Raw genomic sequence first — 56,412 nt, forward strand, 5'->3', positions numbered from 1 at the left:
TTGGTGACCAGGGCGACGAGTACAGCGAGAAAACCCGTGAGAAAAGCACCGACGATCGGGATGAATGCGCCGATGAACACCAGCGATGCCAAGGGCAACGCCAACGGGACACCAAGAATCGCGAGGCCCGCGCCGATTCCGATGGCGTCCGCTGCGGCGACGGCGACCGTCGCGCGCACGTATCCGATCAGTGAACCGAAGCCGGCAGCGCCCGCGATCCGGATCCGACGCCGTGAATCGCGCGGAACGATCCGGGTGACGAACTCCCAGATCTGGTCTCCGCCGTACAGGAAGAAGATCAGCGTGAAGAAGGTCAACAGCGCGCCGGTGAAGATCTCGGTGACAACCGCCGCGGTGGTCAGCGCGCCACTGGTCAGTTCTTCGCGATTGGACTGCACCGATTTGACGACGGAATCGCCCGCTTGCCGGATCTGGTCCTCACTGAAATGCAACGGACCGCTGGTCAACCAGTTCTGGATTTGTGTGACGCTGGCAGCAAATTGATCGGTGAGCTCTGGAAGACCGTCGATGAACTGCTCGACCACAAACGTCATGATTCCGGCGACGATGCCGAGGGCACCGAGCAACACCACTACAACGGCAGCTGATCGCGGCACGCCCCACGATTGCATCCGATCCACGAACGGAATGAGCAGCGCCGACGCCAGGAGCGCCAAGCCGACGGGAATCAGCACGGTCTCGAGCCGCAGCACGACGTATCCGAGGACCGCCAAGCCGGCAAAGATCACGATGAGGCGCCACGACCACTCGGCTGCGATCCGAACGCCGGGATGAACCGACTTCGCGTCGGACGTGATGGGCTTGTTCATTCCCGCTCGAACTCATTCTCGAACTCGTTCATGGCCGAATCCCCTCCGCATTCCCCTTATCCTGCGTTCTCTTCGGGAGCCTAACCGCCTGAGCCGACAACCGTGGGCAGACACAAATGGGACGCGCATACCAGTACTTCGACCCTGGCCAGCTAAATTGAACGCTGTGCGGGCTTCATACAGAGCGATAGCGGTGACGATCCGCAGTCGATGGCCCATCTATATGGTTTCGATGCTCGCGGCCAACCTGATCGGCGCGGTGCTGGTCTTTGCCTTTGTGCGGTACGGCGTCCCCATCGAGGAATCCGACGCGATCGTTGCCGATCATGTCCGGAACTTCGCGGTGTTCGGCATCTACCTCGCGTTTGCCGGTGTTGTCAGCCTGACGGCGGCAGCCATGATGCTCCGCAAGGTCATCCGGTGGAGATTGCGCGGCGGTCCGCCGACGCGCAGTGAACAGATGGCAGCGCTGCATGCGCCGCTGCGCCAAGCCATCGTCCACCTTGTTCTCTGGTTCCTCGGCGGCATCATCTTCGTCATTCTGACGATCAACGAGATGCCCGGGTTGGCTATCGCAGTGATTGTCACCGTCTGCATGGCCGCGACCACGACGTTCGGGTTCACGTACATGCTCGGTGAGCGGATCCTGCGTCCCGTCGCTGCGCTGGCGCTGAGCGAGGGCGAGTTCGATCGGACCATGGCGCCGGGCGTCGGCACCCGGTTGGCGATGACGTGGGGATTGGGCACGCTCATGCCCGTCGCCGGCATCATCTTGCTGTGCGCCACCCAACTCACCACTGATCTCGAGTTCTCACCCAACTCGTTGGCGTGGGCGATCTTGTTGATCTCGATCATGGCGATCGTGCAGGCGTTTGCGCTGTCGATGCTGACGGCCAGCCAGATCTCCGATCCCATCCGCCAACTTCGACGCGCCATCGAGCGGGTCCAGCGCGGTGCGACGGACGTTCGTGTCGAGGTATTCGACGGCAGTGAGATCGGGCGTCTGCAGGTCGGGTTCAACCGCATGATGAAGGAGTCGGACGAGCGTCGTCTGCTGCGCCAGTTGTTCGGCCAACATGTCGGCGAGGACGTGGCTCGACGCGCATTGCAGTTCGGTACGGAACTGGGCGGTGAAACACGCTTCGTCGCGGTTCTGTTCGTGGACATGGTCGGGTCGACGGGCGCTGCGGCTGAACGTCCGCCTGGCGAGGTCGTCGAATTGCTCAACGAATTCTTCCGAATTGTCGTGGACGTGATCGACCGTCACCACGGCTTTGTCAACAAGTTCATGGGCGATGCGGCGCTCGCAATTTTTGGTGCACCCCTCGATCGACCCGACGCACCGACGGCTGCGCTGGCTGCTGCGCGCGAGTTGCGGTTCAAGCTCGACGCGATCACCGGCCTCGACATCGGTATCGGTGTGAGCGCCGGATTGGCGGTCGCGGGAAATATCGGTGCCGCGGAGCGTTTCGAGTACACCGTGATCGGTGACCCGGTGAACGAGGCTTCGCGCTTGACGGAGCTCGCGAAGTTCCGTCCCAGCAGAGTCCTGGCCTCGACTAGTGCGCTGTATTTTGCGGACGAGGAAGAGCAGGCCGAGTGGGAGCTGGGCGAGCAAGTTCAACTTCGTGGGCGCAGGCGGCTCACTCATCTAGCCTGGCCACAGAAATATCCCGAGGTCGAACCAGAACAGATTGGTTAGTCTGAATCGATGGCACAGACTGGAAAGTCCCCGTGGCGACTGAGACGGCCGCCGCCGTCGGTGGCCGGGCCCGGCCGGGTTCGTGGGCGTTTCTGGTGGTTGAAGTATGTTCTCGGGTTGGCGCTGATCGCCTTACTGATCGTCGAGGGAGCCATCCTGTGGCCGAGACTCAACGAGTCCTGGCAGGCTCTGACGGAAATTCACTGGGGCTGGGTTGCGGCGTGCATCGCCGCGCAGGCTCTCTCACTCAGCGGATACGCATCCGTTCAACGGCGGCTTCTCAATGCTGCCGGCGTGGTGGCCGGACACCTGAAAAACCTCTCCGTGATCTACGCAAGTACCGCGATGGCACTCACATTGCCTGCGGGGCAGGTGTTCTCCACCGCATTCACGTACAAGCAGACTCGGAAATGGGGCGCGACGCCGGTAGTCGCGTCATGGCAGTTGGCAATGTGCGGTGTCATCGCCGCCGCGACTCTCGCGCTTCTCGGCGTTACCGGCGCTTTGGCTTTCGGCACCAAGGTCAGTCCGGTCACATTGACCATTTCGATGATCTGCGTGGCGCTTCTCTTCCTCGGCTTGCGATATATTGCCCAGAACCCCGGCAGCCTCGAACGCCTCGGCCACTGGGTTCTCGCTCGGTACAACAGCTTTCGCGATAATCATCCAGAGCGCGGAATGTCACGCTGGTCCGAAATTCTCACTCAACTCGATGCCGTGGAACTCGGCCGCACTGATACCGTCATCGCTTTCGGATGGTCGGCGATCCATCGTGTCGCCGACGTCGCGTGTCTCGGCTTTGCCTGCTGGGCTGTGGGGGCCCACCCCTCGTTTGCCGGCTTGCTGATCGCGTTCACCGCCGCCAAGGCGGTCGGAAGCATTCCCCTGATGCCCGGCGGTTTGGGATACGTGGACGCAGCTCTGATCACGGCGCTCACCATCGCGGGGGCAACCGGCGCACAAGCGCTCGCGTCGGTCTTCGTCTATCGAATGGTGAGTTTCGTTCTCGTAGCGATTGTCGGGTGGGCCGTCTTCCTGATCTCGTTCCGAGCGACGCATCGCGACGACGCCGACATGACGATCGACTTCGAACGCGGCGAACAACCCGGCGTTTAGCGTCGCAGCGCTGCTGCCATGTCGTCTAGATGGGCACGGCTGATTCGCACGGCAGCCTCCGAGTCTCCGGCTTCGATGGCGTCCACCAACATTCGGTGTTCGTCGGCGTCGGGTTGGCTGTGCGGATTGAGATCGAGGACGCCGATCAGCTCGATCAACGCAGTCCGCAGACGTGGGACAAACGTTTCGAACAACTCCGACAGAACCGGATTGTGCGCCGCCTCGACTACCGCGCGGTGCACTGCGATGTCGGCGTCGACAAAGGCCGCGTCACCGGAATTCGCTGCCGCAGCCCTGCCCTCCAGCGCACGTCTGAGCTCTGCGATGTCGGTATCGTCGCGTCGCTTGGCTGCCAGTCCAGCTGCCTCCACCTCGACGGCGTTACGTACTTCGACGACATGCAGGATGGCTTCGGATTCGAGAACCCGAGGCCACTGATCGGGTGGCGTTGTGCTGCGCAAGAACACTCCGGCGCCCTGACGCGATTCCAGCATTCCGAGTCCGGCGAGGGTGCGAACGGCTTCGCGGATCGTGGAACGACCGATACCCAATTCCGCCGCCAGAGTGGTTTCACCTGGAAGTTTGTCACCGACTGCCCATTCGCCACCGACGATGCGCGCCCGCAGGAGCTCAGCAGCTTGATCGGTGAGTAGTCGACGTTCGACCATCGGCGGCACGGGAACTCCTCAGGTTGTCTGATAAGTGATTTCGTTCTAGTGTAGCCCGCATGGCTTACCGAGGACTCCTTCTCGACTGCCGCGGCGGGGCCTGAAAAGACCGGCACCCCTCCGCGGGGTTCCCCCATGGCCGGTCTCTCACCAAGACCCGCAGGAGAACCCCCGATGAGCACCACACGGAACAAGCAGAGCACCACCTGGAACAACCAGAAACCTTCCCCTATGCCGTCCGCGCGTTATCGCGCCGCGTGGGATCGAGTCGATATCCCGGCATTCGATCGAACCTGGCCGGCCAATCGCACCACCGAAGCACCGCTGTGGGTTCCTGTCGATCTGCGCGACGGCAACCAGGCCCTCGCCGAACCGATGGACCCGGCCCGCAAGCGCCGGATGTTCGAACTGATGGTGTCGATCGGCTACAAGGAAATCGAGGTCGGCTACCCGTCCGCCAGCCAGACCGATTTCGACTTCGTCCGAGACCTGGTGAACCTCGAACTGGTTCCCGACGATGTCACGATTGTTGTATTCACCGCCGCCCGAACAGATTTGATCGAGCGAACCTACCAATCCATCGCCGGACTGCCGAACGCGGTAGTTCACATGTACACCGCTACCGCGCCCACCTGGCGCGATGTGGTCCTAGGGAAGGAACGAGACGAACTGCACGACATGATCTTTCGTGCCGCCGAGGATGTCGCTCGCGGCGGCGACGGCCACGACGGATGGCGGTTCGAGTTCTCACCCGAGGTCTTCAACCTGACCGAACCCGATTACGCGCTGCAGCTCTGCAACAGCCTCAGCGAACTGTGGGACGCGAGCCCAGATCGCCCGGTCATCCACAACCTCCCTGCCACAGTGGAAATCGCCACTCCCAACATCTACGCGGACCAGATCGAATACATGCACCACAATCTCGCCCGCCGCGACTCGGTAATCCTGTCCGTACATCCACACAACGATCGTGGCACCGGAGTGGCCTGTGCCGAACTGGCTGTACTCGCCGGCGCTCAGCGCGTCGAAGGCTGCCTGTTCGGCAACGGTGAGCGCACCGGCAATGTCGATCTGGTGACGCTCGGACTCAATCTCCATGCACAGGGCGTCGATCCGAGAATCGACTTCACCGACATCGACGAAATCCGTCGAACAGTGGAGTACTGCAACAGAATTCCGGTGCACGAGCGCCACCCGTACGGCGGCGATCTGGTGTACACCGCGTTCTCGGGAACCCACCAGGACGCGATCAAGAAGGGATTTGCACATCACTACGAACGTGCCGATATCCTCGGCATCGATCCGTCGCAGGCTCCATGGGAAGTGCCGTATCTGCCGATCGACCCCGCTGACGTCGGTCGTGACTACCAGGCAGTGATCCGGGTGAACAGCCAGTCCGGCAAGGGAGGCGTCTCCTACCTGTTGGCATCGGAATACGGCGTCGAACTCCCCCGCCGCCTGCAGATCGATTTTGCGGCGCGCGTTCAACGTGAAGCCGACGGCTCCGGACTCGAGATAACCGCCGACCAGCTGTGGAACCTCCTGCTGCGCGAGTACGGGTACAACGGAGGAATGCGCCGCTACTCGGTGGAACACAGCTCCGATGGTGATCATCTGTTTGTCGTCCTGGATCGCGACGGCAAGGAAATCAGCGCCCAGGCCAGTGCGTCCGGCCCCGTCGAGGCACTGGCCAGGATCCTGGCCGAGACCGGCACTGCAGTCGACGTTCTATCCCTCACTCAGCATTCACTTCCCATCCACTCCGATTCCCCTGCCAGTGCAACTTCAGCCGTCACCATCACAGAAGCACTGGTCAACGGGGTCCAGCACTGGGGAATGGCTGTTCATCAGTCCGTCACGGCGTCGGCGCTTCATGCCGTCTATGCGGCTGCGTCCCACGTATGTGATGACAGTCACACAAACTTGCGGAAGGATTCTCGGGGGTTCATAGTTGAACCTACAAGCAATTGAACATTCAACTACTTATCAAGGAGCTTCGATGACCGCCGCTACCACCACATTGCCCGCATTGACCGCCGGAACCTGGGTTATCGACACGGTCCACTCGACCGTCGGCTTCTCGGTTCGCCACCTCATGGTGTCGAAGGTTCGCGGCACCTTCGACGAGTTCTCGGGCACCATCACGGTTGCCGAGGACGGCACTCCGTCCGTCGAAGCCGAAATTTCGGTCGACTCCATCAACACCAAGAACGAGCAGCGTGACGGCCACATCAAGTCCGCTGACTTCTTCGACGTCGAGAAGTACCCGACGGCTACCTTCAAGTCCACCGCAGTGCGTGCCAAGGGCAGCGACTTCGTACTTGCAGGCGACTTCACCCTCCACGGTGTCACCCGCGAGGTCGAGATGAACCTCGAGTTCAACGGCGTCAACCCCGGCATGGGCAACGGCCCGGTTGCCGGATTCGAAGCCACTACCGTCATCAACCGCAAGGACTTCGACATCTCCATCGAGATGCCCCTCGAAGGCGGCGGAGCAGTTGTCGGCGACAAGATCACCATCACCCTCGAGATCGAGGCTGGTCTGCAGGCTTAAGGGCTTCGCCCCTGTGCGCCTTTTCCGGTAGTGCCAACTACCGGAAAAGGCGCACAGTCGTATGGTGACCAGGTGAAGAAGTACGCTCCATTCCTGCTGATCGACGCCGTTCTTGTCATTGTCTTCTGCGCGATAGGGCGCCGTACACACGAAGAAGCCAATGCGCTCGCCGGACTGGCGAAGACATCCTGGCCGTTCCTGACCGGCCTGGTGATCGGATGGTCTGCCACGTTCGCGCTGTACCGCGACAAGTTCGACGCCGTTCTCCTACTCCCCACCGGCATAGTCGTATGGCTCTCCACCGTCATCATCGGCATGGTCCTGCGAGTGCTCAGCGGTCAAGGTACGCAGTTCAGTTTCATCGTGGTCGCCACACTTGTCCTCGGCGCTTTCCTACTCGGGTGGCGCGCACTCGTTCCGGTCATCGCAAAAATCCGTGCCAGGTCGTAACCGTGTCGAGCGGTCCGGAACTACCCGAATTGCGCTACGAAGTAGGACACTTTTCGGATGAGTAACACTACGGAGCCTGCTGAACGGACCGAGAAGGAAGACAAGGGCTTCTTCGGCCAACCGTTTGCATTGGCCAATCTGTTCGGCGTGGAAATGTGGGAGAGGTTCTCCTTCTACGGGATGCAAGGCATCCTGATTTATTACCTGTACTACACCGTCGCCGACGGTGGTCTGGGTATCAGCCAGGCCGCCGCGACGAGCATTGTCGGTGCGTACGGCGGCACGGTGTATCTGTCCACGATCCTCGGCGCATGGGTGGCCGACCGCCTTCTCGGTTCCGAACGGACACTGTTCTACAGTGCGTCGCTGGTCATGGCCGGCCACATCGCGTTGGCGGTGTTCCCCGGTCTGTGGGGTGTCGGTATCGGTCTTGTCATGGTGGCCTTCGGCAGCGGCGGCCTCAAAGCCAACGCCACGTCGTTGGTCGGCGATCTGTATTCGGCGACGGACGAGCGTCGCGACGCCGGTTTCTCCATCTTCTACATGGGCATCAACATCGGCGGATTGGTCGGTCCGCTGCTGACCGGCGCGGTGCAGGACGCCTGGGGATTCCATGCCGGATTTGCTCTTGCGGCCGTCGGGATGGCGCTCGGCCTGATCCAGTACACGTTGGGCCGCAAGCACCTTCACGGAATCGGCGCTGCACCCGGCAACCCGCTCCCAGCGGACAAGCGCAGCCTGTACATCGGAATCGGTGTTGCGGCAATCGTTGTGGTCGCCATCGCATCGGTCACCGGTTTGATCACCGCGGACAACATGTCCGACGTTGTGGTCGGACTGACCGTCATCGCATCGGTCGGCTATTTCCTTCTGATGTTGACCAGCAAGCAGATCACGAAGGTCGAACGCAGTCGCGTGTTTGCGTTCATCCCGATGTTCATCGCCAGCGCCGCCTTCTGGTCACTGTTCCAGCAGCAGTTCACGACGGTTCCGCTGATCTCGGACAAACTATTGGACCGCAACCTCTTCGGCTGGGACTTCCCGCCGAGCTGGGTCCAGTCCATCAACCCCGTGTTCATCATCGTTTTCGCGGGCGTGTTCGCGGCAATGTGGACCAAACTCGGCCCACGCCAGCCGTCGTCGCCCATCAAGTTTGCGATCGGAACCGGAATCATGGGCTTGGCTTTCCTCGCCTTCATTCCCATCACCGGCGGCGGTCCGAACAGTGCACCGCTCCTCGGGTTGGCGGGAGTGCTTCTGCTGTTCACGTTTGCGGAACTGTTCCTCTCCCCCGTCGGCCTGTCGCTCGCAACCAAACTTGCGCCGGAGCGTTTCCACACGCAGATGGTCGCGTTGTTCTTCCTGTCCGTCGCGTTGGGATCGTCGATGGCCGGAACGCTTGCCGGTCATTTCGACATCGACGACAGCAAGCCGTTCTTCCTGATCATCGGATTCTCTTCGATCGGAATCGGCGTGGTGCTGGCGGCAGCGTCGCCGTGGATCAAGAAGCTGATGCAGGGCGTGCAGTAAACGCTATTTGACCCACAGCCACAGCGCCAAAGCGAATCCCGCTATCGCTACTGCCACCCGCAGTACCGATGGCGGGATTTTCTTCACGACGGGTGGTCCACACCAACCACCCACCAACGCGCCGAGAGCCATGGCCAGCGCGGCCACCCAGTGCACTTGCCCGGAAAAAGCGAAGATGAGGGCGGCAACCAGATTCGCGATGCCGAGGAAAAAGCTCTTCAGAATCGTGGCCCGCCACACCGTTTCGGATGTGAGGATGAGGGTTGCGGCCAGAAAGATGACGCCGGCACCCGCACCGAAATACCCGCCGTACACGGCCACGGCAAACAGGGCCGCCGAGTAGATTCCCGGACGGTCGCCGCCGCCGGACAGTTCACGAATCTTCGGTTGAAGCAGCAATGCCAGCGCCGCAAACGCAACCATCGCCGGCACAACCGATTCGAACGAACCCTCCGGCGCCAGCCACAGAATCAACGCACCGATGATGCCGCCCGCGGCCGAATACAGAGACCAGCGAACAAGTTTCGGTCCCGTCTCGGCAACTTCGCGCGACGAGTTGGCCAGCGCGCCGACGCCGACGGCCACCAGTGCCACGGTGTTGGTCATATTGGCGCTGACGGGCGACAACCCGACACTGAGCAACGCCGGGTACGACACGATGGACGCCAGTCCGGTGACAAAGCCGACCAGACCGCTGAAGAATCCCGCTACGACAAGAAAGAGGAAATCGAGCAGGTTCACAGCACATGAACCTACCGGGCGCGGATTCTCGCCCGCGCCACGCGTCTACGCGTGCCCCTCCAGAAACCGGGTCGGTGCGTAGTTCGCCCAACCCGTGTCAGGCCAGTTGAACCACCCGGACGACGCCAATGTTCCGCCGTCGGGATGGAGTGTCGTCCCGGTGATGAAGGTGGACAGCCCGGAGGCAAGAAAGACGACACTGTTCGACACGTCGGAGACATGCCCGACGCGTCCCATGGGTATGGCCACCCGAGCACCCACCGGGGTTGCCATCGAATGGTCCCCGCTGCCGAATTGAGCAAGATTTGGTGTCGGGACAAAGTCCGGTGCAACGTTGTTCACACGAATCCGGTCCGGGGCAAGTTCGACGGCCAGTGTCCGCGAAAACTGCTCGACGGCAGCCTTTGCCGCAGAGTAGACGGCAAAACCAGGTGCCGCGCGGTGGGCTTCGATGGTTGTCACATTGACGATGCTGCCGCCTCTGCCACCACTTTTCATCATCGGCACTGCGAGGAAGCATGCGTGCAGGACGTGGTGGAAGTTCGTGCGCAGAAGCGCGTCCCACCCCTTCGGTGTCGATTCCGCAAAAGGTGTTCGGAAGGTGCCACCGACGACGTTGACCAGGATGTCGAGCCTGCCCCACCGCTCGTGAGCGGCCGCGAACAGAGCATTCAACACGTCTGGATCACGCGCGTCACCATGATGTACGACGGCGTCGCATCCACCCTCCGCCAACTCACGACGCAGACGCTCGACCGCCGCCGCGTCGATGTCGACGACGGCTAGCCGCACTCCGTTCTCGGCAAGATCAGCGGCAATCGCACTGCCGAGCCCACCGGCGCCGCCGGTGATGACGGCTACGCATCCGTCGAACCCGGCTCGATCTTCGAACCATCGTGCGCTCATGACAGGTACGTAGACCCGAACGCTTCGAGGAATTCGACGGTGGCGGCCAACCCGTCGATGGGACCGGAAACCACCACCGCGGTGACGCCTGATTTTTCGAGGTCGGCAAACACTTCGCGGTGTCGATCGGATTCGACTGTCGGCGTCTGAATCCCGTCGCCGTGATAGGAGTACACAACGTCGATGGGCTCGGCGCGTCCGGCGGCGAGCGCCGCATTTCGGAGTTCGGTGATGTGGCCACCGATCTGATCAACCGATCCGAGAGTGGGTGTTCGGGCGGTAGCGCTCAACTCTGCCCCACCGGACATCGGCATCCATCCCTGCGCGCGCTCGGCTACTCGGCGACGAGTCAGCTTGGAGTTGCCGCCAATCCAGATGGGGATCGGATTCTGGACCGGTCTCGGCCGGGCGATGACGTCGAGGGCGCTGAAGTGCTTTCCGCGGTAGGTGAACGGTTCGCCGCTCCAGTGCAGCGGGAGCACGTCGAGCGCCTCGTCGAAGAGTTCGTTGCGCTCGTCGAAATCGATTCCGAGAGCATAGAACTCACTCTTCTGATATCCCGTTCCGAGTCCGAGGGTGAGGCGGCCGCCGGACAGTTTGTCGAGGGTCGACGCGGATTTGGCCAGCAAGAAGGGATTTCGGTACGGCGCCACCGCCAGATAGGTCAGCAGTCGTAGTCGTTCGGTTGCCGCGGCGACGTAGCCGAGGGCGACAAACGGATCGAGTGTCTGATGTCCTCCCGACGCCAGCCATTTTGCGCCGGGTATCGGATGCTCGCTGAGTGACAGAGTGTCGAATCCTGCCCGCTCGGCGGTAACAGCCACGTCCCGCAACGGCCCTGGATCAAGGACGTCTCCGTCCAGACCGCTTATTTCCGGGTAGTGGTAAATGAATCGCAATGTCACCGAGTGCGCCCTCTCTGGCAGATACTCTTCCAGAGATGAGAATAGCGATTACATATTTGAAAGTCACGCTCTCATTATTTGTCGGCAGGCTTGGCCAGCTCCTGGAACAACTTCTCCGTCATCTGCTGTGCCCGATCATTGCCGTCGGCATCAGCGACGAAGACAGCAAAAGCCAGGTCACCACGTGATCCGAAGAACCAGCGATCGTCACCACTTGCCGCACCGGCAGCGATCAAATCCGGGTATCCGACCAGGCCACCCGCGCCGCGCATCGAATCACGGAGTCGGTTGGTCACATCCTCGGGCAGCGCTGACGCCGCGGCATCGGCGGTAGCGGGCTGACCGAACACCATCATCGGCGTCGGCGCACTGCCACGGGCAATGGACGCCGCGAGCATAGCCATACCGAACGGCGTGACCTGAGGTTCACCGGCACCGGAGGATGTCCGATTAGCCACGATGTTGTTCACCGACTCGTTCCCGCCGGAACCATCCGACGCAAACGTGGCCGTCTGCTGCTCGAGGCTGGGAATGTGGAATCCGTTGCCCAGACCGAGTTGCCGCGCCGTGTCGGCCAGCTGCTCGCCGGACACGGCGCGCGGCTCGACGCCGTTCTGCATCGACGACGCCAATCGGACGAGGTCGAGTGCGCCGCCTGCCGGACGAAGCCCAGTGAAGGCGATCGGCCCCTGCTCGATGGCCTGATTATTCTGCGCGGCAGCAAGAATGGCGCCATCCGAAGGTCGAATCGCAACAATCGCCGAGGGCGTTCCGGCGCTCACCACAGCTTCGATTGCCGCGAGTTGCGTGTGCGAGTCCATGGTCGCGGCAACGTCGGGGCCTGGAGGTCCCTGGAAGCCGGCTTGTTTGACTGCTGCTCCGTTTTGGTCGACAAGATTGACTGCCCACCCTGCGGTGGCGTCGCGGTTTGCCTGCCACGCGGTACGCAACGGGTCCAGGAGCGGCGAGTTGATCCGGCGATCCGACGCAATGAGCTTGGGCGTCTTCACCACCACAACTCCGGGGATGGCGAAGTCACTTTCGAGGTACAGATAGTCGGGGTCGCGCAGGAGCACTGCGGTGATCGACTGCCCCGGGTGTGCCGCGAGATCAGCGAGCATCGATTCGCTGGTCACCAGCGGAGCGACGGGTTCGATGACTTTCGCGAGTCGGCGCGTCGAGTCGACGGGATCAGGCATGGATGCCGGGTCGAGAGTGATGGCGTTGATGGTCTGCTCGTTCATGAGCAGAGTCCCGCCTGCATCGACCACCTTGGGCGGGGCGGCGTCGGTCCGGGTGTAGTCGACGTTGCGTCCGCTGCCGAGGCCGGGGACGATGACCGACGGATCCCAGGACACTCGCCAACCGACGGAAAGGTCTCGGACCTCACCTTGCGACTGGTATGTCCAGTCCTTGCCTTCGCCGAAGTTCCAGGCCGCGTCGAGGGTGAAGAATCCGGAGTCACTTCCGAGGTCGATGACCTGGGCGACGTCGAAGTCCGTGGAACGTGCTTCCAATCCGTCGAACATCTGCGAAATGGATGCGCGTGCGGCATTGGGGTACGACGTGAGATTGGCGGCCCCGTCGACGTCGTGATTGTTGAGTGCGGTGACAAAATCTTCGACGACCGTCGCGGCGTCAGTTTCCTTCTCTCCCCCGACGACGCACGACGCGAGTGCCACTGTCATGACAACAGCAGCTATCGAAGCAATGACGTATTTTCCGCGGCTGCTTTTCTGTGCTCCGGGCCCCATTGGTGCAACTCTTCACTTCTGTCACAGCAGTAACAAGCACGGGATTCCTACGAACGTGTCACGGTTGAGCCACGGCGGTGTCATCGAACTGCAATCGAAATCAGGTTTCACCGCAGAAAAGTACCTGCGACCTGCACCGCAGGAGCGGAGCTGTCTGCCCCGGCGATAAAAACCGCAAACGCCAGATCTCCCTTGATTCCGACAAACCATCCATGCGCGGGACCGCCGTCAACTTCCGCTGTTCCGGTCTTGCCCAACAGTCCGTCGATGTCTACGAGAGTCGTCGCGGTACCTCCGGTGACGGTCTCACGCATCATGGTCCGCAACTGTTCGGTCACCACCGCCGGAGTGGGCGCCACGGTCTGATCGGCAACCCCCGGCTGCCCTTTCACGAGCATCGGGGACGGCGTTTCACCGTGTGCGATCGATGCCGCGACCAACGCCATCCCGAACGGCGTGGCCGTGACAGTTCCCTGCCCGATCGCCGATTCGACGCGTTCGGCCGGAGTGTTCGCGTCCGGCACAGTGCCGGTCACCGTCGTCAGGCCCGGAGTGACGTAGTCGATGCCCAATCCGAATTGCAGTCCCGCATTGTGCAGTGCGTCCGCGGGCAGACCGACGGCTAGGCGCGCCATCGTCGTGTTGCACGAATGCGCGAACGCGGTGTGCAGGGGCACCGAGCCGAGATCGAATTCGTCGTCGTTGGGAATCTGTCGTCCCTCGACGTTCTCGGTCCCCGGACACGGCAGGATCGTGTCGGGTGTCGCCACTCCGGCTTGCAGCGCCGCCGACGTTGTCACGGTCTTGAAAGTCGAACCGGGCGGATACAGACCCGTGAGCGCGATCGGGCCCTGGGCATCGGCGGCCGAGTTCTGGGCAACGGCAAGAACAGCGCCGGACGACGGTTGCAGCGCCACGATCACAGCAGGCTGGGCCACCCCGGCGAGTGCGTTCTCCGCACCCAGTTGAAGGTTTCGGTCGATTGTTGTTGCGATGTTCGGCGCCACCGGGCCGTCCTGTCCGGCGATGGTGGTGGCCGTCCCGTTCTCCTTCACCATCTGCACTGCCCACCCCGAGGATTTGTCCTGGCCTTCCTGCCACAGGTCGCTCAGTCCGGTGAAGGTCGGCGACGTCAAAGCCTTGTCGACGGACAGCAACCTCGCCTGTGGGGCAAGCGTTACACCGGGCAGGGAAGCCAACCGATCTTCAATGGGTGCAAGGTCTTCCGCGCGAAGGGTGATGGCCGTAATCGGCTTTCCGGCAGCCGCGGCGAGGTCACTGCGCAACGAATCTGCCGTGATTGTCGGGGCAACCGGGGAGATGAGCGCCGCAACGGCCGCGACATCAGCTGTGGGCTCGAGGTTGACCAGCGTCACCACCTGTTGCTCCATGATCGGCTGCCCGGAGGAATCGAGAACCGACGGCGGTGCACCGGTAGTGGGTGTGTAGCGCACGGTGGTCGACGCCCTCAGATCCGGGGCGAGCAATGCCGGATCCCACTCGATCAACCACTGATCGCCACTGGCCGATGCGTTTCCGTGTGTCGAGTACGTCCAGTCTTGGCCTTCCCCGAAGTTCCAGGCCGCATCAAGAGTGAAGGTGCCGGCGTCATCGCCTGATTGCTCGGCCTCGGAAACTGTGAACGTTCCCTCGTCCTTCCCCAGTCCGTCGATCATGGCGGTGATCGCGGTGGAGGCTGCCGCGGGATCGGTAGTCAGGTTTGCCGCTGCCGACACATCGTCGTCGGTGAGGGCAGTCGCGAATTGCTCGGCCACTGATCGTGGCTGGTCAGGGCCACTACTGCACGCGACGATACTGCTCGCGGCGGCTACTCCCATCACCGAGAACACGGTGATTTTTCGGATCAACGGGCGGCGGATGTCAACTCTCGATGGGCGCACCTTCTCGATCATGCCCGAAATTGTGGCGAACGCTGGACTATCGGTGTAATCATGTAATCAGAGCAATAAATGCTCCGACGACATTCAGGAGAACGTCATGAAAAACTCACACGGCCCCGGCGAACGCGGATTCGGACGCCCGGGTGGTTGGCAGCAAGCATCGGTTCCCGACGCGGGGGACGCAGTCGACTGGTTTGCCGGCAGGCTTCCCGACACCTGGTTCACCGGCCCGGCCGATGTCCAGGTGGACCGCGAGGAGATCGTTGTGATCGGGGAACTACCACCCGTCGAGGGCGGGTCCGCGGCAGCGGAAGGTCGTATCTCTCGCTTCCGTGAAACCACGCGCGCCGATCGCATGCGCATCGCCGACGAAGCCGAGGCCCGATACGGCCGGAAGGTGGCATGGGGTGTGAAACTCGACGAAAAGACAGTCCTGTTCACACATCTCGCGGTTCCGGTGATGACGCGGTTGCGTCAACCCGAGCGCAAGGTACTCGACACGTTGGTTGACGCGGGTGTCGCCAGGTCGCGGGCCGACGCACTCAAGTGGACAGTCCGCCTGGCCGGTCAGCACAGCGAACAGTGGCTCGCAGAACTGCGGGACGCGATGAAGAAGGTCGACGATCTGAGAACGGAGGGACCGAAGATCTGACGATGCACATCACACGTTAATTCGATTGCCTCCATCAACGGTCATCGAGTAGCGTCGACGTCGAATCATCCCCCAAAGAACAGGAAACGGGCCGTTGCTCATCTAGAGGTTCATTACGCGAAGGCATCCACACCCATCAGTTTCGGCTGAGCCGGGTGGTCCCCGCACCCTCTGGAGTTCACATGACCCACTCTCATTCCTCTCTGTCTCTGTCCGACCTCACGTTCACCTGGCCAGACGGCGAGCCTGTCTTCGCAGGTCTGAGCTTTGTGTTCCCCAGCGGCCGAGTCGGTCTGGTGGGATTGAACGGATCCGGGAAGTCCACGCTGTTGCGCGTGATCGCCGGCCGATTGACACCCGACGCCGGTTCCGTCCACGCTTCCGGTGAGATCGGCTACCTGCGCCAGGACATCACCCTCGACCCGAATGTTCGAGTCGATGACATCCTGGATATCGGTGATCTACGTATTGCCTTGTACCGCATAGAAAGCGGCGAGGGTACCGAAGCGGACTTCGCCTTGGTCGAAGGCAATTGGGACATCGAAGAACGCGCCATCTCGACGCTGCACCGCCTTGGACTCGAACGCGTCGTACCTGACATCGAAGCCTTGGGGCGCACCGTCGGCACACTGTCCGGCGGCGAGACGGTACTCCTCGGCCTTACCGCGGCCCTGCTGAAGAATCCGCAAGTACTGCTACTGGACGAGCCGACCAACAATCTGGACCGGTTGGCACGCGCCCGGGTTCACGCCGCCGTCCAACAATTCCCCGGCACCGTCGTGGTCGTGAGCCACGACCGGGAGTTGTTGAACAGCATGGAATCCACCGTTGAGCTGCGTCGCGGAAATCTTCGTACATTCGGCGGCAACTACTCCCTGTACCAGGAGGTGACCACGGCGGAACAGGAAAACGCCTTGGCCGCGGTTCGCGACGCCAAAACCGATCTGGCAAAGCAGAACCGAGAATTGATCGAGGCGCGAATCAAACTGGATCGACGTAAGCGATACGGCCAGAAGATCCAAGACGAAAAGCGGCTACCGCCGATCCTGGCGCAGACCCGCAAGCGTAAAGCCGAAGTTTCGGCGGGAAAACTGTCGGTCAACCATATCGGCAAGGTCGACGACGCGAAGTCCGCTCTTGCCGATGCGGAGCAGTTACTTCGCGACGATCGCGAAATACGATTGGATCTTCCTGATACACAGGTACATCCGGGCCAGCAGGTAGTGACGCTCGAGGATGCTGTGCTGCGCAGCGGCCAGGTTGTATCGCTGCATGTCACCGGTCCGGAACGGATCGCAATTGTGGGACCCAACGGAATTGGGAAGACAACTCTTCTCGACGCCCTGGTGGAGGACAAGCCATTTGTTCCCTGCCGCGCACTGCGTCAGCGGTTGGACGTGTTCGACGAAAATCTGTCGGTGGCGGACAATGTTGCACTGGCGGCGCCACACGCAACCAGCGAGGAAATTCGTGGCCAACTGGCTCGATTCCTTTTTCGTGGAACGGATTCCGACGTGACGGCGTCCGCACTGTCCGGCGGTGAACGACTCCGGGCGGCGTTGGCGACCATCCTTCTCGCGCAGCCCGCACCCAAGCTCCTGATCCTGGACGAGCCGACCAACAATCTGGATCTCCCCAGCCTTGCCCATCTCACGCAAGCGCTTCACGATTTCCGGGGTGCACTCGTTGTTGTCAGCCACGATCTGCCGTTCCTGCGGGAGATCAACATCACCCGGTGGATCAGGATGGACGAGAACGGAATTCAGGAAATCGATCCCGAATGGCAATGACGCCATTCGCACGTCCATAATGGATCGGTGATGCAGGACGCGAGGAACCCCGTCGACGGTACCCGGATCTCGTACCAGGTCGTGGGGACGGGTATCCCCCTGCTGATGGTTCACGGCAGCGCTCTGTCGCATTCGATCTGGCGCGGCTTCGGGTATGTCAAAGCCCTGCAGGATCGGTACCGGATGATCCTGGTCGACATGCGCGGGCACGGTCGCAGCGAGAAGCCCCACACGTCCGATTCTTACGCGATGGATCTGGTGGTCGGCGATCTCCTCGAGATCCTCGACACCGAGTCACCTTTCGAACCCGCCCACGTCCTGGGGTATTCGTTCGGCGGGCGCGCGACACTGTCGTTGACCATCGAGCACTCCGAACGGGTGCGGTCGTTGACCGTCGGCGGTGGGAGCAGCCGGCCCATGACCGGCGCGTTCGACGCACTGTTCTTCCCGGGCTGCGTCGACGCCCTCGAGCAGGGCGGAATCGAGGGCTTTCTCGACGGCTGGGGCGCCAGGCGCGGCAAGCCGGTTGATCCGCAGACCGCGGCGGCGTTTCGTCGCAACGATCCACTCGCTCTGGCCGCGTACATGCGACGGTCCGACGTCGAACCGGGTATCGACGACAGCGTACTTCGCGAGATGATCACTCCGACATTGATGTTCGTCGGGTCTAAGGACCGGGAGCGGCGGCCCGATACCGAGCACGCCGCGTCCCTGATCCCGGATTGTTCGTTGACTGTCATCGACGGCACCGACCACGCCAGCGCCGTCGTGGCGTCCGACGCTGTACTAGCGTCGTTGATTCCGTTTCTGCGCCGGCACTAGCCGAGTAGCCCCTTTGCGATGTGCGTTACCTGGATTTCATTGCTGCCGGCGTAGATCATGAGCGACTTCGCGTCGCGGGCCAACTGCTCGACGCGATACTCGGCCATGTAGCCGTTTCCGCCGAACAACTGGACGGCCTCCATGGCAACTTCGGTTGCCGCGCGCGAGGAGTACAGCTTCATAGCCGACGCCTCCGCCAGGGTTACCTTGTTGCCGGCTGCGGTTCGCTCGATCGCGTTGAAGACCATGTTCTGCACATTGATTCGAGCTACTTCCATCTCGGCGAGCTTGAGTTGGATGAGCTGGAACTGTCCGATTTCGCGGCCCCACAGTTTGCGGGACTTCGCGTAATCGATGCAGAGCCGGTGGCATTCGTTGATGATTCCGAGGGACAGGGACGCAATGCCGATGCGTTCGGCGGCAAAACTTTCCTTGGCACTGGACTTTCCGTCGGATTTTCCGCTGTCTTCGGTTTCGCCGAGGAGGCGGTCCTTGGTGATGCGGACGTTGTCGAAGAACAACTCGCCGGTGGGTGAGGAGTTCATGCCCATCTTCTTGAACGGCGGACTCTGGGTGAACCCTTCCATACCCTTGTCGAGAATGAACGCGAGCACCTTGCGATCACGGCGGTCGACGGAGGAGTCACCTTCGTCGAGTTTCGCGTAGACGATGGTGACGTCGGCGTACGGTCCGTTGGTGATGAACGTCTTGTTGCCGTTGAGGATGTAGTCGTCGCCGTCGCGGCGAACATAGGATTTCATGCCGCCGAAGGCATCGGATCCCGAGTCGGGTTCGGTGATCGCCCAGGCGCCGACGGTCTCGAAGGTGACCAGTCCGGGCAGCCAACGTTCCTTCTGAGCGAGGGTGCCGCGGCTGCGGATCGTTCCGGCCGCGAGCCCGAGGCTGACGCCCAGCGACGCGACCAGGCCCAGGCTGACGCCGGCCAGTTCACTGTTGAGCACGACGCCCATGCTCCCGGCCCCGCTGAAAGCGCTTCCCCTCTCACCGTCACCTGCCGGTGCGTCACCACGCTCGCGGGCAAGTGACTTCTCGAGGCCCTCGCGTGCCATGTCGGCCAAACCGAAGGTCGAGTACAGCTTGCGGATGATGTCGAAGGGCGGGAGCGCTCCGCTTTCGAGTTCGTCGACGTGAGGCCGCACCTCCTTGTCGATAAAGCCCCGCAAGGCGTCGCGGAACATCAGGTCGGTGTCGGACCACTCGTACATGTGCGTGCACTCCACTCGCTGAACGGTTGGCTGCCGGGAAAGCAGCCTCCCTCCGAATATAGAACACGTTCCAATTGGTGGGGTAGAACTGAACGGATCAAACTCAGCCGATCAGTCCCATCCGCTGCGACAGCCACTCCAATTCCTGCTTCATGGCGGCCGACCACACGACAAAACTGTGGCCTCCGGGCAGTTCCAGATACTTGACGTTCATTCCCGCTGCCTTGGCTGCGTCGTAGATCTTCTGCTGCCCGGACTTGAAGTCGTTGTCGTCGGTTCCGACCACAACGATCCCGGCAGAATCGGGGAACTTCCGGTTCGCCATGATGTCCATCGGATTGACCTTCTCGAACGCGGCCTCGTCGCCGCCGAAAATCTGATCGACCGTCCGTTGCCGATCACCGAGCGATGGCTCGACCTGCCCGGAGAAGTCCAGGAACGTCGGGTAGATTTCCGGGAAATTGGTCGCCATCTGGAGCGAGCATGTCCCGCCGTACGAAAGTCCGCCGATGGCCCACGCCTGGGGATTGGTATCGACCTGGAATGCCGAGGTGACTGCGGCCGGCAGATCCTTGGCGAGATACGTCGCCACATTTCCTGCCGGCGAATCGGTGCACAACGGGTTGGCGAACTGTGTGCCGGTGGCGTCGGCCATCACGACGATCGGCGACAGACCGGCATGCTCGCGGGCAAAGGAATCCATTGTGGCGGTGATCTTCCCGCCTTGCAGCCAGTCCTGCGGGCTCCCGGGTTGCCCCGCCATCAGGACCAGAACCGGAAGCAGCGGACGAGGATTCGTGAAGTACGACGGCGGCAGATACACCTCGGCGTCGCGCGCAGTGAATCCCGAAATCGTACCGGGAACAGGCAGAGTCGTCACCCGGCCACGATTCGGCATGTCTTCCGGAGCTTTCCAGACCGAATCCGTGGGATCACCGGTGACAACGGGATCGGTCGGACCGGGTACGTCCGCGAGCGCGATCCGGTCGAAATCGTCGTGGCCCAACACAATTCCCACCGTCGGATACGAGGAGAATTCGAGGTTGATCTGTACCGCGGCCGCAAGCACCATCATCAGCGCCGCCACCACGGACAGCGCTGCGCTAGCGATACTGCCCCCGGCTTTGATGCGCGGGCCGAGAAGCAACAGCCCGTACACGGCACAACCGATCCACACGTAGATCGACATCGCAATCGGATCGGGGAAAGGCACGATAACCTTCTCCACCAGAATCCACGCTGCCACCATGATCACCAGCGCGGCAACACCGCACACCGGGATCGCGTAGCGGTAGAACCACCGAGGCTTCCCGCTGAGCAACCACACTCCACCGAGTACACCCAGAATCGTCAGGACCACAGGCACAGGCCCGGAGATCACACTCGTCCGGTAGAGCCAGTCCACGTGTCGCCTCTCTTCATGCCTCTGCCTGTCCGTCGAAAGCTATCTCCGTCGAAAGCTATGCCCGTCGAAAGCGTAGAGCCGTAATCGAGGGTTCGCCACGGTCGAGGGGCTCTCGGGCATGGCTAGTACCCTGAAGCAGGTGACTTTCATCAAGATCTGTGGCCTCCGCGACGCCGATACCGTCGACCTCGCCGTCCGGCTCGGCGTCGACGCCATTGGTTTTGTGTTTGCCGAGAGCGTCCGCAAAGTCGACACCGAGCTTGCCACCGACCTCATTGCCCGAGTCCCCGACAACATCAGAGCTGTCGGCGTGTTTCTCGGAAACCCGATCGACCAGATCCTCGAGATCGCCGAGTCCACGGGGCTGACGTATGTCCAGGTCCATGATCTCGAGTCACCTGAGCAGGTCAAGCAACTACACGACGCGGGGCTCACCGTGATTCGTGCCGTCGTCTCCGGCCGGGTGCGCGACGGCTACAGCCTCGATCTGGGCGAGGACGAACTCCTCATCGACGGAGCCGACGCCGGTTCCGGAATCGCCTGGGATTGGGCGCAGCAGCAGTCCAGGCCCGCGGGCCAGTGGATTCTGGCCGGCGGTCTCGGCCCCGACAACGTCCGCGCTGCACTGGACGCCACCGGAGCCTGGGGCGTCGACGTGTCCAGTGGCGTCGAATCCTCGCGCGGGGTCAAGGACCACGCGTTGATCGAAAGATTCGTAGCAGCCGCGCGAGCCTAGATCAGAGCTGTCGATCTGTCGGCCGCAGCCCACGCACCGAGCACGGTCCGCACTCCGGTAACCAACTGCAGTGGCTGATCGATCATCACATGGTGTCCGGCCTCGGGAATCTCCGCGACGATGGATTCCGGCCCCAACAGGATTCGGATGTCCGCCATCAGTTCCTCGGAGACGATTCCGTTCTCCGCTCGGAAATATGCTGTGCGGCAACGTGGACGGTGATCGGTGACATTTCCCGTACCCTCGCGCACAAATACTCTCGGATCGAACTTCCACGACCAACCACCGTCGACGGCTTCCATCGAGGTCTCGGCAACGTGGTCACGGATGCACGGCAATCCGGTGTCCTGCGCCGGAACAAAGCGGAAGCGCGCCATCGCGTCCTCACGCGTCCGGTAGAGCTTCTTCGGACCGAAGGCGTTTTCCTTTCGGCTGGCTTCTTCTTCCGGGGTCAATGCCCGCACCGGCGAATCGATGATGACAACACCACCCAGTTCGTCGCCGTGGAGATCCGCAGCCACGAACGAGATGATCCCGCCCATGCTGTGCCCCACCAGGATCGGCTTTCCCTCGATCCCGCCGGCTCGCGCGGCCTCGACAATCTCACGCGCCCACATCGCCAGCCCGTAACTCTCGCGGGTGCCACTGTCTCCGTGCCCGGTCAGGTCGAGCGCGACAACTCGGCGATCAGCGGCCAGCTGCGGGCCGATGTGATCCCACCACCGACTGTGGGCGGCACCGCCGTGAACCAGCACGATTCCCGGTCCGACGGGTCCCCAGGCGCGGAATCGTACGGTTGCACCCTCGACATCCACCGAACCTGTCTCGGCGGGCGTAGACAACGCCTTCGTGAACCACTCCGGCGCGCGCTGCGCCTCTTCGACGCTCGTGTTGCTCATTTCCTGAACATAACCCACCCGTCTCGATCCCTTCGGAGCCCTTCCCCTGTAACCACACCATCGCCTATATTGAATCCGGTCTCAAGTTCAATTGTTCTACCGAGAGGGACACATGCCGAACCGCCAAGTACGCCTCGCCGCCCGCCCGACGGGACTCCCTGACGCTTCCACCTGGGAATACGTCGACTCCGACATTCCCGAAGCCGGGCCGGGCGAGTTTGTCGTCAAGGTCGAATATCTCTCGCTCGACCCCGCGATGCGCGGTTGGCTCAACGACGTCAAGTCGTATGTTCCGCCGGTGAAACTCGGTTCCGTCATGCGCGCTCACGGCGTCGGTCACATCACGCAGTCGCAACATCCCGACTTCAAGGTCGGAGATGTTGTCGCCGGAGCTTTCGGCGCAGCCGAGTACGGACTCTCCGACGGTACCGATGTCACGCGCGTCGACGAATCGATCGCACCCATGCCCACCTGGCTCGGCGCACTCGGATTCCCGGGTGTGACAGCGTATTTCGGCCTCCTCGAGGTCGGAAAGCTGAAAGACGGCGACACCGTGGTCGTTTCCGGCGCCGCTGGTGCCGTTGGCAGTCTCGTCGGCCAGATAGCAAAGATCCACGGCTGCAAGGTGATCGGCATCGCCGGCGGTCCGGACAAATGCGCCTGGCTCACCGACGAACTCGGGTTCGACGTCTCGATCGACTACAAGAACGAATCCGTCTACAAGGCCCTGCGCGCTGCGGCACCCGACGGAATCGACGTGTACTTCGACAATGTCGGTGGTGAAATCCTCGACGCCGCACTGTCCCGCCTGCGCCTGGGCGCTCGCGTTGTCATCTGCGGCGCTATTGCCGGCTACAACGCCACCGAGCCGCAGCCGGGCCCGTCGCACTATCTGTCGCTCCTCGTGAACCGGGCAACCATGGCCGGCTTTGTGGTTTTCGATTATCTCGATCGGTACTCCGAAGCGCAGGAACAGATCGGGAAGTGGATCAAGAGCGGTCAGTTGACTGCCCGCGAACACATCGTCGACGGCGGCATCGATGCCTTTGGTGACAGCCTCAATCTCCTCTTCGCAGGGGCTAACACGGGAAAGCTGGTTCTGCGGGTGTAGTCGATTCGGGTATTTCCGAACCGGGTACAGCCGAATCCTCCCCCAGCCGAGGCGGCGCGGTCCGGTAGGTGGCCGGAGTGGCGCTGAGCCGAATCGGGTTGGCCACCTGCCGGATCGGTGCCGCGCGGCGCGGATCATCGATGGTGGCAATCGGATCGAGGTTCAAGCGTTCGGCAAGCGCCATCGCGTCGGCAATATCGTTGAGCGGACCGCACGGAACACCGCGCGCCGTCAAGTTCTCGAACCAGAAGTCGGCGGTGTGAGACGCCAACGCGAGTGTCACTGCGTCGCAAAGTTCCTCGCGATGCGCAACCCGATCACGGTTGGTTGCAAAACGTACGTCGGTCGACAGTGAAGAAATTCCCAGAACGTCTACCAGAGAAGCGAATTGCCGATCGTTTCCCACCGCCAAGACAAGCTGCCGATCAGCCGTGTCGAACAGTTGGTACGGAGCGATACTGGGGTGCCGGTTACCCATCGCTTGCGGAACCACCCCGGCGGCAACGTAGCCGGACGACTGATTGACCAGCGCCGAGAGCAATGAGGACAACAGATTGACCTCGACGTGTTGACCTTCACCAGTCCGGTCCCGATGACGCAGCGCGGCAAGGATTCCGACACTCGCATGCAGTCCGGTGATGACGTCCACCACCGCTACCCCGACCTTGGTGGGCGAGCGCGGGTCCGGCCCGGTGATGCTCATCAACCCGCCGACGGCCTGAATCAACAAGTCGTATCCCGGCAGTGAGTTGTTTCCACCGAATCCGCTGATCGAGCAGTACACGATCGACGGATTCATCGCCCGCGCAGCGTCGTAACCCAATCCGAGCCGGTCCATGGTCCCGGGAAGGAAGTTCTGCACCACAACATCGGCCGTGCGCACCAGGTCCTGTGCAACCTCCAGGTCCTGAGCGTCGCGCAAGTCCAATGTGACCGACTTCTTGTTGCGGTTCACGGAGAGAAAGTAACTCGACTCCTCACCGACCCACGGCGGACCCCAACTGCGGGTGTCGTCGCCAACACCGGGACGCTCGATCTTGATCACCTCGGCACCAAGATCCGCCAGGATCATCGTGGCGTACGGTCCGGCGAGTACCCGGCCGAAGTCGGCGATCACCAGCCCGTCCAGCGCGCCAGGCGTTGTCACCGGAATGCTTCCTCACCCGTCAGTGCCCGGCCGATCACCAACTGGTGAACCTCGGAGGTGCCTTCGTACGTGAGCACCGATTCGAGATTGTTGGCGTGACGGATCACCGGATACTCCAACGTGATGCCGTTGGCGCCCAGGATCGTTCGGCACTGCCGAGCAATCTTGATGGCTTCACGCACGTTGTTCAGCTTGCCGGTGCTGACCTGCTCGGGACGTACTGTCCCGGCGTCCTTGAGGCGTCCGAGATGAATCGCGAGCAACTGCCCCTTGCCCAATTCGACTGCCATGTCGGCGATCTTGGCCTGCGTGAGCTGGTACGCAGCCAGCGACTTGTCGAAAACCTGTCGATCGCGGGCGTAGGCGATTGCGGTCTCGAGGCAGTCGCGGGCAGCGCCCATCGAGCCGAAGATGATGCCGAACCTGGCCTCGTTGAGGCAACCGAGCGGACCGGACAGTCCGCGGGCCTTGGGCAGCATCGCCGACGCAGGCAGTCGTACATCCTCGAGCACGAGCTCGGAGGTAACGGACGCACGCAGCGACATCTTGTTCTTGATTTCGGGAGCTGAGAACCCGGGAGCGATAGTCGGAACGACAAATCCGCGCACACCGTCCTCGGTTCGCGCCCAGACCACGGCGACGTCTGCGACGGATCCGTTGGTGATCCACATCTTGGTGCCGTTCAGAATCCAGTCGTCACCGTCACGCTTCGCGTTGGTGCGCATACCGCCGGGATTGGAACCGAAGTCGGGTTCCGTGAGACCGAAGCAGCCGAGGGCCGTACCCGCCGCCATGCGCGGAAGCCACTCTTCCTTCTGCTCCTCGCTGCCATTGTGGTGAATCGCGAACATCGCCAGCGAACCCTGCACCGAGACGAGACTGCGAATACCCGAATCGACGGCTTCGAGTTCCTGGCAGGCCAGACCGTAGGCGGTGGCACTCGTCCCGGCGCAGCCATACCCCTCGAGGTGCATTCCCAGCACACCCAACGATCCGAGCTCCTGCGCCAACTCGCGCACCGGCAGTGCCGCGTCCTCGAACCACTGGCCGATGTTCGGACGGATACGGCTGTCGACCATCGCGCGCACCGTGTCGCGGATCGCGATTTCCTCGGCGTCGAGCAGCGTGTCGATGGAAAACAGTTCGGATAGGGACTGCGGCGTGCTCACGTTGCCTCCAAGGATGTACGTACGGGGTTTCATCGGGTATGCGAGAACGATTGTGCAATCGTTTGCATCACCTAGAGTAAGGACCGACCTAGCATTACGTCAATCCCCGAAATGAATCTCAGGAGCCCCGAGTTGATGTCGCCGAACCCGTCGACCCGCAGCAGCGGACGCCCACCGACGCTGCGTGAGATCGCAGACAAGGCTGGCGTTCACATCTCGACGGCATCGCGCGTCCTGCGCCAGCCCGAACCCGTCGACGGCTGGTCGGACTCGGCTCAGCGTGTGCGCCAGGTCGCCGAAGAACTCGGCTACCAGCCAAATCTGTGGGCAGCAAGTCTGCGAACACGCAAAACGACAACGATCGGTGTGGTCATGCCGAGACTCACCGACGGCGTCGTCGCCACCATGTTCGGCGGCATCGAGGAGGCCGCGACGGCAGCCGGCTATTCGGTTCTGCTGTCCAGCCCGCCCGACGATCTTGATGCCCAGCGCAAAGCCGTCGAATTCCTGATCAGCCGTCAGGTCGACGGTCTCATGCTCAGCAGCATCCACCTGCCCGGCACCGATTTTGTCAGTTCACTCCCCATCCGCTCGCTCCCGGTTCTGCTCCTCAACCGCCACATCGACGTGGGGCTCCCCTATGTCAGCGGCGACGACCGCCGCGGCGGATACCTCGCAGGCAGACACCTGCTGGACTGCGGCTACCGCGCCCTCGGAGTGATCGCGGGGCCGGATCACGCCAGCACTTCACGCGAACGCGTCGCCGGATTCCGCGACGCACTCGCCGAAGCAGGCTTGGAACTACCGCCGCACCGGATCGTGGCCTCCGATTTCGAGGTGGAGGGCGGCGTTCGAGCAGCAACCCAACTGCTGAGCACACCGACGCGCCCCGACGCGATCTTCACGGTCAGCGACACCATTGCCATCGGCGTTCTCGGCGTTGCCCGCGATCTGGGTCTGAGCATTCCGGACGACCTTGCGCTGGTGGGCTACAACGATATTCCCGTGGTCTCACAACTTCCGGTTCCGCTGACTACGGTGCGATCACCCGCCCGCAAGATCGGAGCAACCGGAGTGCAGAATCTGCTTTCCCTGATGGCAGGACGGAGTGTCGAATCGGTGAAACTTCCGGTTGAACTGATGGTGCGGGCATCAACGCGCTACCAAACTTCGGATTCCTCGATCCCCAGCTGACGGGCGTAGCGCGAGTTGAGATCGTCCCACCCGTACTCGCGTGCCTTTTCTCCCACGATCGGGCCGAACGGCGAACCGGCAAGCAGCCCGTCGAGAACGTCGAAACACAGGTGCCACCCCGCAGCCAACGCGGAAGCCATTCCCTCGGCGCGCGAACGCTGCGTCAAAACCACCCTGGTTCCGCCGTCGACCGGAGTGAGCTCCCAGATCAATTCGTCCGGGCCCCATTCGTGTTCGAGCCGACGAGCTTCGTCGACCACGCGGACGGACGCCGGAAACGACATCTCCGGATCGCCGTCCTCCGACAGCATGGCGATCACCACGTCGCCGACGCTGCCCAAGTTGCGGTCAGCCGTGTACGGAGTCCACTGGGCCAACATTTCCGGATCGGTCACCGCAGACCACACCTGATCCACGGGATAAGGCAACGTTCTCGGGAAGGTGACAATCGTGTCGTCGCCGTCGACGGTGACCGTCACTTCGGACAGGGCACTGGGCTGATATTGCTGGGCACTCATAGTTCGATCTCACCAGGTGCCATCGACAGGAGCAACCGGCGTCAGTGTGGCCTGATTCCGAAGAGTCCGAATGCCGCCGCGACAGTCTGTTCGACCACGGGAAACTTGGTAACCCCGAGGTCGTGTTTGGCGCCGTCGAACTCCACCAACGTCGTTGCTGCGGGGATCAAGTCAAGTGCCGACTGCATCTCGTCCGTCGTCGCGAATTCGTCCTTCGAACCGTGGACTACCACCGTGGGGGTGGTCAATGCAGGAAGGTGCTCGGTGCGCAGTTTCTCCGGCTTCTTCGGCGGATGCAAAGGGTAGGACAGCAGAATCAACCCATCCACCACATCCGGGTGCTCGGCCGCCAACATCGAGGACTGGCGACCACCGTACGAGTGCCCACCGAGAAGTAAAGGTCCATCGCTCGGGTAGTCCTTGCGCAGTGTCGCAACAACATCGGCGATTCCCGATCGGTCCTCGGCGGCACGGGACGGGTGCGGTGGCCCCTTCGGGCGGCGCACCCGGTAGGCAAGATCGAATCGTAGAACCTGCACTCCGGCTTCGGCAAAACCCTCGGCGACAGCGCGAAGGAGCACCGTGTCGCAGTTGCTTCCGGCACCGTGGGTGAGAGCCAAGGCCGCGATCGGGTCGGCATCCGGCCGGTGCAGGAATCCTTGCAGCTCACCGCGGTCGACGGTATCAAGAGTGGTCATGGTCGCATCCTCGTCCGGCCCGCCCGGGCCTGCTCGACCGCCGCCGTCATCGTGCCCTCGTACGCCGGTCCGTGCCCGGGGAAGATGACGCCGGCCGGGGTTGCCGCAATGGCGTCCAACGCCTCGTCCGTTGCCGCCCGGTGGTGATTGAACGGGCACACCAGGAACTGCGGACCTGTCTGGCTCGACGTCGCATGCCCCGTCACCAGAGCGTCACCCGAAGCTATGACGCCGGCGCCGGGAATCAGATAGGCGCTGTGCCCGTCGGTATGCCCGTGCGTGGGAACCGGCACAATACGGCCGGGAACATCCAGGGCGCCACCCTCCGCAAAAGCCTGTGACTGAGGCAGTTTCGCGCCCTTCAGCGCACCGGCGCCGATCACGTCGAACAGCCACTTCGGCGCGCCCCGGCGCCACAGCAGTAACGGAACCTTGACCGGCCCCAGTTGTTGCAGGTATTCACGTCGCGCATGAGGGACTTCCAACGGGTCCATCAACACCGGAATGTCATGGCGGGTCAGTATGTCCGCGATCCCGCCGATGTGATCGATATGGGCGTGAGTGACAAGCACGGCGCGCACGTCACCGATGCTGTGACCGATCTGCTCGATGGACCGTTCCACATCACTGCCGTTGGCCGGGTACCCACCGTCGATAAGCGTGAGATCGGAGCCCTCCTCGACGAGAACCCAATTAGCGTGCCCACATCGAACCAGGTGCGTGTTGTCGATCCGCGTGATCGACAGTTCCTTAGTACTCATGATTGGTAGTGTGCGCCACGTGTCGGAATCCCGGAACAGCGCCAGTGATCGAACCGTGCGGGGCCTCGCCGAAGCAGGCCTGGTCGCAGCAGCATTCGCGCTGCCTGCAGCAGTGAAACGTCGCATTACCGGCCCACCGGTGATCAGGGACGGACACACTCTCGACGCCGACGCCCATATGCTGTTGACTCTCGCCAAGGCCCGTCCCCGGCCCGCGCTGTCGTCGGAACCGCAGGTACTGGCCGCAGCCCGCGCCGAATTGACTCGGACGGCGATGTTGATGGCCGGTCGACCGGCGTCGGCGCGCACGGAAGGCATCTCTGTACAGGGCGCAGACGGCCCACTTCGTGCTCGCCTCTACGTGCCCATCCACGAGTCCGGGGCGCTGCTGGTGTTCTTCCATGGCGGCGGCTGGGTTCAGGGTGATCTCGAGTCACATGACGCTCCGTGCCGGCTGTTAGCCGAAACGTCGGGGGCCAGGGTCATCTCCGTCGAGTACAGACTTGCACCCGAGTTCCCTTTCCCCACACCAGTGCACGACGCCTATGCGTCGTATCTCGACATTGTTTCGCGGGCAGCCGAGTTCGCCGTCGACCCCGCTCGCATCGCTGTCGGCGGCGACAGCGCGGGTGGGCACCTGTCGGCAGTTGTTGCGCTCCGGGCCCGCGATGACGGGTATCCGTCTCCGGCAGCACAGTTGTTGATTTATCCGGCCACCGATTTTCACGAGAGAAGGCCGTCCCGAACGACATTCGGCGAGGGATTCTTCCTCACCGAAGCAAACATGAACTTCTACGAGCGCAGTTTCCTCGGCGAGAACTCGGATCGCCTGGACCCGTGGGTATCTCCGTTGCGCGCACAAAGCCACAACGATCTGCCACCGGCAATTGTGGTGACAGCTGGATTCGATCCACTGCGCGACGAAGGCGAGTTGTACGCACATCTACTGCGTGACAACGGAGTTCGCGTTGTCACGCGGCGCTATCCCGGATTCATCCACGGATTCGTGAACGTTCTCGGTCCCAGCCCGCGATCACGTGCAGCGGTTGTCGAAATAGGCGGAATGCTCCGAGTACTGTTGAGCTAGAGCCTATGCCGTATTGAGTGCAATCGCGGCATGAATGAGGGCAGTGAAGGCCTCCTCGTCGATGGTGTCGCCCTCGTTGAAGTCGATAGCGCGCCTGGTGTTGCCTTCGAGGCTGGAGTTGAACATTCCCGTCGGGTCATCCAATGCCGCCCCCTTGAAGAATGTCACCTTCACAGCTTTCTTGTATGTCTCACCGGTGCAGAGAATGCCGTCGTGTTCCCACACCGGAACCCCGCGCCACTTCCACTCCTCGACCACATCGGGGTCTGCTGCCTTGACCAGGGCCCGGATCCGAGCGAGCATCTCCCCTCGCCAGTCACCGAGTTCCTCGATCCTCGCGTCGATCAATTCCGAGGGCGAACCCCCTGCTGCGTCCTTTGTCATGGTCGGTCACCCTCTCCACGATCGACTCGCTCCCAGTCACTCGAGTATGCCCGATCATCTTTGCGGCGGGCGGCAAATATGTTGTGTGTGCTCGCGCCCAGAACTTCGTGATGAATAATGCAGCGATGCCATCACTCGGAATGCGAGTAGCAACAACCCTGTCAGCGAAGACGCGAAGCGGGTTGTTGGTTCGGTCTGTACTCGCGGGGGTCGTCACCATCGGCATAGTCGTCTCCGCGGTCCTCTCACTCGGCGGTGACAACCGTGAAATCGACAATGCATCGGGATCACCCACCGCTACGAATGGTGGAACCCACAACAGTGCCGAAGCCATTATCGGTACGTTCCCTCCGGCGCTGGCGGAGGAGGTTATCTGCTCGCCGGGCTCACTCAACTCGACCGGCGACTTGTACCTGCTCTGCACGGTCGGCTCCGGATCAGCTCTCGCTCAGAGCATCTCAAACGACTACAACATCGTCTTCATCACCTGGGTGAACCAGACCGAAGCTGGTAAGACGCTCATCGACTGGCGCGAAAACGAGCGGCCCGAACTCATCACCGAGAACGGTTCGCGTACTGCCGCCGCACGCATCGAGTATCGAGATGCCGTCAGCACCACGGACTATGCCAACTCCGACAGCGGGCTCCACATCACCGCGAGCGCCGTTTTTCCGAATGCCGTAACCGCCAAGGCATTCCTCGAACGCGCCGGTCTGGTCTGAGAATGCGCAAATTCCTGGCTGTCACGTTCATCGTCGCGGTGAGCGCGTTCGCAGTGGTATCGATGTACTTTTCCGTGCGCAGCGACAAAGTCTCGTTCACTCCTGCGGTGGCGTCGGTAGTCGACCAGGCGGAATGCACTACGCCCGATATCTCCACGCCACTCAGCGGGCTCGCTGAGGTGGATTCACAGATCCCGCGCACCACCGAACCCGGCTATCCACCATCGGATTTCGAGCCCATCGCGCTCATCCGGTGCGAACGCGGGGAAAACTCCGCCGGTGGGTTGACCATCGACTCGGTTCGCCTCGAAGGCGACGTTTCCGCGGCAGTCGAAGCATTCCGAACCGACTCCCACCGGTTCCGCGACAACATCTCTGCAGACTGCGCGATACGGGAAATCGCTCCAGTCGGCCTGTGGTTCGTCGACGCTTCGGGTAACGCATTTCGTCCCGCTTGGCCGTCGTCACCGTGCGGATTCCACGACGCACCCCTCGAAACGCTGGATGCCTTGCACGAGGTCAGCCGTCAGCAGCACCCGATCGACGCCGTTTCCGCGGACGATCCGGGAATCTGCACAGACTCGATCGGATCGCTGTTCGACCTCACCACCCACGACGACGTCGAGCGATCAGTGCGTTCCGAGAACACCGGATACTCACCTCTCGACAGCCCGCTGGCCACACCCGTCGACGACGTCGACCGACTGCAGGTATGCCGATACAACCTGGGCCAGGAATCCCCGCATATCCGCCTGACCGCGACAGACAGTGTCGAGCTGATGCTCGCCGCGGCCGCAGCACCCATCGCCCCACCGTGCGATCTGATCGCGCAGCAAGTTGCGTCGATCGATCTCCGTCGAGCAGACGGATCCGGTGGAACCCAAGTTCTTGCCGAACTCGACGGTTGCCAACGCATCAGGTTCGGCGGCTACCGTCAGATACCCACGTCGATTACCGAACTGCTGTCGCGATGACTCCTTGAAGAAAGCCATTGGCTTACAGAGCATTTCGAAAGATCGCCGAAAGAGTCGATGAACTCCGAAATAATGAGACACACGACGGCAGCCACCTCGGGTAATTTCGTACCTCATGTACATCCGCCGCGAATACCCGTCCGACCGTGACGCCGTCTACTCACTTCTCGACGCGGCATTTGCGGATCAGGCACCGCCGGGCGAAACGCCGTACGAGATCGAACTGACGCGCCAACTCTTTGCCTCCGACGAGTACCTGCCGAAGTTATCGCTGGTGGCCGAGGCAAACGGCGAGATCCTCGGCTTCGTGATCGGAACCCGGGGATGGGTCGGCAAGGTGGAGGCTGTGGGCTTGGGCCCGCTGGCAGTGGCACCGGGAAACCAACGGTCCGGCGTCGGCTCTGCATTGATGCACGCGGTCATCGGCGCAGCGGACGCTCTGGACGTGCCACTGCTCGCACTACTCGGCAGCACCGAGTACTACCCACGGTTCGGGTTTGTGACCAGTACAAAGGTGGGCGTCGAATCGCCGGAAGTCGAGTGGGGTGCCCATTTCCAGATTCGCCCCCTGTCTGCACACACTCCGGATCAGGTCGGCACCTTCAAATACGCGGCACCGTTCGACGCAGCGTGATGTCAGTCGAACAGAGTCGGCGACACACCCTCGTCTGAAGTACCTTCGGTTGGGGCGATTTTCTTGCCGCCACCCTTACGCACGACAGTCAGACTGGTCGTCCGTAGTGACAGCCTGTGCCCGTCACCGTGTTCGAGCAACGCCATACCCTGCCGGACTTCGACTACCGTCCACGGACCCGCATGGTCGGCTGCCTGTACGAGGTCACCGGACTCCACCTCAGTTGCCATGACCACTCCTTAGTTCCTCGTGTCCTGCACGTTCTCCTCTCATTATCGACGCGACCACGTAGCCACCGACGAGCAGGGTAGGGCCGAACCCCAAAACCACCCCGAGCAGACCTGCAACAAGTTACAGTTTTTCCCACGGACCACCGAAGGAGAAGCCTGTGCGCTACGGAGTCAGCTTGTTCACCAGCGACCGCGGCATTCGCCCCGCTGATGCGGCCGTTGCCGCCGAAGCTGCCGGGTTCGACGCATTCTACGTTCCCGAGCACACGCACATCCCGGCATCGCGGGCGTCGGATCATCCGGGGACCAAATCAGCGGAGCTTCCGGACGACCGCTATATGCGAACCCTCGACCCCTGGGTTGCTCTCGGCACTGCAGCATCGGTCACCAGCACCATTCGCCTGGGCACGTCGGTGGCACTCCCCCTCGAGCACGATCCGATCACACTGGCAAAAACCATCGCGTCTCTCGATCACCTGTCAGATGGACGCGTTGTCTTCGGTGTCGGATTCGGCTGGAATGCAGAGGAACTCGCCGATCACGGGGTACCCCCGAACAAGCGTCGCACGGCTCTGCGCGAATACCTCGAAGCGATGGGTGAACTCTGGTCGAAGGACGAGGCGTCGTACGAGGGTCAGTTCGTGAAGTACGGAGCCAGTTGGGCATGGCCCAAGCCCGTGCAGAAACCGCGTCCACCCATCCTCCTCGGCGCCGGCGCCAGCGAAAAGACCTTCAAGTGGATCGCACAGTCCGCCGACGGCTGGATCACGACGCCGATCCAGCAGGAAATCGAGGAAAACGTAGAGCTGTTTCGCAAGATCTGGTCCGAAGCCGGTCGGGTCGGCGAACCTGAAATCACCGTCCTCGCCGGAAAACCGGAGGCGGACAAGCTCGCTCACTGGGAGAGCATCGGAGTCACCGAAGCAATGTTCGGCACGCCGGACGCAGCTCCCACCGACGTTGTCGAATACATCAAGAGACTGGCCGCCAAGCTAGGACGGTGAACCCCGTCACATCACCTTGATCTCAAGCGCACTCGAGGTTTTACCGTCAATACAGCACAGGCCACGTGCATCGGCGGAATTACCCGAGTAGCGGAAGGTGAACTCTCACGTGACGACGGAACTGGTTGGATCGCAAACCGATTCGATATCGGAACCGTCGATCCGTGAATCGTTTGTCGATGCGTTCCGTCGGCATCCTGCGGGCGTCGCCATCATCACTGCCGCCGGCGCAGACGGCCCGGTCGGGATAACGTCGTCGTCGGTGACGTCGATCAGTGCCGACCCGGCTGTACTCGCATTCTCACTGCAGTCCCTGCGTGGATCTGCTGCAGCGATCGCGGCCGCGTCCAGTTTCCTTGTTCACCTTGCGCATTCCGAGAATGTAGAGCTGGCCGAGACATTTGCCACGCGTGGCTCCGTCCGATTCGGCGCGGACATGGACTGGGCGTTCCTGTCGACCGGTGAACCGTTCCTCCGCGGAACGGCGCATGCTCTCCGCGCGGTTCCACTCGGCGCCACCGCTTGTGGTTCGGCGCTCATTGTCACGGCGGAAGTTGTCGAGGTCATCGCGCCGACGCGTGTTCTCTCCCCACTCGTCTACCACGACCGGGCGTACCACCATCTCACTCCAGTGACTCGTCACCAATCGAAAGGCACAACACAATGACCGAATACGTCTTGCCCCAGCTCGATTACGATTACGCAGCCCTCGAGCCTCACATCTCAGGCGAGATCATGGAGCTGCACCACAGCAAGCACCACGCGACCTACGTCGCGGGCGCAAACAGTGCAATCGAGCAGTTGGCCGCGGCGCGAGAAGACGGCACGATCACAGCCAAGGCTCCGCAACTCAGCAAGAACCTCGCCTTCCACCTCGGCGGCCACACCAATCACTCGATCTTCTGGAAGAACCTCTCCCCCAACGGTGGTGAGCGACCTGAAGGAGAACTGGCTGCTGCCATCGACGAACATTTCGGCTCGTTCGATGCGTTTGTCACTCACTTCTCCGCTGTCGCAACCACCTTGCAGGGCTCCGGCTGGGCCGTGCTCGCGTACGACACGATCGGTCAGCGCCTGATCATTGAGCAGCTCACCGATCAGCAGGGAAACATCAGCATCGGCATTGTTCCGCTCCTGATGCTCGACATGTGGGAGCACGCCTTCTACCTGCAGTACAAGAACGTCAAGGCCGACTACGTCAAGGCGTACTGGAACGTCATCAACTGGGAAGACGTAGCGCAGCGCTACGCCGACGCCACGTCGGTCCTCGGTGCCGGAAAGTAATTGCGCTCAGCGGCGTGCAGTGATCTTGATGCGAGGGCGGCCGGCAGCTTTACCGGCCGCCTTCTCTTCTGCGTCCCGGGCCGCCCACCCTGCCTTGTCGATCATGTCCGGCTGTCGATCCCTCACCAGTTTCACCAAGGACGACCGGTCCAGTTCAGGCGCGTTCAGCCGTCCGGCGTCGAAGTCTGCCAACAGCTGCGCGACAGTTTCCTTCGCGTCGACGCGATTGGTCCCGATCACTCCCCGCGGACCCCGCTTGATCCAGCCGCTGGTGTAGACGCCGACCACGCCGTCCACCCGGCCCTGATGATTAGGGATGACGCCGCGCACTTCGTCGAACGGCACGTCGGCAACAGGTTCGCCGCGATATCCAACCGACCGCAGAACGAGCGACGCTTCCAGTCTTTCGACCTTCTCGGTCGCGGACGCCGCAAGATCGTCGTCAAGTGTGTTGTGCACCAACGTCACCGATTCGACGCGATCGGTTCCCTGCAGTTCGGTGGGCGCAACGAGGTATCGGAATACGATTCGCTTGTTGCCGCCGCCCGCCGGCTTCTGTGCGTACTCGCGTGCAAGGTCAACCTTGAGTTTGTCGGACAGCAGCGAGTCGGGATCGTCCAGTGCTGCCGCGCTTGCCGCGTCCAATACGATTTCCTGCTCGTCGATCACGACGTCGACACCGTTGAGATGACCGAGCGCGAGAAATTCCGGGGCGGAGTATGCGGCCTGGAGCGGGCCCCGTCGTCCGAGGACGACGACCTCACGAATATTGCTGTTGCGCAGGGCATCCAGCGTGTGGTCGGCAATGTCGGTTCTTGCGAGTTCGTCGACATCACACGTGAGAACTCGCGCGACATCGAGTGCCACGTTACCGTTTCCGACGATAACCGCGCGCTCTCCCGACAGGTCGAATTCGCGATCCGAAAAGTCCGGGTGCCCGTTGTACCAGGACACGAACTCCGTCGCGGAATGACTGCCGGGCAATGATTCTCCGGGGATGCCCAGCTTGCGATCGGTTGCGGCGCCCACCGCATAGATCACGGCGTCATGGTGTCGCAGCAACTCGTCGTGCGAAATGTGCTTTCCCACTTCGACGTCGAGGTAGAACTGAAAAGACTCCGATTTGAGCGAAGGTCCGAAAACACTGACGACGCCCTTGGTTTCCTGATGATCGGGCGCAACTCCACTGCGCACCAACCCCCAGGGCGAGGGCAATCGGTCGAACATCTCGACCTCCACTGATCCCCGCGCCAGCAGTTCAGCGGCGCAGTAGCACGCTGCGGGACCGGATCCGACTATCGCGACGCGTATTCGAGGCAGATCCGCTGACGGACGTTTCGGCGGACTTGGGAAGGCAACGTCATCGGTGTCCAGCGGATTCTTCTCGAAGTACGCCGCATTGATCTCCGTGTACCGACTCATCGACTCATCGAGATCGTATTCGGAGTAGATCGCATCCACCGGACACGCGTCGACACAGGCCCCGCAATCGATGCACGTGTCGGGATCGATGTAGAGCATCTCAGCCGTGGTGTATCCGGGATCTCCGGGCCGCGGCCGGATGCAGTCGACCGGGCACACCGCTACGCAACTGGTGTCGTTGCAGCATCGTTGAGTGATCACAAAAGTCATGTGGAGTCCGTAAGTGGTCGGAAAGTGCGGCACCGATTCGCACGCACTCGTAGGATTTCAGTTCACTTGTTGCGGTTCATAACCCGGTCTGCCGCGGCCCAATGCTCGTCCGTGATCCACAAGCGTGCAAACGCGTCGATGGCCTCGGGAGGAGCAACCCCGGACATCACCCGTTTGATGCTCTCGGCCGGAGCGTTGGCAAGAGACTTCGCCAGTGAGCGCCAGCCCTCGTCGAAGGATTCCCGGGACAGAACGCGATCGACGAGCCCGAGTGATTCCGCGTCGGCCGCGCCCATGATAGTTCCGGAACCGGCCAGCATCAACGCTCTACCACGCCCGACAAGTTCGGCAAGTCGCTCGGCTCCGCCCCACGCCGGCATGATTCCGAGGCTTACCTGGTTGAAGCCGATCTTGATGTCGTGCGCGGCAATTCGAATATCTGCTGCCACTGCAACTTCAGCGCCGCCGCCGAGCGCATGCCCGTTCAATGCCGCGATGACGGGTCCGGGGAATTGTGCGATGCGGTCGCAGATCGACCGCATCCGCCGAGCCATGTCCGCCGCCTGTTCCAGCGTCCGGAGTTTGGCCAGTTCCTTGAGATCGCCACCGGAGACGAACGCGCGATCACCGGTGCCGGTGATCACCAGGGCGCGGGCTCCGCGAACCGAGTCGAGCGCCTCGTCCAACTGGTCCATCGTTTGCGGCGCGATGGCATTGCGTGCTTGTGGACGGTCGATGGTGATGATCGCCAACTCGCCGTCCATTTCAACGATAACCAAGATGTTCTCCGTTACGATATTGGCATTCTTGTTTTGTGAGAATAACATATTCACGACTGGCAGAAGCCAGTTCGACCGCTCCCGTCTCGTGCCGCAGTTCGGCCTAGGAGCGGCCCGGTTACCTGCATTGGAGCTCATATGCGGCACATTCCCCCCACGCTCGCCTCCCGGTACCTCGAGGAGGGCTGGTGGACCCAGGACACGATCGGCACGATGCTCACCCGAGGTCTCACTGCCGCCCCCGATACCGAATTCCGCATCCACTCGAAGGTCCGTCCGTGGTCCGGAACTTTTGCCGACGTAGATCTGGTTGCGCGTAGGTTGGCGGGCGGCCTGCGAGAGCGCGGTGTCGGCGCGGGTGATGTTGTTGCCTTTCAGCTTCCCAACTGGATGGAAGCAGCAGCGGTCTTCTGGGCGTCGACGTTCCTCGGTGCGACGGTTGTTCCCATCGTTCACTTCTACGGCCGCAAGGAAGTTGCCTACATACTCGACGAGACCAAGCCGAAGGTCTTCATCACCGCCGAGAAGTTCGGACGCACCGAGTACCAGCCCGATCTGTGCACGAACATCCCCATCGTCGGCGTTGTCGGACGCGACTTCGACGAGTTGCTCAGCGACGTACCACTGGCCGAGAACATCGACACCGACCCATCGTCCGCGGTTCTCATCGCTTTCACCTCCGGCACGACACGCGCCCCCAAGGGTGTCATCCACAGCCATCAAACACTCGGGCACGAAACCCGCCAACTCTTGGGCTTGTATCCGAAAGACCGTGGCAAGCAACTCACGTCGGCACCGGTCGGCCACTTCATCGGCATGGTCAACGCCTTTCTCATTCCGGTCGTCGACGGCTCCTCGATCAACCTCACCGACGCGTGGGATCCGGAACAGGCGCTGGAGTTGATGACCAGCGATCAACTCACCGTCGGCGGCGGAGCAACGTACTTCCTCACCAGCCTGCTCGATCACCCGAAGTTCACGCCGGAACACCTCACCTGCATGAAATATGCCGGACTGGGCGGCTCGTCCGTGCCTGCAGCGGTCACGAGAAGACTGGCCGACTTCGGCATCATCGTCTTCCGCTCGTACGGGAGCACCGAACATCCGTCGATCACGGGATCGAGCCACCTGGCCCCCGAGGACAAGCGGTTGTTCACCGACGGAAATGTCATGGAGGGCGCGGAGATCCGGCTTGCCGAGGATGGAGAAATCCTCAGCCGCGGCCCCGATCTCTGCATCGGGTACACCGACCAGGGCCTCACCGACGCGACATTCGACGCCGAGGGTTGGTACCACACCGGGGACATCGGCGAAATCGACGAGGACGGTTATCTCACGATCACGGACCGCAAGTCCGACATCATCATTCGCGGGGGCGAGAACGTGAGCGCCCTCGAGGTCGAGGAAATCCTTCTCTCGATGCCGGGAGTCGCCGAAGCCGCAGCGGTTTCCGCCCCGGACGAGCGCCTCGGCGAACACGTTGCCGCAGTGCTGCGGCTGCTGCCCGGCCACAGCTTGCCGACGATGGACGAACTCCGTGCCCATTTCGACCGGGCCGGCGTCGCAAAACAGAAGTGGCCGGAGGAATTGCACCAGGTCGATGACTTCCACCGGACGGCCAGCGGCAAGATTCAGAAGTTTTTGGTCCGTCAGGATATTGCGACCGTTCAAAAAAGAGAATAGTGTTCTCATCAAACGCAAAGGAGAATCTCATGCCCCCGAAGGACCTGCCTTACCCGCTGTTCGACGCAGACAACCATCTGTACGAGACTGCCGAGGCTCTCACCAAGTACCTCCCGGCGAAGTACAAGGACGCCATCAAGTACGTCGAGGTCGACGGACGCACCAAGATCGCCATTCGCGGACAGATCAGCGAGTACATCCCCAACCCCACGTTCAGCGTCGTTGCACGCCCGGGTTCCATGGAGGAGTACTTCAAGAACGGAAACCCCGAAGGCAAGAGCCGTCGCGAGATCTTCGGTAAGTCCATGAAGGCAATCCCCGCCTTCAGCGAGCCCGGCCCGCGCCTGGAACTGATGGACGAGTTGGGCGTCGACCGCACCCTGATGTTCCCGACCCTCGCCAGCCTGGTCGAAGAGCGGATGCGTGACGATCCGGACCTGATTCACGCTGTAGTCCACGCACTCAACGAGTGGCTTTACGAGACATGGCAGTTCAACTACAAGGACCGCATCTTCACCACGCCGGTGATCAGCCTTCCGATCCTCGACAAGGCACTCGAGGAACTCGAGTGGGTTGCCGAGCGCGGCGCAAAGGCTATTCTCGTGCGGCCCGCACCCGTCCCCGGATTCAAGGGCCCGCGCTCGTTTGCGATGCCTGAATTCGACCCCTTCTGGAAGCGCGTTGTCGAGCTCGATCTCCTCGTCGCCATGCACTCGTCGGACAGCGGATACGCCCGCTTCGACGCCGAATGGGAAGGCACGGACGGCGAGATGCTGCCGTTCCAGACCAACACCTTCCGCATGGTCAACGAGTGGCGTCCCGTGCAGGACACCGTCGCTTCGTGGGTGTGCCACGGCGCACTGTTCCGCTTCCCCGACCTCAAGCTTGCGGTCATCGAGAGTGGATCTGCTTGGCTCCGACCACTTCTGGACAGCCTCGCCGATACATACAAGAAGGCACCTGAGGGCTTCGGTATGCAGGATCCCGTCGCTGCGATCAAGCGCCAGGTCCACGTCAGCCCGTTCTACGAGGAGGGCGTGACCGATCTGATCGATCTCGTCGGAGTCGACCGAGTGCTCTTCGGCTCGGACTACCCGCATCCGGAGGGCTTGGCAGAGCCGCGGCACTTCGCGGACATGCTCGGGCACCTGGATGAGAAGGATCAGGCAAAGATCATGGGCGGCAACCTTGCAGGGCTCCTTTCGCTGTGAAGTGGCAGACCATCCCTGAGATGGTCCTGAGTGCGGCCGACCGCTTCGGCACTGCCGAAGCGGTCGTCGACGGGCCCGTCCGGATCACCTTCGTCGAACTCGCTGATCGGGTCCGCCGGGCCGCGGGCGCTCTGGCCTCGATCGGCGTCGACAAGGGCGATCGAGTGGCGATCTGGGCGCCCAACTCCGCCGAATGGATCATCGCCGCATTCGGCACTTTGACCGCCGGCGGAGTGCTCGTTCCCGTCAACACGCGGTACAAGGCCGACGAGGCCGCCGACATCATCCGACGGAGCGGAGCCAAAGCCGTACTCGTCCAGAAGGGATTCCTGGGCCTCGAGTACAGTGCACCCGATGACATCCCGGTCATCGACTTGAAGTCGGATTTCCTCTCCAGCGGTGCACCTTTCGAGTGCGAGATCAGCGGCGACGACATCGCCGACATCATGTACACGTCGGGGACGACCGGTCGCCCCAAGGGCGTCATGATGAACCATCACCAGACACTGCGGATGTTCTCCGAATGGTGCGATCTCGCAGACCTGAGGGAAGGCGATCGCTACCTGGTCGTCAACCCGTTCTTCCACATGTTCGGATACAAAGCGGGTGTAGTCGCGTCGTTGATTCGCGGCGCCACCATCCTGCCCGTAGCCGTTCTCGACGTGGATCAGGTGCTGGAACTGGTGGAGACCGAGAAGATCACCATGCTCCCGGGACCGCCGACGCTCTACCAGTCTCTGCTGTCCGCTCCCAACACCCGAGATCTGTCGTCACTCCGTGCCGCGGTCACCGGATCGGCGGACATTCCGGTAGAACTCATCCGCCGGGTCGCAAAGGAACTTCCGTTCCAGACCATCATGACGGGTTACGGCTTGAGCGAAGGGGGAACGGCAACCGCGTCGCGCCCCGGCGACTCGTTCGAGCAGATAGCAACTACCGTCGGTACGCCATGCGACGGAATCGAATTGCGAATCGCAGATGATTCCGAGGTACTGATTCGCGGATACAACGTCATGCAGGGATACCTTGACGATCCGCAGGCAACCGCCGAAGCGATCGACACGGACGGTTGGCTGCACACCGGCGATCTCGGAACGCTCGACGACGAGGGACGGCTCAGTATCGTCGGCCGCAAGAAGGACATGTTCATCGTCGGCGGGTTCAACGCCTATCCAGCCGAGATCGAAGGTTTCCTCCTCGAACACCCGGCAGTCGATCAGGTTGCCGTGATCGGCGTTCCCGACGAACGAATGGGGCAGGTCGGCAAAGCGTTTGTGGTCACCAAACATACAGTGACAGAACAAGACCTACTCTCCTGGAGCCGCGAGCGGATGGCCGGGTTCAAAGCTCCTCGCACTGTCGAGTTCCTCGACGCACTGCCACTCAATGCGACTGGCAAAGTCATGAAAGACCAATTGAGATAACCGAACTCACGAAAGTATTGAGGAGGCGTGTAATGAACGACCATGATGCGATATTGACGTTCGCCCTGAAGTGGCGACATTGGAACGGCGGACCCGCCGAAGACATTTTTGTCCAATTCGGGATCACGCCTGATCAATTCTTCCGTCGCCTCCACAGCATCCTGGAGGTCGGAGAGCAGAGCGACCTCTCACCCGAGATCGCGGCAGAACTCGCGTACATCTGCGATCTGCGACTGAACCCCGTTGAACTCAGGCTGGCCGGTTGAGCACCCAGAGCGGTTTGTACCAGACTGATTTCACCACCTTCGACGATATTCGGGCCGCTGTCGGGACAACCATCGGCACCAGCGATTGGATCACGATCGATCAGAAACGGATCGATCTCTTCGCGGCGGCCACCGACGACGACCAGTGGATACACGTCGATACGGATCGTGCCGCAGACGGACCGTACGGCGCCACCATCGCACACGGATTCCTGACACTGTCGTTGCTGGCACCGATAGTTCAGCGAGTCATGGCCGTCAGTTGCGCCCGCATGGCGCTGAACTACGGACTGGGGAAAGTTCGATTCATCAGCCCGGTCCTGGTGGACAGCCGGGTGCGGGGAACAGTGGAGCTCACATCCGTCACCGACATCGACGGCGGAATCCAAGTGGAGCGCACCGTCACGATCACCGCCGAAGGGTCAGAGCGACCCGCCTGTGTCGCACAGAATCTGGTTCGATACCTGAGCTGACATCTGTCGGGGTGCACGTACATCATGCGACGTCGACGCCGGAGCTACCGGCGTCGACGTCGCATCGTTGTGAGCGATCAGCAACCCGGAACCGGTGCCCCGCCGCCCTGAATAGCCAACAGCGTGCAGAACGTCGCCGCCGATACCTTCCACTCACCGGCCTGCTCGATCGCCTCACCGGACTGGTCCGGCAGAACCGGGGCTCCGTTCATCAGAAGCGTCCACTTGACGGCAGCGTTCGTGCCGGTGGCCTCGACGCCTTGCACCGTTGCCGTGGTTGCCGTGGCCTGCGGATTGGCGGTCAGCGCTTCGAGAGTCGGCAGGAACACGTCGCCGTTCTCGACAAGGGCGGCGCGATCGGCGGGCGGAGTAGTTCCGTTGAAGAAGGTGACAAAGACGTCCGTGATCTCCTGTGTCGTCGCGTCGTCGGCCGCAGCGGCTGCGGTGGTCCCCGCGGACGACGTGCCCGAAGCCTTCGAGGCTGCTACCGATGTTGTCGATGTGTCTGCAGTGTCGCTGTCGGAATCACTGCTGCAGCCTGTGACGGTGGCGGCCACGACGGCAACAAAACCGGCGGCTGCCACTACTCTACGAGATACCGAATTGCGCATGACGGATCCTCTCCGACAGGTGGACGGGTTCCACCCATCTTGGGCTTTCCACCAGGGTGTTTCGGAACACCGTGGTTGCAAAACTTTCACCAGCTCACGGACGCACCCGTCCGCGGTCGAACCGCCGCGAGGAACAACGGCGGTTGCGGCTGTCAGGGTTGAATATCGCGCTCGGAGAGTCGATCTCCCACCAGGCTCAGGTCGTAGGACTGCCTGGCCATCCAGAACCTGAGGAATCCGGTAATGGAATAGCGGATGTACAGTGCCGACCCGCTCACGCCGAGTGAAATCCCGACGAGGGCAAGAATGATCGCATCGCGCTGCACCAAGGGATCGGAAGTGTTGTGCGAGAGAAAGTACGACGCGATGCCCAAGGCCGGGCCGATCACCATCAGCGCCAGTCCCAACCTCAGCCAGAGGGCGGATCGGCCGCCGGCGGGATCGGGAATCTTCTGTTCGGCCAACTCGCGAGTGAAGCGGTCGGCGCGGGTTTCGGTCGCGGTCATGTGACACTCCCAAGGTAGAGGGCAGCTAGTTCGGAACGCAGGTCGCCGTCGGGGCTGCCCTGCTTCTGGATTCGGCCACGCACCAGAACTGCTGCGTGATCGGCAAATTCGAGGACGGTATTCGCGAACTGCTCGACCACCAGTACGGCGACACCCGCTCTGGCGATCAAGGCGACCTGCTCGTAGAGTTGGCCGACGATCAACGGCGCGAGCCCCATCGACAACTCGTCGAGGAGAAGGACAGCGGGGTCCGTCGCTAGACCGCGGGCCAGCGCGAGCATCTGTTGCTCACCGCCTGACAGCGTGCCTGCCGTCTGCGACGCGCGCTGCGCCAGGATCGGAAACCGAGCAAACGCGATCTCCTCGATTTCCTCGCGCGTGCGACCCGTGAACGTCATCATGAGCAGGTTGTCCCGGACGCTCAGGTTGGGAAACACACCACGGCCTTCCGGGATCAGGCAGACACCGGATCTGGCCAGATCCCGAGGACGAATCCCACTGACATCGCGCCCGCCGACCATGAGTTGCCCCGAGGTGATCGGATGAACTCCGGCAGCGACTCGCAGAGTGGTCGTCTTCCCGGCACCGTTGGGCCCTAGCAAGGCAGTCATCTGACCAGGCGCCACGCTGAGGTCGATCCCGTGCAGAACCGTGATCTCGTCGTAACGGGCTCGTACACCGCACAATTCGAGAATCGGATTCATGATCCCCCCAGATACGCTGCCAGGACCGCGTCGTCACGGCGGATCAGCTCGGGCGGGCCGACGGAGATGATTTTCCCGAGATCGAGTACATACACCTGGTCGCACACGTTCATCACCAGTTCCATGTCATGTTCGACAAGCAGGACAGCCATCCCCTCCTCCGCCAGAGAGCGCAGAATCACCGAGAACCGCTCTGTTTCTTCGCGGTCCTGACCTGCGGCGGGCTCGTCGAGCAGAAGCGTGGTGGGATTCACGGCCATCGCTCTGGCCACCTCGACGAGGCGACCCATGCCGGTGGACAACGAGTCCGCGGTTGTCGTGGCAACCCGATCCAATCCGAGTCGATCGATGATGTCGTCGGCGACGGAGGCGGCCTTGCGTCGCTGCGGCCCCAGTTCCGCGGCAACCAGGAGGTTGTCGCGGACGCTGAGTCGACCGAAGAGCTCCAATCGTTGAAACGTCCGCGCCAGACCATGTTTCGCGCGCCGGGACGGACCAGCTCCGGTCACGTCGTAGCCGCCGAGAAACACCTTTCCCGTGGCCGGCTTGCGGAGTCCGGAAATGACGTCGAACAGCGTGCTCTTGCCTGCCCCGTTCGGTCCGATCAGTCCGGTCACGTGACCACGCTCCGCAGTCAGTGAGACGCCGGAGAGCGCGCGTTGACCGCCGAACATCACCGTGATGTCCTCAACTTCGAGCTGCGACTTCACGACTGAGCACCTCCCCGTCCTCGGCGGTCCATGGCCGCGATATGCCCCACCACTCCACCGGAATTTCCGGCTCCGCGGGAACCTGACGGTGCCGCGCTTCGGCCCAACTGCGGGCGGCCAGTGCCCCGATCACCACGCCGACCACGAGTACATACCCGTTGACGACCTCGCTCAGGCGCAAAACCCACAGCGCTGTAATCCACCCCAGCAAGACCGCCATCACCAAGCGGTCCCGGAGCGCCGATTCCCAGCGCCGGCGCAGGCTCGGTACAACTCCGTCGTCGACCGCGCCGGAACTGTAAGCGAGGCCGGCAGCAGCGGGTAGCGTCTGCACGAGGTTCGCAGCCGCCGGCCACAATGCCACGATGGCGTTCAGCGGGCCGGCAATCATCGTTCCCGTGAAGAGCCCGTTACCCACAACTCCCAGGCCGCCTACGACAGCGATCAGGAAGATACCCAGCCCTGCAACAAAACTGAACTGTTCGGCGGTGACCGACATCAGTTGCATTCCGTACAGCGCCCCACCAAGACCCGCAATACCCGCGGCAAGCGCAAACACCAACATCTTGGTCAGCAGTAGACTGCCCCCGAGGGTCGCGAAGGCAGCCTCACTGTCGCGCAGCGCAATCAACCGGCGGCCGAGTCGTCCCCGGCGCAACGCGGCCACGCCGATCGTGACGAGGGCAAGACAGATCGCGGAGAACACCGTCAGTTCTGCCGGCGTATTCACGTCGAATCCGAACAGTCGTGGGCCGACCAAATCCACTGAGCCCTGGTCGAACAGCACGATCTCGACTCCGAACACCTCGAACGACGGGATCGTGAATATCCATCGGTCGAAGACGGCCGCGATGGCAGCCGTCCCGAGTGCCAGGTAGACACCGTTGAGCCGAAGCGCGGGGATCGCGACGACCGCACCGACAATGCCCGCGATGACCATGACCGCAAAGAGTGCCCACCACTGCCCGTTTCCGCCCAAGCGTGCACAGGCAATTGCGCCGACGCCCGCCATGGTCAGTTGTGCAAGCGAAATCTGACCGGCGTAACCGACAAGTGGAACGAAGGACAACGCGATCACGCCGAAGGCGAATATCTGTCCGTAGGTGATCAGATCGCCTTCACCCAGCACTGTGGCCAAGACGAGGCCGAACGCGACGATCACCCCGGCGAAGGCAAACGTCCCCCGAACGCTCGGTAGCGGAACGGCACTGAGGTGACGGTCGCGTCCCCGAAGTCGCCCGTGTGGAAAGAGCAACAGCGCGAGCAGCAGCAATATCGCCGGCGCCGCCAGCCGCAGACCTGGGAGGTACGGATTCTGCGGGAGGTAGCCGGTGAGATACGCCTCCATGCAGCCCACGACGATTGCACCGACAAATGTCATGGGCAGGCTCTTCAATCGACCGAATATCGCTGCGGCATAAGCACTGACGATGACCAGTGACAGTTGGGTCGCGTCGAGCGCAACCATCGGAGCGATGAGAATACCGCCGATCGCGGCCAACACGGTTCCCAGTATCCAGGCAACCCGGTTGGCCCGTACCGGATCCGCCCCGGTAAGACCCACCAAGGCGCGGTCATCGACGGTCGCTCGCATTTCCGTGCCGGTTCGGGTGCGCAGCATCAGGATTCGCAGAGACACCGCTACGGCGATCGCCACCACCAGTGTCAAGGCTTGATGCCAACTGATTGTTGCGGACCCGATGTGAAAGGAGTTCTGCTCGGCAAAGAACCTGGGAAGCGAGCGAGCTTTGTTCGGATTCCAGATCCATCTCGCGAGCGCGATCAGACCGCTCAGCAACGCGATCGTCATCACCAGCTTCTCGGCCTCGCCGAGAGCCTGAACCGGCCGCACCAGCACTTCGACGAGAAGCCCGAAAGCCGGTGCCAGAACCAGAAGTACGGTCGCTACCGACAACCAGACCGGCCAACCCCAACCGACACAGAGCTGCCAATAGGAGAAAGCCGCCATCATGCCGGTCGCTCCGTGCGCGAAGTTGAACACCCCGGTGGTCGTGTAGGTAACCACCAAGCCGCTGCCGATGATCGCGTAGATCGCGGCGGTGCTCAGGCCGACGATCCCGAAGGTGACGAACTGTTCCATTACTCGAAATCGCCCATGCTCATACCGACGTCTGCCAGTGTCATCGGCGTGCCGAAGTCGGCGACCAACTTGCGAGCCGGGATATCGCAACGGTAGAGACCGTTGTCAGGATTGAAGTCTGCTGCCTGCCAACCGTCCGACGTGGCCTGTTCGACGTTGAAGCACGGCTGCGGGGGGATCGGACTCGCCAAATCGTTAGCGGCATGCAAACCGCCTCCGGTCCAAGCAGTCTCAGCGGTCGCTGCCTTGTAGAGACAAGCTCGGGTGAGTTCGTCGCCGCAACTGGCGGCCGACTTCGCGAACAGCAACCACGACGACATCGCGCGCATCGCCGGGAGTGTGATCTGCGCATTCGGTGCGTACTTGTCGTACAGAGCCTCGAGCTCCGCCACCGCAGGTTCGTCACTTTCCAACGGTGCCACGCCGCTGAGATCTACGAGGTTGTTCTGGAAGTCAGCGGACTTCCCCAGCAGTTCGATGAATGAGGCGTTGTAGGCGTTGTTGTTCGCATCGATCCAGTCGAGCTTGTAGTCCATGTTGGTAAGGACCTCTTCGAGCTTTGCCAGCTGACCGAACTCGCCCATGAAGATCAGCCCTTTGACGCCCTTGCTCTTGATTGCTTGCGCGTACGGAGTCCAGTCCGACACACCCATCGCCGGATACAGCTCGTTGTAGACCAGCGTGGCACCGGCAGCCTCGAGGGTCTCAGCGGTAACGCCCGCAATCGCTTTGGTGACAGCGGAATCGCCGTTGATCATCCCGACCGCACCCTTCGAATCCGGATACGCCTCGTTCACCACCCAGGTTCGGAAACCGTTGTAATTGTCGTACCCCGGGATTTTTGCGGGAGACGCACTGACCTCGAGATCAGCTCCGGCAGAACGCTCTTGGACGGCTTGAGCTGGGAAACTCGGCAACATACACGTCAGCCGGTCCTTGACACCGAGAGCATCCAACGCTGCGCCGCCGCCGACGAGAGCAAAGTCGTCACGACAGGCTTCGACCATTCGCTGACGAACCTCCATCAGCTTCGCATCGCGGGTGGTAGCGACCACTTTACGACCGTTGATACCTCCGGCGTCGTTACACCAGGACGTGAAAACTTCTGCGGCTTCCTCGAATTCGGCATTCTTGGTGAATCCCATATCCGAGAAAACTCCGATATCGATCTCGTCGGCAGTGACACCTTGGGCAGTTGTGCCTTCGGCGTCCCCCGGCTGACAGACGTCCTGGAGATCACCGAAGTCGCCGGATGCAGACTGTGCGGTAGCCCCCTCACCACCGCCTTCGATGTTCTCGCTGCCGCCGCTCTCGCGGCCACTACATCCGGTGACAAGAAGTGCTGTCGCCGCGACGGCAACAAGTACTCGCTGTAATTTCAACCGTTCCTCCTCGTTACTTGGCCCCACGGGCCGACCGATACAGGGCTGACGGGACCGGCGGACACCGGCGGCGTGGGTGCCAAGGCCACGGGGTGGGAGAGGCAGCGCGCCTAGATGGATTCGGACCGAACCTCGTGGCCGGTGGATCTCCGACGAGCAAGGGTCGAGTAAGCCGAATTCTGAACGGAATCGTACTGTGCCACTGGAGAAGAAACTAGAAAACGGACAATTTACATATACCAACCTCCGTTGACACCGATGAGTTGTCCCGTGATGAAGCCGGCGTTGTCCGTACAGAGGAACGCGCACGCCGCAGCCACATCACTGGGCAACCCGGCACGACGAACCGGCGTCATACTCGCGATGACGTCGACGCCGGGAAAATCTCCGTCCGCTTCGGACTTACGGGCCATCGGGGTATCGATGATCGACGGCGGGATCGAGTTGACGGTAATCCCCTGCGGCGCAAGCTCGAAGGACAATGCCTTAGTCAAGGCGATGACGCCACCTTTCGACGCTACGTAGTGGGCCATGTTCGGCGCGCCCGACTGAGCACTCGACGACGAGATGGTGACGATTCGACCCCACCCGGCTTCGATCATGTCGGGAACAACTGCCTGAATGGAGGTGAAGGTTCCGGTGAGGTTGACCGCGACGATGTGGTCCCACTCCTCCGCACTGATCTCGGTTACCGGTGTGAACGTCTCGACACCCGCGCTGGTGACGATGATCGAGATCGGGCCGAGTTCACCGCGCACCGCGTCCATGGCGGCCCTGACACCAACGCGATCGGTGACATCCACTTGGTACGCCATGGCGTCGGTGCCGTCCGCACTCAACTTCTCGGCAACACGTTGCGCTTCGTCGATATTTCTGTCCAGCAATGCAACTCGGTGACCCTGCTCCGAAAGAGCCTGGGCCACAGACAGCCCGATACCCGATCCAGCGCCGGTCACCACCGCAACACGGTCAGTCACGGAGGTCCCCTGGTTGGATGAAGTCATGTTGTTCTCCTTGTTCGTCAACGGGTTTCAGTCATCACGGAATCCGTCGACGAGGATTCCGTCGCGGGGGTGTAGTCGAGATGCAGCGCCTTGAGGCCCCGCAGAATGTATGTCGGCTCGTATTCGTACGTCCGCGAGGCCGCCGGTCCATGCTCGGCCTCGGAAATCCGAATGTCCTTCAGCCGATCCAGCAGTCGAGTGATACTGACACGCGATTCGACGCGTGCCAGAGGGCCACCGGGGCACGCGTGAATTCCGCGACCGAAAGCCAAGTGCTCGCGCGCATTCTGCCGTTCGATGTCGAACGTGTCGGGATCTTCGAACCTTTCCGGATCACGGTTGACCGCGCTGTTCAAGATCATGACGATGGTTCCCGCCGGAACATCAATGTCGCCAACAGTTGTCGGGTTCTTCGCAAGCCGGAAGTCGCTCTTGACAGGACCCTCCATCCGAAGTGTCTCCTCGACGAAGTTGGGTATACGTTCCGGTTCGTCACGAAGCAGTTGCTGAAGTTCGGGATTCTCGGCGATGAATCGGAATGACGCGGTCAACAACCGTGCCGTCGTGTCCTGGCCGGCAGCGAACAAGAAACACGCGACATGTACCAGGTCGACAACTTCCGGAGTCGAGCCGTCCGGATATTTGGCTGTGGCGATGGCCGTCAGAACATCGTCGCGCGGTTCCCGTCGACGGTCCTCGATGTACGACGTGAATCGCTCTGCCAGGAACTCGAGTGGATTGCTCGTGAAGGCCTCGGACTCGTCGATCGAGCCCGCTTGTTGCGCGCCGAGCGTCACGCGAAATACCTGGTGGTCCTCTTCCGGGACACCGAGCAGATCGGCAATGACAAGCAGCGCAAACGGTTGCGCGTAGTCGCTCATGAGGTTGCAGGAGCCCCGCGCGATGAATTCGTCGATCTGGCGATCCGCGAGGCGCCACATGAACTCTTCGTTCTCCGCCAACCGCCGGGGAGTCAGCAGTCGTTTCAACAGCGACCGGTGCGCCGCGTGCTGTGGCATGTCCATGGTCACCAGATGCTCGTGCAGCGGAAAATGATCGCGGTACTGCTCGATCAGGGCGCCGAGGTCATCTCCCTCGGGTTCGAACGGCAACCCGGGGAAGGGACCCGTTGCCGAAACACACGACGAGAACACATCGGAGTCGCGGTACACGGCGGTGGCTGCGTCGTACCCTGTCACGGCAACAACACCGTGGTGTGGTTCTCGCACAACAGGACACTGCGCTCGTAGAGATTCGAAGTACGGGTACGGATCGTCCACGATCGACGGATCGGTGAAGAAGTCGACCTGATCGATTTCTGTCATTACGGGTCTCCTGTGTCGGAAATCAGGGCACTGGTGGCTGGGGCAGAACACTTGTGTCGGAAGGCTGCGCACCCTCGGGACGGTCGGGGTCGACGGGCATCTAGGCGAGCCGAATTGTCGACGTCGCCTGGCAAATGCTGATCAGTCGATCAACATATTGCTGAGCATATGCGTAGCTTAGGGTGTAGGCAATGGTCTAGCGGAGTTTTCTTCGCATTAGGCTGTAGCGAGAACCGTTCACATGACCAGCCTTTGACGCTTAGGGAGCCACGGATGACTTCGCCACGCAGAATCGGCGCGCCTGATGCAAAAAATCGAGCACTCCTCCTCGACGCCGCAGAACAAGTCATGCTGGAAGAGGGGTACGCGGCGGTCAGCTCTCGCCGCATCGCAAAAAAGGCCGGACTGAAGCCGCCGCTCGTGTACTACTACTTCCGCACCATGGACGATCTGTTCCTCGAACTGTTTCGCCGGCGCGCAACCGAAGGCCTCGAGCGCCAGGCGGAACTACTGAAATCACCGCAACCTTTGAGGGCGCTGTGGGAGTTCAGTATCGCAGCGGAGGGCACCGCCTTCACCATGGAGTTTGTCGCCCTCGCCAATCATCGGAAAGTCATCCGGGCAGAAATCGCCGACTACTCCGAGCGATTCCGTGCAGCTCAGCTCGAAACAATGGGAAATGTATTGCAGGAGTACGGTATCGATCCGAAAACCTGCCCGCCTGCCGCCGCGCTGGTGTTGATCACAAGCTTGTCACGCGTACTCGTGATGGAAGAGTCACTCGGCGTTTTCGGTGGGCACGCGGAGACCTTCGCCTTGGTCGAGGAGTATTTGGTTCGACTCGAAGGCGAACGGCTGGACGATACGAATTAGACACAGCCCGAACCCTTTTGGGGCTTGCAATCTCTTCCGCGAAGGTACAGTATCCAAGGTGGTAGATGACTTTACCTTCACGCGGGCATGCGTTCCGATCCACTGGAACCAATTTCGTTCGCGCACTCATTGCAACACGGCATGGATTCGAGCCGTGAACTCGATCAGGGAGGACTCCGAATGCGCGTCGTCGTCGACAAGAATCTGTGCGAGGCAAATGCACTCTGCGTGGAAAACGCGCCGGAAGTGTTTGCTCTCGATGCCAACGAAGAACTGGAAGTAACTACCGGACCCGTACCGCACGATGCCGAAGACCGAGTTCGCACGTCGATTGCACAATGCCCCAGAGCGGCTCTCTCCGAACAGGAATGAGTGCGGAGCGGGGCCGTCCAAGTGGCGTCCCCGCTCCCCGCTCGCGGTGTCACGGTAGATCCACCTTGCCCGCGAGCCAGCGACCGTCCACCAGGCTCATCGTCATCACAACTCGACTACGGTCGATCCGCGGATCAGGTGCGACGGTATTGCTGACGGTCTGGTCGATGAACAACAGGACCTCAACTTCCGTAGCGGTCGCCGATTTGATCCCGGCATCGATCACAACTCCCTGAGCTGCCGCCTTGTTGTCGACCAGCAGTTGCTTCAACTGTTCACTGGACTGGGAATACATGTCCTTGAATTCCCCGGTGGCTCCGTCGAGTACGGCGGCAAAGTTCTGATCGAGTGAATCCGAACTCACACTGGTCAGAGTCACCGCGTACTGGCGCGCCGCATCGAGTGCGGCGGCCGCTGCCGAGTCGACAGCCCGCGCTTCGTGTAGCTTCCATCCGAAAACTGCTGCCATGGACAGCGATACGGCGCTTATGGCTGCGATCACAGAGATTCCGACGACTCTCCCCCGTCGGCGAACACGAACCTCCTGCTCGGCATCGCTCGACCCCACATCACTCGCGCCCTCCGATGCGGATTCGTCTACTACCGGGTCCAGATCTGCAGCCTTGTCGATTGTTGTTGCCGAACCGCGTTCGCTCATCATTCCTTCTCCTTTACAGCGATGTTCCTGTGTTTCAACTTCTCTTCCGCGTTCACCCCGGTGGACTCTGTTCGAGATCAGGACCTCCGTAAGGAAGTGGAATCGATTGAGGCCCAATCGGTGTCGGTGACGCTTGCGCGTCAGGCGCTACACCGGCAGGCGGACCGGCGGTGTCGTCACCTGGTTGGCGTGGCGCGTTCCGAGCGCCGCGGACGAGCACCGACGGATCCTCGTTGTCGCAATACGTGTACAGGTACGGTTCCGGGAAATCCGGAACCGTCGCCGGTAGACGTGGCAAATCGTAATCACACGAATAGCGCGGGTAGATGTTGACGAACGCCCAGATTCCACCGTCGTGAAAAACAGATGTGAGTGCTTCGAGTGTGGAGCCTTGACGATATGTCGGGGCGAAGAACTCTTGCAGCGCAGGAACGTTCAAGTAGGCCATCTGGGCAACCGTCGTCAGATTGCCGAGGAGCTGAACCATTGTCGGCGAGTTGTCGGCGATGAGCGCGTCAAGCGAATTCAGAGTCGACGGCGTACCGTCGAGGAACTCACGAAGGCCCGCGTCCTTCGCTTCGACTCCGAGCAGAAGTTCCGACAGGTTGCTCGCAGTGCTGCGCATCCCAGGGCCGACATCACCGAGTGTGCCGAGCAGAACCTTGCTGCTACGCAGAAGGGTTGTCGTCTGCGGTAGTACCGAATCGAGGGTCGAGACGAGGAAGGCACCGCCGTCCAGTATCGCCGCCAGTTTCTTCGGTCCTTCCGGTCCGACGCCGAGTTCAGTGACGATCATCTCGAGTTCGGCAGGATCGATCTGAGAAAGCATGCCGTCGAGATTGCCCAGCATGGATGCCAGCGGCACCGGGGTCGACGTTTCATCGGAAGAGATTTCCGATCCGTCGACAAGAAACGGGCCACTGTCGGTGGTAGGTCTGAAGTCCAGGTACTGCTCGCCTGCCATCGACAGTCCCGCCACACGCACTTCACCGCCCTGTGGAATCTCGACACCCCCGTCGATCTCCGCAACGGCAACAACACCACTGTCGGTCAACTCGACCGAATTCACCTTTCCCACAGGCACTCCGCGGAGCATCACATCCTGCTGCGGCAGCAGGCCGCCGGATATCGAAAAATGCACTCGCACTGTGATCTTCGAACTGATCGGACTCAGGTGAAAAACACCGAAGGTCAGGTACACCACGCCGACAACCAGTGTTGCGACGAGTGCGACCACCGACATTGTGAGCCGGTGAGCACTACTGAAACGGACGGCGCTGACCAGAGCCGCCGCGGGGACCTCCAGAATCCGCGCAGCCGGGCCCATCTGGTCCCTGTCGTCTGGGATCTGTTCGTTCATCGGCCGGTCCCCAGCACTCGGCCCTGCAACCGCAGCAGCGTGTAGGTAATCGTTCCCACCAGCGCATCCCAGTCGCTCGAATCCGGAAGTCGGCTGCCAGGGTCAGCGGGATGGTTCGGATCCGCAATCGCCCCGATAGCCAGCTGTTGCAGATCGGCGTTGACATGTGCGGACGTCGAATTGGTGATCTTGAGGAGTGGCGGCAGAAGCCTGTTGACGGCTGCGAGGCTCGCGTTGGGATCGGTTGCCGCGTCGTTGAGCTCCGCAGCGATTGTGTTGATGTCGGCGACCATTCCGCCTGCACCGGTACCGCTCACCGACGGGAACTTACCCACTTGTGTACCTACCTGAGCCACCTGTGCGAGCAAATCGAGCATCTGCGCAGTGTTGGCGTTCAAAGTGCCGAGCGCGGGACCGGCTGCCGAAATCGCGTCGTCGATCGACGATTGTTGCTCCGACACCGTCGCGAGAAGCTGATTGGTCGACCCAAGCGTCTCACGAATCTCGTTGCTCCGGCTCGACAGCGTCCCGATCAGAGCGGTCGATTCACCGATCAGGTCAGCCATTTCCTCACCTCGTCCGCCGACCGCTTCTCCGAGTCCGTTGACAACCTTCGTCAAGTTGCGCAGGACGCCACCGTTGATCAAGAACGACGATGTGGTGAGGAGTTCTTCGATTGTCGCCGCAGACGTAGTCGACGCAATCGCAATACTGTCCCCGTCGGACAGAAGAGCACCATTCGACGCAGGTTCAGGCGGGGGTTCCACTGCGACAAACACGTCTCCCAGCGGTGTCGCCGACCGCAATTCCGCGCCGGCCCCGACCGGCAGACTGATTCCATCCTTGATCCGCATCGTGACTATCGCTTCGTAGTTCTGCACTCTCATCGCTTCGACCTCGCCGATGTCTGCGCCTTGGAGTTTCACCTTCGCTTGGGCGGGCAGATTGAGTGCATTGTCGAAGACGGCGTACAGCGTGTAGTAATCCCCGGAAACGCCAGGGGCCGGCAACGGGAGACTCTCGAGCCCCACGCCACACGCTGCCGTGGACAGCATCAGGGCGGAGCATGCCCCGGCGGAAACAACACGCCACCCTCTCGGCGTCATCGTGGCAACCCCGCCATGCCTTCGAGCATTCCGGAGATCCCGAAGTCCGGGCCGAAATCTTCGAGGGTTCCCGTGCTGCAGCCAAGCTGGCGCAAGCCGAGGACATTGCAGATCTCCTTGACCAACTGCCCGTCGAGAAAGACCTTTTCCAGCTGAGCGTGCACCCTCGCACCGCCGTTCTCCTGATCGATTGCGTTGTAAGCGTTGTCCATCAGAAGCGGGGTGACAGTGAGAAATTCAGACAGCTCACGACGATAGTCGGCCAATGCGGTCACCACGGTGTTTGCATTGGTCACTGTCGATTGCAGAGTTCCCTGATTGGCCGCGAGAAGTCTGTCTGCCTCGACAAGGATTTTGTTGAGCTTGGTACCGGTGTCCCCCGAGCCCAAGTCCGCCTCACCGAGCAGATCACTCACTTGCGCCAAGGCTGAACCGAATTCACGAATGTCTTGATCATTATTCGCGGCAACGGATGTCAAGACTGCAAGATTGTCGACGACAGTGGTGATGGCATTCTGTGTTTGCGCGCCGCCGTCGCTACCGAGTTGCAGCGCGGACGCCAATTGGCTCAGCGATGACCTGATGGCTTGCCCGTTTCCGTCGACCATCGCGCTCCCGATACCGAGTAGGTCGGCAACCGGGCCGGAACCATCTCCATCGCCCTGCAACTCGATAGCTATCTTGTCCGCCATGGCGATCAGTCGATCGAATTCGACAGGAGTCTTTGT

The 56,412-nt window shown here is 61.7% G+C and carries 57 protein-coding genes (2 of these 57 cut by a window edge); 26 read left to right on the forward strand and 31 right to left on the reverse strand.

What is annotated here, in order from left to right:
- Positions 1-830: the 5' portion of an AI-2E family transporter gene (locus V2B23_RS17295; protein WP_430951477.1), read on the reverse strand. Its footprint begins 364 nt before the window's first position; the window shows 830 of its 1,194 coding nt (coding positions 1-830); it begins with the start codon at positions 828-830; the stop codon falls past the left edge of the window.
- Between the two features lie 223 nt (positions 831-1,053).
- On the opposite strand from V2B23_RS17295, the gene V2B23_RS17300 reads away from it, so the two are divergent.
- Both V2B23_RS17300 and V2B23_RS17305 read left to right on the forward strand, forming a co-directional pair.
- A complete protein-coding gene (locus tag V2B23_RS17300) occupies positions 1,054-2,532 on the forward strand; it encodes an adenylate/guanylate cyclase domain-containing protein (RefSeq protein ID WP_138873406.1) in 1,479 nt (492 codons plus the stop codon).
- A 9-nt stretch (positions 2,533-2,541) separates the two neighbouring features.
- Positions 2,542-3,648 carry a lysylphosphatidylglycerol synthase transmembrane domain-containing protein gene (locus V2B23_RS17305; RefSeq protein ID WP_430951478.1) on the forward strand — a complete coding sequence of 369 codons (1,107 nt, stop codon included), beginning with the start codon at positions 2,542-2,544 and terminating at the stop codon, positions 3,646-3,648.
- Here V2B23_RS17305 and V2B23_RS17310 read toward each other — a convergent pair.
- Complete coding sequence (locus V2B23_RS17310; protein WP_430951479.1) at positions 3,645-4,325, reverse strand: FadR/GntR family transcriptional regulator; 681 nt, start codon at positions 4,323-4,325, stop codon at positions 3,645-3,647. The two genes, V2B23_RS17305 and V2B23_RS17310, sit on opposite strands and share 4 nt — an antisense overlap.
- 165 nt (positions 4,326-4,490) lie before the next feature.
- Here V2B23_RS17310 and V2B23_RS17315 point away from each other — a divergent pair, with 165 nt between their 5' ends.
- The 4 genes from V2B23_RS17315 to V2B23_RS17330 all read left to right on the forward strand — a co-directional run bounded on the left by V2B23_RS17315 (position 4,491) and on the right by V2B23_RS17330 (position 8,850).
- A complete protein-coding gene (locus tag V2B23_RS17315) occupies positions 4,491-6,287 on the forward strand; it encodes a 2-isopropylmalate synthase (protein WP_430951480.1) in 1,797 nt (598 codons plus the stop codon).
- Between the two features lie 28 nt (positions 6,288-6,315).
- Complete coding sequence (locus tag V2B23_RS17320) at positions 6,316-6,870, forward strand: YceI family protein (RefSeq protein WP_430951481.1); 555 nt, start codon at positions 6,316-6,318, stop codon at positions 6,868-6,870.
- Positions 6,871-6,942: 72 nt separating this feature from the next.
- Positions 6,943-7,320 (forward strand): DUF3054 domain-containing protein, encoded by a 378-nt coding sequence (locus V2B23_RS17325; RefSeq protein WP_430951482.1) that lies wholly within the window; start codon positions 6,943-6,945, stop codon positions 7,318-7,320.
- Between the two features lie 57 nt (positions 7,321-7,377).
- A complete protein-coding gene (locus tag V2B23_RS17330) occupies positions 7,378-8,850 on the forward strand; it encodes a peptide MFS transporter (RefSeq protein ID WP_430951483.1) in 1,473 nt (490 codons plus the stop codon).
- 3 nt (positions 8,851-8,853) lie between these two features.
- Here the strand turns inward: V2B23_RS17330 and V2B23_RS17335 are convergent, their stop codons facing one another.
- The 5 genes from V2B23_RS17335 to V2B23_RS17355 all read right to left on the reverse strand — a co-directional run bounded on the left by V2B23_RS17335 (position 8,854) and on the right by V2B23_RS17355 (position 14,994).
- The gene (locus V2B23_RS17335) at positions 8,854-9,591 is read right to left on the reverse strand and encodes a sulfite exporter TauE/SafE family protein (RefSeq protein WP_430951484.1); all 738 of its coding nucleotides are present in this window, start codon (positions 9,589-9,591) and stop codon (positions 8,854-8,856) included.
- A gap of 45 nt (positions 9,592-9,636) precedes the next feature.
- Positions 9,637-10,497 carry an SDR family NAD(P)-dependent oxidoreductase gene (locus V2B23_RS17340; RefSeq protein WP_430951485.1) on the reverse strand — a complete coding sequence of 287 codons (861 nt, stop codon included), beginning with the start codon at positions 10,495-10,497 and terminating at the stop codon, positions 9,637-9,639.
- Positions 10,494-11,402: an LLM class F420-dependent oxidoreductase gene (locus V2B23_RS17345; protein ID WP_430951486.1), complete on the reverse strand. Its 909-nt coding sequence runs from the start codon at positions 11,400-11,402 to the stop codon at positions 10,494-10,496. The genes V2B23_RS17340 and V2B23_RS17345 overlap by 4 nt, the downstream gene beginning before the upstream one ends.
- 74 nt (positions 11,403-11,476) lie before the next feature.
- Positions 11,477-13,156 (reverse strand): NTF2-like N-terminal transpeptidase domain-containing protein, encoded by a 1,680-nt coding sequence (locus V2B23_RS17350; protein ID WP_430951487.1) that lies wholly within the window; start codon positions 13,154-13,156, stop codon positions 11,477-11,479.
- Positions 13,157-13,263: 107 nt separating this feature from the next.
- A complete protein-coding gene (locus tag V2B23_RS17355) occupies positions 13,264-14,994 on the reverse strand; it encodes a penicillin-binding transpeptidase domain-containing protein (RefSeq protein ID WP_430951568.1) in 1,731 nt (576 codons plus the stop codon).
- Positions 14,995-15,154: 160 nt separating this feature from the next.
- Here V2B23_RS17355 and V2B23_RS17360 point away from each other — a divergent pair, with 160 nt between their 5' ends.
- The 3 genes from V2B23_RS17360 (at position 15,155) to V2B23_RS17370 (ending at position 18,321) form a co-directional block, all read left to right on the forward strand.
- Positions 15,155-15,709 (forward strand): hypothetical protein, encoded by a 555-nt coding sequence (locus V2B23_RS17360; protein ID WP_430951488.1) that lies wholly within the window; start codon positions 15,155-15,157, stop codon positions 15,707-15,709.
- Positions 15,710-15,891: 182 nt separating this feature from the next.
- Complete coding sequence (locus V2B23_RS17365) at positions 15,892-17,499, forward strand: ABC-F family ATP-binding cassette domain-containing protein (protein ID WP_430951489.1); 1,608 nt, start codon at positions 15,892-15,894, stop codon at positions 17,497-17,499.
- A gap of 30 nt (positions 17,500-17,529) precedes the next feature.
- Entirely contained in the window at positions 17,530-18,321 is a 792-nt protein-coding gene (locus V2B23_RS17370; RefSeq protein ID WP_430951490.1) for an alpha/beta fold hydrolase, read from the forward strand.
- Here V2B23_RS17370 and V2B23_RS17375 read toward each other — a convergent pair.
- Positions 18,318-19,547 (reverse strand): acyl-CoA dehydrogenase family protein, encoded by a 1,230-nt coding sequence (locus V2B23_RS17375; protein WP_430951491.1) that lies wholly within the window; start codon positions 19,545-19,547, stop codon positions 18,318-18,320. The two genes, V2B23_RS17370 and V2B23_RS17375, sit on opposite strands and share 4 nt — an antisense overlap.
- 103 nt (positions 19,548-19,650) lie before the next feature.
- Positions 19,651-20,952: an alpha/beta hydrolase gene (locus tag V2B23_RS17380; protein WP_430951492.1), complete on the reverse strand. Its 1,302-nt coding sequence runs from the start codon at positions 20,950-20,952 to the stop codon at positions 19,651-19,653.
- Between the two features lie 139 nt (positions 20,953-21,091).
- On the opposite strand from V2B23_RS17380, the gene V2B23_RS17385 reads away from it, so the two are divergent.
- Positions 21,092-21,688 carry a phosphoribosylanthranilate isomerase gene (locus tag V2B23_RS17385; RefSeq protein ID WP_430951569.1) on the forward strand — a complete coding sequence of 199 codons (597 nt, stop codon included), beginning with the start codon at positions 21,092-21,094 and terminating at the stop codon, positions 21,686-21,688.
- On the opposite strand, the gene V2B23_RS17390 is transcribed toward V2B23_RS17385, so the two are convergent.
- Positions 21,685-22,587: an alpha/beta fold hydrolase gene (locus tag V2B23_RS17390; protein ID WP_430951493.1), complete on the reverse strand. Its 903-nt coding sequence runs from the start codon at positions 22,585-22,587 to the stop codon at positions 21,685-21,687. The two genes, V2B23_RS17385 and V2B23_RS17390, sit on opposite strands and share 4 nt — an antisense overlap.
- Positions 22,588-22,699: 112 nt before the next feature.
- On the opposite strand from V2B23_RS17390, the gene V2B23_RS17395 reads away from it, so the two are divergent.
- Positions 22,700-23,698: an NADP-dependent oxidoreductase gene (locus V2B23_RS17395; RefSeq protein WP_430951494.1), complete on the forward strand. Its 999-nt coding sequence runs from the start codon at positions 22,700-22,702 to the stop codon at positions 23,696-23,698.
- Here V2B23_RS17395 and V2B23_RS17400 read toward each other — a convergent pair.
- Positions 23,667-24,845 carry a CaiB/BaiF CoA transferase family protein gene (locus V2B23_RS17400; RefSeq protein WP_430951495.1) on the reverse strand — a complete coding sequence of 393 codons (1,179 nt, stop codon included), beginning with the start codon at positions 24,843-24,845 and terminating at the stop codon, positions 23,667-23,669. The two genes, V2B23_RS17395 and V2B23_RS17400, sit on opposite strands and share 32 nt — an antisense overlap.
- Positions 24,842-26,014 (reverse strand): acyl-CoA dehydrogenase family protein, encoded by a 1,173-nt coding sequence (locus tag V2B23_RS17405; RefSeq protein ID WP_430951496.1) that lies wholly within the window; start codon positions 26,012-26,014, stop codon positions 24,842-24,844. Before V2B23_RS17405 ends, V2B23_RS17400 begins: the two co-directional genes overlap by 4 nt.
- A 135-nt stretch (positions 26,015-26,149) precedes the next feature.
- On the opposite strand from V2B23_RS17405, the gene V2B23_RS17410 reads away from it, so the two are divergent.
- Positions 26,150-27,208, forward strand: coding sequence for a LacI family DNA-binding transcriptional regulator (locus V2B23_RS17410; RefSeq protein WP_430951570.1), 1,059 nt, complete (start codon positions 26,150-26,152; stop codon positions 27,206-27,208).
- Here the strand turns inward: V2B23_RS17410 and V2B23_RS17415 are convergent.
- The 3 genes from V2B23_RS17415 to V2B23_RS17425 are packed head-to-tail and all read right to left on the reverse strand — an operon-like array spanning position 27,175 to position 29,185.
- A complete protein-coding gene (locus V2B23_RS17415; protein ID WP_430951497.1) occupies positions 27,175-27,726 on the reverse strand; it encodes an SRPBCC family protein in 552 nt (183 codons plus the stop codon). The two genes, V2B23_RS17410 and V2B23_RS17415, sit on opposite strands and share 34 nt — an antisense overlap.
- A 41-nt stretch (positions 27,727-27,767) precedes the next feature.
- The gene (locus V2B23_RS17420; RefSeq protein ID WP_430951498.1) at positions 27,768-28,424 is read right to left on the reverse strand and encodes an alpha/beta hydrolase family protein; all 657 of its coding nucleotides are present in this window, start codon (positions 28,422-28,424) and stop codon (positions 27,768-27,770) included.
- Positions 28,421-29,185: an MBL fold metallo-hydrolase gene (locus V2B23_RS17425; protein WP_430951499.1), complete on the reverse strand. Its 765-nt coding sequence runs from the start codon at positions 29,183-29,185 to the stop codon at positions 28,421-28,423. Before V2B23_RS17425 ends, V2B23_RS17420 begins: the two co-directional genes overlap by 4 nt.
- A 19-nt stretch (positions 29,186-29,204) precedes the next feature.
- Here V2B23_RS17425 and V2B23_RS17430 point away from each other — a divergent pair, with 19 nt between their 5' ends.
- Positions 29,205-30,272 carry an alpha/beta hydrolase gene (locus V2B23_RS17430; protein WP_430951500.1) on the forward strand — a complete coding sequence of 356 codons (1,068 nt, stop codon included), beginning with the start codon at positions 29,205-29,207 and terminating at the stop codon, positions 30,270-30,272.
- Between the two features lie 3 nt (positions 30,273-30,275).
- On the opposite strand, the gene V2B23_RS17435 is transcribed toward V2B23_RS17430, so the two are convergent.
- Complete coding sequence (locus tag V2B23_RS17435; protein ID WP_430951501.1) at positions 30,276-30,656, reverse strand: DUF1801 domain-containing protein; 381 nt, start codon at positions 30,654-30,656, stop codon at positions 30,276-30,278.
- A gap of 125 nt (positions 30,657-30,781) precedes the next feature.
- Between V2B23_RS17435 and V2B23_RS17440 the strand changes: the two genes are divergently transcribed.
- From V2B23_RS17440 to V2B23_RS17450, 3 genes are all read left to right on the forward strand, one after another.
- Complete coding sequence (locus V2B23_RS17440) at positions 30,782-31,378, forward strand: hypothetical protein (RefSeq protein WP_430951502.1); 597 nt, start codon at positions 30,782-30,784, stop codon at positions 31,376-31,378.
- A gap of 2 nt (positions 31,379-31,380) precedes the next feature.
- Positions 31,381-32,352 (forward strand): hypothetical protein, encoded by a 972-nt coding sequence (locus V2B23_RS17445; RefSeq protein WP_430951503.1) that lies wholly within the window; start codon positions 31,381-31,383, stop codon positions 32,350-32,352.
- 115 nt (positions 32,353-32,467) lie between these two features.
- Positions 32,468-32,986: a GNAT family N-acetyltransferase gene (locus V2B23_RS17450; protein ID WP_430951504.1), complete on the forward strand. Its 519-nt coding sequence runs from the start codon at positions 32,468-32,470 to the stop codon at positions 32,984-32,986.
- Positions 32,987-32,988: 2 nt separating this feature from the next.
- Here the strand turns inward: V2B23_RS17450 and V2B23_RS17455 are convergent, their stop codons facing one another.
- Entirely contained in the window at positions 32,989-33,216 is a 228-nt protein-coding gene (locus V2B23_RS17455; RefSeq protein ID WP_430951505.1) for a hypothetical protein, read from the reverse strand.
- Positions 33,217-33,374: 158 nt separating this feature from the next.
- On the opposite strand from V2B23_RS17455, the gene V2B23_RS17460 reads away from it, so the two are divergent.
- From V2B23_RS17460 to V2B23_RS17470, 3 genes are all read left to right on the forward strand, one after another.
- Positions 33,375-34,220 (forward strand): LLM class F420-dependent oxidoreductase, encoded by an 846-nt coding sequence (locus V2B23_RS17460; protein WP_033231753.1) that lies wholly within the window; start codon positions 33,375-33,377, stop codon positions 34,218-34,220.
- A gap of 109 nt (positions 34,221-34,329) precedes the next feature.
- The gene (locus V2B23_RS17465) at positions 34,330-34,887 is read left to right on the forward strand and encodes a flavin reductase (RefSeq protein ID WP_430951506.1); all 558 of its coding nucleotides are present in this window, start codon (positions 34,330-34,332) and stop codon (positions 34,885-34,887) included.
- On the forward strand, positions 34,884-35,504 hold the full coding sequence (locus V2B23_RS17470) for a superoxide dismutase (protein WP_430951507.1): 621 nt from the start codon (positions 34,884-34,886) through the stop codon (positions 35,502-35,504). The genes V2B23_RS17465 and V2B23_RS17470 overlap by 4 nt, the downstream gene beginning before the upstream one ends.
- A gap of 6 nt (positions 35,505-35,510) precedes the next feature.
- On the opposite strand, the gene V2B23_RS17475 is transcribed toward V2B23_RS17470, so the two are convergent.
- A complete protein-coding gene (locus V2B23_RS17475; protein ID WP_430951508.1) occupies positions 35,511-37,136 on the reverse strand; it encodes an FAD-dependent oxidoreductase in 1,626 nt (541 codons plus the stop codon).
- A gap of 62 nt (positions 37,137-37,198) precedes the next feature.
- Positions 37,199-37,963, reverse strand: coding sequence for an enoyl-CoA hydratase/isomerase family protein (locus V2B23_RS17480; RefSeq protein WP_430951509.1), 765 nt, complete (start codon positions 37,961-37,963; stop codon positions 37,199-37,201).
- A gap of 90 nt (positions 37,964-38,053) precedes the next feature.
- On the opposite strand from V2B23_RS17480, the gene V2B23_RS17485 reads away from it, so the two are divergent.
- Genes V2B23_RS17485 through V2B23_RS17505 form a run of 5 tightly spaced genes read left to right on the forward strand, consistent with a single transcriptional unit; the run spans position 38,054 to position 42,972 of the window.
- Entirely contained in the window at positions 38,054-39,598 is a 1,545-nt protein-coding gene (locus tag V2B23_RS17485; protein WP_430951510.1) for an AMP-binding protein, read from the forward strand.
- Between the two features lie 29 nt (positions 39,599-39,627).
- Positions 39,628-40,809 carry an amidohydrolase family protein gene (locus tag V2B23_RS17490; RefSeq protein ID WP_430951511.1) on the forward strand — a complete coding sequence of 394 codons (1,182 nt, stop codon included), beginning with the start codon at positions 39,628-39,630 and terminating at the stop codon, positions 40,807-40,809.
- Positions 40,806-42,233: a FadD3 family acyl-CoA ligase gene (locus tag V2B23_RS17495; RefSeq protein WP_430951512.1), complete on the forward strand. Its 1,428-nt coding sequence runs from the start codon at positions 40,806-40,808 to the stop codon at positions 42,231-42,233. The genes V2B23_RS17490 and V2B23_RS17495 overlap by 4 nt, the downstream gene beginning before the upstream one ends.
- A 32-nt stretch (positions 42,234-42,265) precedes the next feature.
- A complete protein-coding gene (locus tag V2B23_RS17500; protein WP_033231759.1) occupies positions 42,266-42,499 on the forward strand; it encodes a hypothetical protein in 234 nt (77 codons plus the stop codon).
- Positions 42,496-42,972, forward strand: coding sequence for a MaoC family dehydratase (locus V2B23_RS17505; RefSeq protein ID WP_430951513.1), 477 nt, complete (start codon positions 42,496-42,498; stop codon positions 42,970-42,972). Before V2B23_RS17500 ends, V2B23_RS17505 begins: the two co-directional genes overlap by 4 nt.
- A gap of 77 nt (positions 42,973-43,049) precedes the next feature.
- On the opposite strand, the gene V2B23_RS17510 is transcribed toward V2B23_RS17505, so the two are convergent.
- From V2B23_RS17510 to V2B23_RS17545, 8 genes are all read right to left on the reverse strand, one after another.
- Positions 43,050-43,583 (reverse strand): hypothetical protein, encoded by a 534-nt coding sequence (locus tag V2B23_RS17510; protein WP_430951514.1) that lies wholly within the window; start codon positions 43,581-43,583, stop codon positions 43,050-43,052.
- 152 nt (positions 43,584-43,735) lie between these two features.
- Entirely contained in the window at positions 43,736-44,089 is a 354-nt protein-coding gene (locus V2B23_RS17515) for a hypothetical protein (RefSeq protein ID WP_430951515.1), read from the reverse strand.
- Positions 44,086-44,793 carry an ABC transporter ATP-binding protein gene (locus tag V2B23_RS17520; RefSeq protein ID WP_430951516.1) on the reverse strand — a complete coding sequence of 236 codons (708 nt, stop codon included), beginning with the start codon at positions 44,791-44,793 and terminating at the stop codon, positions 44,086-44,088. Before V2B23_RS17520 ends, V2B23_RS17515 begins: the two co-directional genes overlap by 4 nt.
- Positions 44,790-45,503, reverse strand: coding sequence for an ABC transporter ATP-binding protein (locus V2B23_RS17525; protein WP_430951517.1), 714 nt, complete (start codon positions 45,501-45,503; stop codon positions 44,790-44,792). The genes V2B23_RS17520 and V2B23_RS17525 overlap by 4 nt, the downstream gene beginning before the upstream one ends.
- Complete coding sequence (locus V2B23_RS17530; protein WP_430951518.1) at positions 45,481-47,604, reverse strand: ABC transporter permease subunit; 2,124 nt, start codon at positions 47,602-47,604, stop codon at positions 45,481-45,483. Before V2B23_RS17530 ends, V2B23_RS17525 begins: the two co-directional genes overlap by 23 nt.
- A complete protein-coding gene (locus V2B23_RS17535) occupies positions 47,604-48,986 on the reverse strand; it encodes an ABC transporter substrate-binding protein (RefSeq protein ID WP_430951519.1) in 1,383 nt (460 codons plus the stop codon). Before V2B23_RS17535 ends, V2B23_RS17530 begins: the two co-directional genes overlap by 1 nt.
- Positions 48,987-49,216: 230 nt before the next feature.
- Positions 49,217-49,990 (reverse strand): SDR family NAD(P)-dependent oxidoreductase, encoded by a 774-nt coding sequence (locus V2B23_RS17540; RefSeq protein ID WP_430951520.1) that lies wholly within the window; start codon positions 49,988-49,990, stop codon positions 49,217-49,219.
- 17 nt (positions 49,991-50,007) lie between these two features.
- Positions 50,008-51,315, reverse strand: a complete 1,308-nt coding sequence (locus V2B23_RS17545) for a cytochrome P450 (protein ID WP_430951521.1) — start codon at positions 51,313-51,315, stop codon at positions 50,008-50,010.
- Between the two features lie 273 nt (positions 51,316-51,588).
- Here V2B23_RS17545 and V2B23_RS17550 point away from each other — a divergent pair, with 273 nt between their 5' ends.
- Entirely contained in the window at positions 51,589-52,188 is a 600-nt protein-coding gene (locus V2B23_RS17550) for a TetR/AcrR family transcriptional regulator (RefSeq protein WP_430951522.1), read from the forward strand.
- Positions 52,189-52,368: 180 nt separating this feature from the next.
- Positions 52,369-52,560 (forward strand): ferredoxin, encoded by a 192-nt coding sequence (locus tag V2B23_RS17555; protein ID WP_430951571.1) that lies wholly within the window; start codon positions 52,369-52,371, stop codon positions 52,558-52,560.
- A gap of 49 nt (positions 52,561-52,609) precedes the next feature.
- Here the strand turns inward: V2B23_RS17555 and V2B23_RS17560 are convergent, their stop codons facing one another.
- The 4 genes in view from V2B23_RS17560 to V2B23_RS17575 are tightly spaced (at most 49 nt apart) and all read right to left on the reverse strand, a layout consistent with a single transcriptional unit that may run on beyond the window.
- Positions 52,610-53,221 (reverse strand): hypothetical protein, encoded by a 612-nt coding sequence (locus V2B23_RS17560; protein ID WP_430951523.1) that lies wholly within the window; start codon positions 53,219-53,221, stop codon positions 52,610-52,612.
- Positions 53,222-53,270: 49 nt separating this feature from the next.
- On the reverse strand, positions 53,271-54,578 hold the full coding sequence (locus V2B23_RS17565) for an MlaD family protein (protein WP_430951524.1): 1,308 nt from the start codon (positions 54,576-54,578) through the stop codon (positions 53,271-53,273).
- Complete coding sequence (locus V2B23_RS17570; protein ID WP_430951525.1) at positions 54,575-55,684, reverse strand: MlaD family protein; 1,110 nt, start codon at positions 55,682-55,684, stop codon at positions 54,575-54,577. The genes V2B23_RS17565 and V2B23_RS17570 overlap by 4 nt, the downstream gene beginning before the upstream one ends.
- A protein-coding gene (locus tag V2B23_RS17575; protein WP_430951526.1) for an MCE family protein crosses the window boundary here: on the reverse strand, positions 55,681-56,412 show its 3' portion. It continues 375 nt past the right edge of the window; 732 of the gene's 1,107 nt are visible here — the last part of the coding sequence; the start codon falls outside the window, past its right edge; its stop codon occupies positions 55,681-55,683. The genes V2B23_RS17570 and V2B23_RS17575 overlap by 4 nt, the downstream gene beginning before the upstream one ends.

Source organism: Rhodococcus sp. 24CO, from assembly GCF_050586165.1.
GTDB lineage: Bacteria > Actinomycetota > Actinomycetes > Mycobacteriales > Mycobacteriaceae > Rhodococcus_F.

What these genes read in the sequence shown, in the direction of transcription:
- V2B23_RS17300 (WP_138873406.1), top strand. Translation starts at nt 1,054, where the DNA reads ATGGTTTCGATGCTCGCGGCCAACCTGATCGGCGCGGTGCTGGTCTTT.
- V2B23_RS17305 (WP_430951478.1), top strand. Translation starts at nt 2,542, where the DNA reads ATGGCACAGACTGGAAAGTCCCCGTGGCGACTGAGACGGCCGCCGCCG.
- V2B23_RS17315 (WP_430951480.1), top strand. Translation starts at nt 4,491, where the DNA reads ATGAGCACCACACGGAACAAGCAGAGCACCACCTGGAACAACCAGAAA.
- V2B23_RS17320 (WP_430951481.1), top strand. Translation starts at nt 6,316, where the DNA reads ATGACCGCCGCTACCACCACATTGCCCGCATTGACCGCCGGAACCTGG.
- V2B23_RS17330 (WP_430951483.1), top strand. Translation starts at nt 7,378, where the DNA reads ATGAGTAACACTACGGAGCCTGCTGAACGGACCGAGAAGGAAGACAAG.
- V2B23_RS17340 (WP_430951485.1), bottom strand. Translation starts at nt 10,497, where the DNA reads ATGAGCGCACGATGGTTCGAAGATCGAGCCGGGTTCGACGGATGCGTA.
- V2B23_RS17350 (WP_430951487.1), bottom strand. Translation starts at nt 13,156, where the DNA reads ATGGGGCCCGGAGCACAGAAAAGCAGCCGCGGAAAATACGTCATTGCT.
- V2B23_RS17355 (WP_430951568.1), bottom strand. Translation starts at nt 14,994, where the DNA reads ATGGGAGTAGCCGCCGCGAGCAGTATCGTCGCGTGCAGTAGTGGCCCT.
- V2B23_RS17360 (WP_430951488.1), top strand. Translation starts at nt 15,155, where the DNA reads ATGAAAAACTCACACGGCCCCGGCGAACGCGGATTCGGACGCCCGGGT.
- V2B23_RS17365 (WP_430951489.1), top strand. Translation starts at nt 15,892, where the DNA reads ATGACCCACTCTCATTCCTCTCTGTCTCTGTCCGACCTCACGTTCACC.
- V2B23_RS17370 (WP_430951490.1), top strand. Translation starts at nt 17,530, where the DNA reads ATGCAGGACGCGAGGAACCCCGTCGACGGTACCCGGATCTCGTACCAG.
- V2B23_RS17375 (WP_430951491.1), bottom strand. Translation starts at nt 19,547, where the DNA reads ATGTACGAGTGGTCCGACACCGACCTGATGTTCCGCGACGCCTTGCGG.
- V2B23_RS17390 (WP_430951493.1), bottom strand. Translation starts at nt 22,587, where the DNA reads ATGAGCAACACGAGCGTCGAAGAGGCGCAGCGCGCGCCGGAGTGGTTC.
- V2B23_RS17395 (WP_430951494.1), top strand. Translation starts at nt 22,700, where the DNA reads ATGCCGAACCGCCAAGTACGCCTCGCCGCCCGCCCGACGGGACTCCCT.
- V2B23_RS17410 (WP_430951570.1), top strand. Translation starts at nt 26,150, where the DNA reads ATGTCGCCGAACCCGTCGACCCGCAGCAGCGGACGCCCACCGACGCTG.
- V2B23_RS17415 (WP_430951497.1), bottom strand. Translation starts at nt 27,726, where the DNA reads ATGAGTGCCCAGCAATATCAGCCCAGTGCCCTGTCCGAAGTGACGGTC.
- V2B23_RS17420 (WP_430951498.1), bottom strand. Translation starts at nt 28,424, where the DNA reads ATGACCACTCTTGATACCGTCGACCGCGGTGAGCTGCAAGGATTCCTG.
- V2B23_RS17425 (WP_430951499.1), bottom strand. Translation starts at nt 29,185, where the DNA reads ATGAGTACTAAGGAACTGTCGATCACGCGGATCGACAACACGCACCTG.
- V2B23_RS17435 (WP_430951501.1), bottom strand. Translation starts at nt 30,656, where the DNA reads ATGACAAAGGACGCAGCAGGGGGTTCGCCCTCGGAATTGATCGACGCG.
- V2B23_RS17440 (WP_430951502.1), top strand. Translation starts at nt 30,782, where the DNA reads ATGCCATCACTCGGAATGCGAGTAGCAACAACCCTGTCAGCGAAGACG.
- V2B23_RS17445 (WP_430951503.1), top strand. Translation starts at nt 31,381, where the DNA reads ATGCGCAAATTCCTGGCTGTCACGTTCATCGTCGCGGTGAGCGCGTTC.
- V2B23_RS17450 (WP_430951504.1), top strand. Translation starts at nt 32,468, where the DNA reads ATGTACATCCGCCGCGAATACCCGTCCGACCGTGACGCCGTCTACTCA.
- V2B23_RS17455 (WP_430951505.1), bottom strand. Translation starts at nt 33,216, where the DNA reads ATGGCAACTGAGGTGGAGTCCGGTGACCTCGTACAGGCAGCCGACCAT.
- V2B23_RS17470 (WP_430951507.1), top strand. Translation starts at nt 34,884, where the DNA reads ATGACCGAATACGTCTTGCCCCAGCTCGATTACGATTACGCAGCCCTC.
- V2B23_RS17475 (WP_430951508.1), bottom strand. Translation starts at nt 37,136, where the DNA reads ATGACTTTTGTGATCACTCAACGATGCTGCAACGACACCAGTTGCGTA.
- V2B23_RS17480 (WP_430951509.1), bottom strand. Translation starts at nt 37,963, where the DNA reads ATGTTATTCTCACAAAACAAGAATGCCAATATCGTAACGGAGAACATC.
- V2B23_RS17485 (WP_430951510.1), top strand. Translation starts at nt 38,054, where the DNA reads ATGCGGCACATTCCCCCCACGCTCGCCTCCCGGTACCTCGAGGAGGGC.
- V2B23_RS17490 (WP_430951511.1), top strand. Translation starts at nt 39,628, where the DNA reads ATGCCCCCGAAGGACCTGCCTTACCCGCTGTTCGACGCAGACAACCAT.
- V2B23_RS17500 (WP_033231759.1), top strand. Translation starts at nt 42,266, where the DNA reads ATGAACGACCATGATGCGATATTGACGTTCGCCCTGAAGTGGCGACAT.
- V2B23_RS17510 (WP_430951514.1), bottom strand. Translation starts at nt 43,583, where the DNA reads ATGCGCAATTCGGTATCTCGTAGAGTAGTGGCAGCCGCCGGTTTTGTT.
- V2B23_RS17515 (WP_430951515.1), bottom strand. Translation starts at nt 44,089, where the DNA reads ATGACCGCGACCGAAACCCGCGCCGACCGCTTCACTCGCGAGTTGGCC.
- V2B23_RS17520 (WP_430951516.1), bottom strand. Translation starts at nt 44,793, where the DNA reads ATGAATCCGATTCTCGAATTGTGCGGTGTACGAGCCCGTTACGACGAG.
- V2B23_RS17530 (WP_430951518.1), bottom strand. Translation starts at nt 47,604, where the DNA reads ATGGAACAGTTCGTCACCTTCGGGATCGTCGGCCTGAGCACCGCCGCG.
- V2B23_RS17540 (WP_430951520.1), bottom strand. Translation starts at nt 49,990, where the DNA reads ATGACTTCATCCAACCAGGGGACCTCCGTGACTGACCGTGTTGCGGTG.
- V2B23_RS17545 (WP_430951521.1), bottom strand. Translation starts at nt 51,315, where the DNA reads ATGACAGAAATCGATCAGGTCGACTTCTTCACCGATCCGTCGATCGTG.
- V2B23_RS17550 (WP_430951522.1), top strand. Translation starts at nt 51,589, where the DNA reads ATGACTTCGCCACGCAGAATCGGCGCGCCTGATGCAAAAAATCGAGCA.
- V2B23_RS17555 (WP_430951571.1), top strand. Translation starts at nt 52,369, where the DNA reads ATGCGCGTCGTCGTCGACAAGAATCTGTGCGAGGCAAATGCACTCTGC.
- V2B23_RS17560 (WP_430951523.1), bottom strand. Translation starts at nt 53,221, where the DNA reads ATGATGAGCGAACGCGGTTCGGCAACAACAATCGACAAGGCTGCAGAT.
- V2B23_RS17565 (WP_430951524.1), bottom strand. Translation starts at nt 54,578, where the DNA reads ATGAACGAACAGATCCCAGACGACAGGGACCAGATGGGCCCGGCTGCG.
- V2B23_RS17570 (WP_430951525.1), bottom strand. Translation starts at nt 55,684, where the DNA reads ATGACGCCGAGAGGGTGGCGTGTTGTTTCCGCCGGGGCATGCTCCGCC.